The sequence below is a fragment of the Streptomyces sp. NPDC006372 genome (genome assembly GCF_040612515.1).
Classification (GTDB): Bacteria; Actinomycetota; Actinomycetes; order Streptomycetales; family Streptomycetaceae; genus Streptomyces.
Window position 1 is genome coordinate 511,123 of the sequence record NZ_JBEXQJ010000002.1, and the last position, 57,214, is coordinate 568,336.

The 57,214-nt window shown below is 70.4% G+C and carries 48 protein-coding genes and 1 pseudogene (2 of these 49 running past the window's edge); 27 read left to right on the plus strand and 22 right to left on the minus strand.

The window, feature by feature from the left end:
- From ABZ016_RS06800 to ABZ016_RS06820, 5 genes are all read left to right on the plus strand, one after another.
- A protein-coding gene (locus tag ABZ016_RS06800) for an ABC transporter substrate-binding protein (RefSeq protein ID WP_356915442.1) crosses the window boundary here: on the plus strand, window positions 1-407 show its 3' portion. It extends 868 nt beyond the left edge of the window; the window shows 407 of its 1,275 coding nt (coding positions 869-1,275); its start codon lies off the left edge, out of view; the stop codon is at window positions 405-407.
- Window positions 404-1,402 carry a sugar ABC transporter permease gene (locus ABZ016_RS06805; RefSeq protein ID WP_356915443.1) on the plus strand — a complete coding sequence of 333 codons (999 nt, stop codon included), beginning with the start codon at window positions 404-406 and terminating at the stop codon, window positions 1,400-1,402. Before ABZ016_RS06800 ends, ABZ016_RS06805 begins: the two co-directional genes overlap by 4 nt.
- Window positions 1,399-2,235: a carbohydrate ABC transporter permease gene (locus ABZ016_RS06810; RefSeq protein ID WP_356915444.1), complete on the plus strand. Its 837-nt coding sequence runs from the start codon at window positions 1,399-1,401 to the stop codon at window positions 2,233-2,235. Before ABZ016_RS06805 ends, ABZ016_RS06810 begins: the two co-directional genes overlap by 4 nt.
- A gap of 26 nt (window positions 2,236-2,261) precedes the next feature.
- The gene (locus ABZ016_RS06815) at window positions 2,262-3,902 is read left to right on the plus strand and encodes an alpha-amylase family glycosyl hydrolase (RefSeq protein WP_356915445.1); all 1,641 of its coding nucleotides are present in this window, start codon (window positions 2,262-2,264) and stop codon (window positions 3,900-3,902) included.
- Between the two features lie 182 nt (window positions 3,903-4,084).
- Entirely contained in the window at window positions 4,085-5,059 is a 975-nt protein-coding gene (locus tag ABZ016_RS06820; RefSeq protein WP_356915446.1) for an L-threonylcarbamoyladenylate synthase, read from the plus strand.
- A 335-nt stretch (window positions 5,060-5,394) separates the two neighbouring features.
- Here ABZ016_RS06820 and ABZ016_RS06825 read toward each other — a convergent pair whose 3' ends face one another.
- The 3 genes from ABZ016_RS06825 to ABZ016_RS06835 form a co-directional block, all read right to left on the minus strand.
- Entirely contained in the window at window positions 5,395-6,810 is a 1,416-nt protein-coding gene (locus ABZ016_RS06825; RefSeq protein ID WP_356915447.1) for a HAMP domain-containing sensor histidine kinase, read from the minus strand.
- Window positions 6,811-7,533: a response regulator transcription factor gene (locus ABZ016_RS06830; RefSeq protein ID WP_356915448.1), complete on the minus strand. Its 723-nt coding sequence runs from the start codon at window positions 7,531-7,533 to the stop codon at window positions 6,811-6,813.
- A 116-nt stretch (window positions 7,534-7,649) separates the two neighbouring features.
- A complete protein-coding gene (locus tag ABZ016_RS06835) occupies window positions 7,650-8,732 on the minus strand; it encodes an LLM class flavin-dependent oxidoreductase (RefSeq protein WP_356915449.1) in 1,083 nt (360 codons plus the stop codon).
- Window positions 8,733-8,808: 76 nt separating this feature from the next.
- Here ABZ016_RS06835 and ABZ016_RS06840 point away from each other — a divergent pair, with 76 nt between their 5' ends.
- Window positions 8,809-9,144, plus strand: coding sequence for a YnfA family protein (locus ABZ016_RS06840; RefSeq protein WP_356915450.1), 336 nt, complete (start codon window positions 8,809-8,811; stop codon window positions 9,142-9,144).
- A gap of 16 nt (window positions 9,145-9,160) precedes the next feature.
- Here ABZ016_RS06840 and ABZ016_RS06845 read toward each other — a convergent pair whose 3' ends face one another.
- Complete coding sequence (locus ABZ016_RS06845) at window positions 9,161-9,598, minus strand: nuclear transport factor 2 family protein (RefSeq protein WP_356915451.1); 438 nt, start codon at window positions 9,596-9,598, stop codon at window positions 9,161-9,163.
- 130 nt (window positions 9,599-9,728) lie between these two features.
- Here ABZ016_RS06845 and ABZ016_RS06850 point away from each other — a divergent pair, with 130 nt between their 5' ends.
- A complete protein-coding gene (locus ABZ016_RS06850; RefSeq protein WP_356915452.1) occupies window positions 9,729-10,505 on the plus strand; it encodes an SDR family NAD(P)-dependent oxidoreductase in 777 nt (258 codons plus the stop codon).
- Window positions 10,506-10,541: 36 nt separating this feature from the next.
- Here the strand turns inward: ABZ016_RS06850 and ABZ016_RS06855 are convergent, their stop codons facing one another.
- Complete coding sequence (locus ABZ016_RS06855) at window positions 10,542-11,735, minus strand: RtcB family protein (RefSeq protein ID WP_356915453.1); 1,194 nt, start codon at window positions 11,733-11,735, stop codon at window positions 10,542-10,544.
- A 172-nt stretch (window positions 11,736-11,907) separates the two neighbouring features.
- On the opposite strand from ABZ016_RS06855, the gene ABZ016_RS06860 reads away from it, so the two are divergent.
- The 3 genes from ABZ016_RS06860 (at window position 11,908) to ABZ016_RS06870 (ending at window position 15,078) form a co-directional block, all read left to right on the plus strand.
- Window positions 11,908-12,750, plus strand: a complete 843-nt coding sequence (locus tag ABZ016_RS06860) for a DUF3558 domain-containing protein (RefSeq protein ID WP_356915454.1) — start codon at window positions 11,908-11,910, stop codon at window positions 12,748-12,750.
- Window positions 12,751-12,868: 118 nt separating this feature from the next.
- Complete coding sequence (locus tag ABZ016_RS06865) at window positions 12,869-13,735, plus strand: DUF3558 family protein (RefSeq protein WP_356915455.1); 867 nt, start codon at window positions 12,869-12,871, stop codon at window positions 13,733-13,735.
- A gap of 89 nt (window positions 13,736-13,824) precedes the next feature.
- The gene (locus ABZ016_RS06870; RefSeq protein ID WP_356915456.1) at window positions 13,825-15,078 is read left to right on the plus strand and encodes a DUF2637 domain-containing protein; all 1,254 of its coding nucleotides are present in this window, start codon (window positions 13,825-13,827) and stop codon (window positions 15,076-15,078) included.
- Between the two features lie 587 nt (window positions 15,079-15,665).
- Here ABZ016_RS06870 and ABZ016_RS06875 read toward each other — a convergent pair.
- Together ABZ016_RS06875 and ABZ016_RS06880 are read right to left on the minus strand one after the other, a co-directional pair.
- On the minus strand, window positions 15,666-16,274 hold the full coding sequence (locus tag ABZ016_RS06875) for a TetR/AcrR family transcriptional regulator (RefSeq protein WP_356915457.1): 609 nt from the start codon (window positions 16,272-16,274) through the stop codon (window positions 15,666-15,668).
- Window positions 16,275-16,463: 189 nt separating this feature from the next.
- Window positions 16,464-18,425, minus strand: a complete 1,962-nt coding sequence (locus ABZ016_RS06880) for a BTAD domain-containing putative transcriptional regulator (RefSeq protein ID WP_356915458.1) — start codon at window positions 18,423-18,425, stop codon at window positions 16,464-16,466.
- 317 nt (window positions 18,426-18,742) lie between these two features.
- Here ABZ016_RS06880 and ABZ016_RS06885 point away from each other — a divergent pair.
- From ABZ016_RS06885 to ABZ016_RS06915, 7 genes and pseudogenes are all read left to right on the plus strand, one after another.
- Window positions 18,743-19,043 (plus strand): annotated as a pseudogene (locus ABZ016_RS06885) (IS481 family transposase); the annotation flags it as partial.
- A gap of 546 nt (window positions 19,044-19,589) precedes the next feature.
- Window positions 19,590-21,053, plus strand: coding sequence for a radical SAM protein (locus ABZ016_RS06890; protein WP_356915459.1), 1,464 nt, complete (start codon window positions 19,590-19,592; stop codon window positions 21,051-21,053).
- A gap of 119 nt (window positions 21,054-21,172) precedes the next feature.
- Window positions 21,173-22,525: an iron-containing redox enzyme family protein gene (locus ABZ016_RS06895; RefSeq protein WP_356915460.1), complete on the plus strand. Its 1,353-nt coding sequence runs from the start codon at window positions 21,173-21,175 to the stop codon at window positions 22,523-22,525.
- A complete protein-coding gene (locus ABZ016_RS06900) occupies window positions 22,522-22,875 on the plus strand; it encodes a Rieske (2Fe-2S) protein (protein WP_356915461.1) in 354 nt (117 codons plus the stop codon). Before ABZ016_RS06895 ends, ABZ016_RS06900 begins: the two co-directional genes overlap by 4 nt.
- A gap of 2 nt (window positions 22,876-22,877) precedes the next feature.
- On the plus strand, window positions 22,878-23,975 hold the full coding sequence (locus tag ABZ016_RS06905) for a 50S ribosomal protein L11 methyltransferase (protein WP_356915513.1): 1,098 nt from the start codon (window positions 22,878-22,880) through the stop codon (window positions 23,973-23,975).
- Window positions 23,976-24,069: 94 nt separating this feature from the next.
- The gene (locus tag ABZ016_RS06910; RefSeq protein WP_356915462.1) at window positions 24,070-25,350 is read left to right on the plus strand and encodes an ATP-grasp domain-containing protein; all 1,281 of its coding nucleotides are present in this window, start codon (window positions 24,070-24,072) and stop codon (window positions 25,348-25,350) included.
- A 60-nt stretch (window positions 25,351-25,410) separates the two neighbouring features.
- Window positions 25,411-26,709, plus strand: coding sequence for an MFS transporter (locus ABZ016_RS06915; protein ID WP_356915463.1), 1,299 nt, complete (start codon window positions 25,411-25,413; stop codon window positions 26,707-26,709).
- Between the two features lie 99 nt (window positions 26,710-26,808).
- On the opposite strand, the gene lysS is transcribed toward ABZ016_RS06915, so the two are convergent.
- The gene (lysS, locus tag ABZ016_RS06920; RefSeq protein WP_356915464.1) at window positions 26,809-28,557 is read right to left on the minus strand and encodes a lysine--tRNA ligase; all 1,749 of its coding nucleotides are present in this window, start codon (window positions 28,555-28,557) and stop codon (window positions 26,809-26,811) included.
- Window positions 28,558-28,706: 149 nt separating this feature from the next.
- On the opposite strand from lysS, the gene argS reads away from it, so the two are divergent.
- Window positions 28,707-30,479: an arginine--tRNA ligase gene (gene argS / locus ABZ016_RS06925; protein WP_356915465.1), complete on the plus strand. Its 1,773-nt coding sequence runs from the start codon at window positions 28,707-28,709 to the stop codon at window positions 30,477-30,479.
- Window positions 30,480-30,549: 70 nt separating this feature from the next.
- Here argS and ABZ016_RS06930 read toward each other — a convergent pair whose 3' ends face one another.
- Complete coding sequence (locus ABZ016_RS06930; protein WP_356915466.1) at window positions 30,550-30,969, minus strand: peptidoglycan-binding domain-containing protein; 420 nt, start codon at window positions 30,967-30,969, stop codon at window positions 30,550-30,552.
- Window positions 30,970-31,280: 311 nt separating this feature from the next.
- On the opposite strand from ABZ016_RS06930, the gene ABZ016_RS06935 reads away from it, so the two are divergent.
- Both ABZ016_RS06935 and ABZ016_RS06940 read left to right on the plus strand, forming a co-directional pair.
- The gene (locus tag ABZ016_RS06935; RefSeq protein WP_356915467.1) at window positions 31,281-32,039 is read left to right on the plus strand and encodes a peptidoglycan-binding protein; all 759 of its coding nucleotides are present in this window, start codon (window positions 31,281-31,283) and stop codon (window positions 32,037-32,039) included.
- On the plus strand, window positions 32,036-32,926 hold the full coding sequence (locus ABZ016_RS06940) for a DUF2690 domain-containing protein (protein WP_356915468.1): 891 nt from the start codon (window positions 32,036-32,038) through the stop codon (window positions 32,924-32,926). The genes ABZ016_RS06935 and ABZ016_RS06940 overlap by 4 nt, the downstream gene beginning before the upstream one ends.
- A gap of 29 nt (window positions 32,927-32,955) precedes the next feature.
- Here ABZ016_RS06940 and ABZ016_RS06945 read toward each other — a convergent pair whose 3' ends face one another.
- From ABZ016_RS06945 to ABZ016_RS06955, 3 genes are all read right to left on the minus strand, one after another.
- On the minus strand, window positions 32,956-34,173 hold the full coding sequence (locus ABZ016_RS06945) for a PLP-dependent aminotransferase family protein (protein ID WP_356915469.1): 1,218 nt from the start codon (window positions 34,171-34,173) through the stop codon (window positions 32,956-32,958).
- A gap of 158 nt (window positions 34,174-34,331) precedes the next feature.
- Window positions 34,332-35,234 carry an SAM-dependent methyltransferase gene (locus ABZ016_RS06950; protein ID WP_356915470.1) on the minus strand — a complete coding sequence of 301 codons (903 nt, stop codon included), beginning with the start codon at window positions 35,232-35,234 and terminating at the stop codon, window positions 34,332-34,334.
- A 187-nt stretch (window positions 35,235-35,421) separates the two neighbouring features.
- A complete protein-coding gene (locus ABZ016_RS06955; RefSeq protein ID WP_356915471.1) occupies window positions 35,422-36,882 on the minus strand; it encodes a helix-turn-helix transcriptional regulator in 1,461 nt (486 codons plus the stop codon).
- 228 nt (window positions 36,883-37,110) lie between these two features.
- On the opposite strand from ABZ016_RS06955, the gene ABZ016_RS06960 reads away from it, so the two are divergent.
- Entirely contained in the window at window positions 37,111-37,782 is a 672-nt protein-coding gene (locus ABZ016_RS06960) for a DUF4232 domain-containing protein (protein ID WP_356915472.1), read from the plus strand.
- A gap of 45 nt (window positions 37,783-37,827) precedes the next feature.
- On the opposite strand, the gene hemB is transcribed toward ABZ016_RS06960, so the two are convergent.
- Genes hemB through ABZ016_RS06975 form a run of 3 tightly spaced genes read right to left on the minus strand, consistent with a single transcriptional unit; the run spans window position 37,828 to window position 41,938 of the window.
- A complete protein-coding gene (gene hemB, locus ABZ016_RS06965) occupies window positions 37,828-38,826 on the minus strand; it encodes a porphobilinogen synthase (protein WP_356915473.1) in 999 nt (332 codons plus the stop codon).
- A 59-nt stretch (window positions 38,827-38,885) separates the two neighbouring features.
- Window positions 38,886-41,234, minus strand: a complete 2,349-nt coding sequence (locus ABZ016_RS06970) for an FtsX-like permease family protein (RefSeq protein WP_356915474.1) — start codon at window positions 41,232-41,234, stop codon at window positions 38,886-38,888.
- Window positions 41,231-41,938 carry an ABC transporter ATP-binding protein gene (locus ABZ016_RS06975; protein ID WP_356915475.1) on the minus strand — a complete coding sequence of 236 codons (708 nt, stop codon included), beginning with the start codon at window positions 41,936-41,938 and terminating at the stop codon, window positions 41,231-41,233. The genes ABZ016_RS06970 and ABZ016_RS06975 overlap by 4 nt, the downstream gene beginning before the upstream one ends.
- A 161-nt stretch (window positions 41,939-42,099) precedes the next feature.
- Here ABZ016_RS06975 and ABZ016_RS06980 point away from each other — a divergent pair, with 161 nt between their 5' ends.
- From ABZ016_RS06980 to ABZ016_RS06990, 3 genes are all read left to right on the plus strand, one after another.
- Complete coding sequence (locus tag ABZ016_RS06980; RefSeq protein WP_356915476.1) at window positions 42,100-43,464, plus strand: histidine kinase; 1,365 nt, start codon at window positions 42,100-42,102, stop codon at window positions 43,462-43,464.
- Window positions 43,461-44,150 (plus strand): response regulator transcription factor, encoded by a 690-nt coding sequence (locus tag ABZ016_RS06985; protein ID WP_356915477.1) that lies wholly within the window; start codon window positions 43,461-43,463, stop codon window positions 44,148-44,150. The genes ABZ016_RS06980 and ABZ016_RS06985 overlap by 4 nt, the downstream gene beginning before the upstream one ends.
- 136 nt (window positions 44,151-44,286) lie before the next feature.
- A complete protein-coding gene (locus ABZ016_RS06990; RefSeq protein ID WP_356915478.1) occupies window positions 44,287-45,675 on the plus strand; it encodes an FAD-binding oxidoreductase in 1,389 nt (462 codons plus the stop codon).
- A gap of 142 nt (window positions 45,676-45,817) precedes the next feature.
- Here the strand turns inward: ABZ016_RS06990 and ABZ016_RS06995 are convergent, their stop codons facing one another.
- The 5 genes from ABZ016_RS06995 to ABZ016_RS07015 form a co-directional block, all read right to left on the minus strand.
- Complete coding sequence (locus ABZ016_RS06995; RefSeq protein WP_356915479.1) at window positions 45,818-47,524, minus strand: bifunctional uroporphyrinogen-III C-methyltransferase/uroporphyrinogen-III synthase; 1,707 nt, start codon at window positions 47,522-47,524, stop codon at window positions 45,818-45,820.
- The gene (gene hemC / locus ABZ016_RS07000; RefSeq protein ID WP_356915480.1) at window positions 47,521-48,480 is read right to left on the minus strand and encodes a hydroxymethylbilane synthase; all 960 of its coding nucleotides are present in this window, start codon (window positions 48,478-48,480) and stop codon (window positions 47,521-47,523) included. The genes ABZ016_RS06995 and hemC overlap by 4 nt, the downstream gene beginning before the upstream one ends.
- Window positions 48,477-50,177 carry a glutamyl-tRNA reductase gene (locus tag ABZ016_RS07005; protein WP_356915481.1) on the minus strand — a complete coding sequence of 567 codons (1,701 nt, stop codon included), beginning with the start codon at window positions 50,175-50,177 and terminating at the stop codon, window positions 48,477-48,479. Before ABZ016_RS07005 ends, hemC begins: the two co-directional genes overlap by 4 nt.
- Window positions 50,174-50,935, minus strand: coding sequence for a redox-sensing transcriptional repressor Rex (locus ABZ016_RS07010; RefSeq protein ID WP_356915482.1), 762 nt, complete (start codon window positions 50,933-50,935; stop codon window positions 50,174-50,176). The genes ABZ016_RS07005 and ABZ016_RS07010 overlap by 4 nt, the downstream gene beginning before the upstream one ends.
- A gap of 313 nt (window positions 50,936-51,248) precedes the next feature.
- On the minus strand, window positions 51,249-51,518 hold the full coding sequence (locus ABZ016_RS07015; protein WP_356915483.1) for a glutaredoxin family protein: 270 nt from the start codon (window positions 51,516-51,518) through the stop codon (window positions 51,249-51,251).
- A gap of 170 nt (window positions 51,519-51,688) precedes the next feature.
- Between ABZ016_RS07015 and ABZ016_RS07020 the strand changes: the two genes are divergently transcribed.
- From ABZ016_RS07020 to ABZ016_RS07030, 3 genes are all read left to right on the plus strand, one after another.
- Complete coding sequence (locus tag ABZ016_RS07020; RefSeq protein WP_356915484.1) at window positions 51,689-52,606, plus strand: HAD-IB family hydrolase; 918 nt, start codon at window positions 51,689-51,691, stop codon at window positions 52,604-52,606.
- A gap of 348 nt (window positions 52,607-52,954) precedes the next feature.
- Complete coding sequence (locus tag ABZ016_RS07025) at window positions 52,955-53,725, plus strand: ECF subfamily RNA polymerase sigma factor, BldN family (protein WP_356915485.1); 771 nt, start codon at window positions 52,955-52,957, stop codon at window positions 53,723-53,725.
- 236 nt (window positions 53,726-53,961) lie between these two features.
- Window positions 53,962-55,212 (plus strand): DUF5667 domain-containing protein, encoded by a 1,251-nt coding sequence (locus ABZ016_RS07030; protein WP_356915486.1) that lies wholly within the window; start codon window positions 53,962-53,964, stop codon window positions 55,210-55,212.
- Between the two features lie 66 nt (window positions 55,213-55,278).
- On the opposite strand, the gene ABZ016_RS07035 is transcribed toward ABZ016_RS07030, so the two are convergent.
- Both ABZ016_RS07035 and ABZ016_RS07040 read right to left on the minus strand, forming a co-directional pair.
- Window positions 55,279-56,334, minus strand: a complete 1,056-nt coding sequence (locus ABZ016_RS07035) for a lysophospholipid acyltransferase family protein (RefSeq protein ID WP_356915487.1) — start codon at window positions 56,332-56,334, stop codon at window positions 55,279-55,281.
- A 14-nt stretch (window positions 56,335-56,348) separates the two neighbouring features.
- Window positions 56,349-57,214, minus strand: partial view of an NAD-dependent epimerase/dehydratase family protein gene (locus ABZ016_RS07040; RefSeq protein ID WP_356915488.1) — the 3' portion only. 196 nt of this gene lie beyond the right edge of the window; only the last 866 of its 1,062 coding nucleotides appear in the window; its start codon lies off the right edge, out of view — the gene reads right to left on this strand; its stop codon occupies window positions 56,349-56,351.

A 57,214-nucleotide genomic window follows, 5' to 3' on the forward strand; every position in this document is an offset into this window, starting at 1 on the left:
GCAAGTTCGCGGTCGCGCCCCTGCCCGGCCTGAACGGGCCCGGCTCCTCCAGCCTGGGCGGGCACAACATGGCCGTGTCCACCTCCGCCCGGAACAAGGCGACGGCCCTGGACTTCATCGAGTTCATGACCAGCGAGGAGAACACGGGGACGTTCCTGAGGGACGCCTCCCTCGCCCCGCCGTACGCGTCGCTGTACGACGACAAGGCGCTCGTCGGGCAGTACCCGTATCTGCCTGTGCTGAAGGAGTCCATCCTGCGGGCCGTGCCGCGGCCCCGGGTGGTCCCGTACGGCGATGTCACCTCGGCCGTCCAGCAGGAGACGTACGCCGCCCTGAACGGGGAGAAGAGCAGCGCGCGGGCACTGAAGGACCTGCAGAAGGCGCTGCGGAAGGCCGTGGCGCGGTGAGGGCCGGCACCCTGACCGAGACCCCGGCGGGGACCGGCGTCCGGACCCGGCCCCAGCGGCCGGCGACGCGGGGCCGGGCCACCGCCGGTGCCGGGCGGCTGGCCGCGCTGCTGGTCTCCCCCACGCTGCTGGTGCTGACGGTCGTCGTGCTCTACCCGACGCTCATGGCGCTGAAGGAGTCGCTGTACGGGCCGAAGGGCCTGGATCCGAGCACGGGGTTCATCAGCGACACCGAGCCGTTCGTCGGCCTGCGGATCTACGCCGACATCTTCGGCGAGACCGGGGCGCGGTTCTTCAACGCCTTCTGGAACACCACCTTCTTCACCGTCGTCACGGTCTCGCTGGAGACCGTGATCGGGGTGGCCATGGCGCTGATCATGCACCGGGCGTTCCGGGGCCGGGCGCTGGTGCGGGCCGGGATCCTGGTGCCCTGGGCGGTGCCGACGGCGATCTCCGGGCTGCTGTGGCGGTGGATCTTCAACAGCGACGGTGTCGCCAACGCGCTGCTCGGACAGCAGATCCTGTGGACCACGGAGGGCTTCCACGCCAAGGTCGCCGTCATCGTCGCCGAGGTGTGGAAGACCGCGCCCTTCATCGGACTGCTGGTGCTGGCCGGCCTCCAGGTGATCCCGAAGGAGGTCTACGAGGCGGCCCGGATGGACGGGGCCCGCCCGGTGCGCCAGTTCTGGCACATCACGCTGCCGCTGGTGAAGCCGGCGCTGCTGGTGGCCGTGCTGTTCCGCTGCATGGACGCGCTGCGCATGTTCGACCTGCCCTACATCCTCGTCGGCGCGCAGAAGCACTCGGTGGAGACGCTGTCGATGCTCGCGCAGAACGAGGCGTCCAACGTCCGGTTCGGACCGGCCTCCGCGTACGCGGTGATCCTGTTCCTCTACGTCTTCCTGATCGCGCTGGCCTTCGTGCGGCTGCTCGGCACCGACCTCGTCGGGGGCGGGGGCGGCAGGAGGCGCCGTCGTACGGAGGTGACGGCATGACGACCCTCACGGCGAAGTGGCGCGGCGGGCTCGTGTACGCGGGTGTCGTCGTGGTCGTGGCCTACTGTCTGGCCCCGTTCTACTGGATGCTGGTCTCCAGCCTCCGCCGCACCGGCGACATCTTCGACACCACGCTTCTCCCGTCACCGCTGTCCTTCGAGAACTACCGGGCCGTGTTCGATCCCGCGCAGGGCTTCGGGCGGGCACTGCTCAACAGCCTGGTCGTCGCCGGGATCACGACCGTGCTGGCGCTGCTGCTGGCCACGTTCACCGCGTACGCGATGGCCCGGCTGGAGTTCCGTTTCAAGCGGCTGATCCTCACGCTGATCATCGCCACCTCGATGTTCCCGGTGGTGTCGATCGTGGTGCCGCTGCTGAAGCTGTTCACCGACATCGGCTGGATCAACACCTACCAGTCGATGATCGTGCCGAGCATGTCCTTCGCGCTGCCGCTGGCGGTGTGGAACCTGACCACGTTCTTCCGGCAGATGCCGGACGAGCTGGAGCACGCCGCGATGGTCGACGGCTGCACCCGCGGCCAGGCCTTCCGCAAGGTCATCGTGCCGCTGGCCGCGCCCGGCATCTTCACCACCGCGATCATCACCTTCATCGCCGCCTGGAACGAGTTCCTCATCGCCCTGTCGATGACCAACAAGCCCGGCATGCAGACCGCCACGGTCGCCATCTCCAAGTTCACCGGCGCCACGACCTACGAGACCCCCTTCGGCAGCCAGATGGCCGCGGGTGTCCTGGTCACCGTCCCGCTGGTGGTCATGGTGCTGCTCTTCCAGCGCCGCATCGTCGCCGGGCTCACCGCCGGCGCCGCGAAGTAGACCCGTCCCGCATCCGAAGGAGCCACGTGTCCCCCACCGCACCCTGGTGGCGCAGTGCCGTCATCTACCAGGTCTACATCCGCAGCTTCGCCGACGGCAACGGCGACGGCGTCGGCGACATCGCCGGCATCCGCTCCCGGCTGCCGTACCTCAGGTCCCTCGGCGTGGACGCGATCTGGATCAACCCCTGGTACAAGTCGCCGATGGCCGACCACGGTTACGACGTCGCCGACTTCCGCGAGATCGACCCGCGGTTCGGCACCCTCGCCGAGGCCGAGCAGCTCATCGAGGAGGCGCACGAGCACGGGATCCGCGTGATCCCCGACATCGTGCCGAACCACACCTCCGACCAGCACGCCTGGTTCCAAAAGGCCCTCGCCGCCGGCCCGGGCAGCGCGGAACGCGAACGCTACGTCTTCCGCCCCGGCCGGGGCGCCGACGGTGCGCAGCCGCCGAACGACTGGGTCTCCTGCTTCGGCGGGCCGGCCTGGACCCGGCTGCCCGACGGGGAGTGGTACCTGCACCTGTTCGCGCCCCAGCAGCCCGACCTGAACTGGCAGCACCCGCAGGTGCGGGCCGAGTTCGAGTCGGTGCTGCGGTTCTGGTTCGGCCGGGGCGTGGACGGGTTCCGCATCGACGTGGCCCACGGCCTGATCAAGCACCCGGAGCTGCCGGACCTGCCGCCCCGCCGGGACCCGGACGCCGGGCGGCCCCTGGGACACGTCGACCACCCGCACTGGGACCGCGACGAGGTGCACGAGATCTACCGGTCCTGGCGCAAGGTCGCCGACGAGTTCCCCGGCGACCGCTCCTTCGTCGCCGAGGCCTGGGCGGACACACCCGAACGGCTGGCGGCGTACGTCCGCCGGGACGGTCTGCACACGGCCTTCAACTTCGATTTCCTGATGTCGAGTTGGGACCCGAAGGACCTGCGCGCCGTCATCGACGGCTCCCTCGCCATGCTGGGCGCGGTGGGTGCGCCGGCCACCTGGGTCCTCTCCAACCACGACGTGACGCGCCACCCCAGCCGCTACGGCCGCCGGACCGTCAGGCGCTGGGTGGCCAACGAGCCCTACCGCCCGGAGGGCCCCCTCGACCTGGAACTCGGCACCCGGCGCGCCCGGGCCGCCGCCCTGCTGATGCTCGCTCTCCCCGGCGGCGCCTATGTCTACCAGGGCGAGGAACTAGGCCTCCCCGAGGTCGAGGACCTGCCCGAGGACGTCCTCCAGGACCCGACCTGGGAACGCTCCGGCCACACCGACCGGGGCCGCGACGGCTGCCGCGTCCCGATCCCCTGGTCCGGCCGGGCGGCCCCCTACGGCTTCAGCCCCGAGGGCAGCACGGCCGAGCCGTGGCTGCCGCAGCCCGCCCGGTGGGCCGACCACACCGTCGAGTCGCAGGCCGGCGACCCCGACTCCATGCTGGAGCTCTACCGCGCGGCCCTGCGGCTGCGCCGCGACCACCCCGCCCTCGGCGACGGCACCATGACCTGGCTGGACGCCCCGGAGGGGGTCCTCGCCTTCAGCCGCGAGCCGGGTTTCGTCTGCGTGGTGAACCTCTCGGCCGAGCCGTACGAACTGCCGGCGCACTCCGCGCTGCTGCTGGCGAGCGGGTTGCTCGAGAACGGCCTGCTCGGGCCGGACCGGGCGGTGTGGCTGGAGGTGTGACACCGGCCCTCAGGGACACCGGGCCTCAGGGCGCCGCACACGGTGGCGGGTCGCCCTCAACTCTGGCCGCAGCGTTCTGCCGAGCTTCTCTCACGAGGTGCCGAGAGCCGTGGTCTGGTCGTTGTGCGCCGACCAGACCGCGGAACATGGGAGAGCGGAACGGTGAGAGGATTTCGAGGGTGATGGCAAGAACCAGTGACATCGAGAAGGCGGCCGGCGTGCTGCGCGCCGGCGGCCTGGTGGCCCTCCCGACCGAAACCGTCTACGGACTGGGCGCCAACGCCGAAGACCCCGCTGCCGTCTCGCGCATCTTCCAGGTCAAGGGACGCCCACCCTCCCATCCGCTGATCGTCCACATCGGCGGCGCGCAGCACCTGGACGACTGGGTCCAGGACGTTCCCGCGACGGCGCGCCTGCTGGCCGAGCACTTCTGGCCGGGGCCGCTCACGCTGGTCCTGCGGCGTGGTCGGCGAGTGCCCCTGGAAGCCACGGGTGGTCTGGAGACCGTGGCCGTGCGTGTGCCCGACCACCCCGTTGCCCTCGCGCTGCTGTCGGCCTTCGGCGGCGGTGTCACAGCTCCGTCCGCCAATCGCTTCGGCTCGGTGAGCCCCACCACGGCCGGTCACGTGCGGGCGGAGCTCGGCGATGCCGTCGACTTCGTCCTGGACGGCGGTCCCTGCGGGGTCGGCGTCGAGTCGACCATCGTCGACGTCATGGGTGAGACCCCGGCCATCCTCCGGCCCGGTGGAGTGACCCGCGAGGACCTCGAAGCGGTGCTGGGGTATCCGATCGACGTCCCGTCCACGAGCCATGTCCGGGTGCCGGGTCAGCACCCGTCGCACTACGCGCCGTCTGCTCGGGTCGTCCTGGTCGAGCCGGAGAAGGTCGTCGACGAGGCGCGGCTCGCGCAGGAGCAGGGGCACCAGGTTGGCGTCCTTCTTCCCCCGTCCCTCGCCGGCATCCCGGTGAAGGCGCACGCCGTGGCGGATGTCCCGGCGTCCCTGGCCGACTACGCGCGCGAGCTGTACGGGTTCCTGCGCGAACTCGACCAGCGGGGGTGCGATCTCATCGTCGCCTCCATGCCGGTGGAGGAGGGGCTGGGACTGGCGATCGCCAACCGGCTGCGCCGCGCCGCGGGGCCCCGGCCCACCGCGTGACCGCTGTGTTCGTCACCACCGGATCCGAAAGACGGCAGCGGTGGACCGTGAAGGCGGACACGCTCACTGCCGGCTCCGGCCGCGCTGTCGACGATGCCGTGAACGATGCGGTCCGGGCCGCGATCACCTGCCAGGACTACGCCGGAAACTACGCCTCGGGCTTCCCCGACGACCGTGCCGGCGAGGCAACAATGCGAACGCGCTCTCCGCAATGGCACCCCGTCGACGGCGCGGAGCAAGAACACGCGCAGTCGTTCCAGGGCGCCCTCGTCCGGTCCGGCGAGCGCCTCTACCGCCAATGCAGGATGCCGATGCGGAGCATTTCCGGCCCCCGGTCACGCTCCCCCGCCCACCGTGAAGCCGATCACCGTGCCGCCCCCCTCCCGGCGGAACGCGAACGGCGCTCCCCCGTGCGCGAGCGCCACCTCGCGGACGATGGACAGGCCCAGCCCGGAACCGGGCAGGGAGCGGGCGTCGGCGGCGCGGTAGAAGCGGTCGAAGACGCGGGCGAGGTCGTTGTCGGTGATTCCGGGGCCGCGGTCGAGGACCTCGACGCGGATCGTGCCGGGCCGCGCGGGCCCGGCGACGACCAGCTCGATGGGGGCCGTGCCGCCCTGGTCGAACTTCACCGCGTTCTCCACGAGGTTGGACAGCGCCCGGGTGAGCATCCCGGGCCGCCCGTCGGTCGTGGTGTCGCCGCTCGCGCGCAGCACGATCCGCCGCCCGCTGCGGCGCCGGGCGAGACCCGCCACCTCCTCCGCGATGTCGGCGACGTCCACCCGCCGCGGCGGCTCGGTGTCGGACTGCCCGGCCGCGAGGTCGACGAGCTCGTTGACCAGATCGGTCAGCTCCCGGGCCTCCTGCCCGAGGTCGGCTACCAGTTCCTCGCGGGCCCCGGGCGGGAGCTCGTCGATCCGGCGGAGCAGGGAGATGTTCGTCCGCAGGGAGGTCAGCGGCGTCCGCAGCTCGTGGCCCGCGTCCTGGACCAGCCGGCGCTGGTCCTCCTCGGACTGGGCGAGCCGGCCCAGCATCCGGTCGAAGGCCCGGCCCAGCCGCCCCACCTCGTCGTGCCCGGCGACGGGCACCTGGATGCCGAGCCGCCGGGTGCGGGCGACATCCTCGGCGGCGTCGGTGAGGACGACCAGACGGCGCGTGATCCGCCGGGCCAGCCACCAGCCGAACAGGCCTGCGCCGACCACCACGGCCGCCATCAGCACCAGCGTCCGCTGCTGGAGCGCCCGCAGCAGATCCTCGACGTCGCTGAACTCCTGCGCGATCTGCACCGCGCCCCGGCCGCCGCCGAGGGAGACGGTCGCGACCCGGTAGACGTCGTTGCCGACGTCGACGTCCTTGTGCTCGGCGACCCGCCCGGACGCCGGTGCGGCGGCGATCCGCACGTCGGCACCGGTGACCGGCAGCCCCGGGCTGCCCGGGTCGACGACGTGCCCGTCCGGGCCGAGCACCTGCACATCGGTGCGGGCGGGCCGGACCAGGTCGTGGCCGGGCGCGGCGGACGAGAAGTCGCCGGGTGACATCCGGTTCCCGCGCACCTCGTCCCGCAGGTCCTGCACGACCTCGTCGAACACCGTCTGCTGGTCCACCCGCACCAGCCGGGCCGCCGCGCTGTAGGAGAGGATGCCGACCAGGATCGTCACGGCCGCCGTCACCGCCGCGAACGACACGGCGAACGTGGTCCGCAGCGAGACCAGCTTCGGCCGCCGCCCGCTCAGCAACCGGCGGAGGCGGCCCACTCAGTCCTCCCGCAGCACGTAACCCACGCCGCGCACCGTGTGGATCAGCAGCGGCGCGCCCGGCTCGTCGAGCTTGCGGCGCAGGTAGCCGACGTAGACGGCGAGGTTCTTCGAGCCGGGCCCGAAGTCGTAGCCCCAGATGCGGTCGTAGATCGTCGAGTGGTCGAGGACGATGCCGGCGTTGCGGACCAGCAGCTCCAGCAGCTCGAACTCGGTGCGGGTCAGCTCCAGCTCGCGCTCACCCCGCCAGGCCCGGCGGGCCTGCGGGTCCATACGGATGCCGGCGGCCTCCAGGAACCGCCCGGGGACCGCCTTCGGCGCCTCCTCGGCCGCCGGGGCGCTGCCGGCGGCCACCGGGCTGGTGCGGCGCAGCAGGGCACGCAGCCGGGCGAAGACCTCCTCGACGTCGAAGGGCTTCACGACGTAGTCGTCGGCGCCCGCGTCCAGGCCGGCGATCCGGTCGGCGGTCTCCACCAGGGCCGTCAGCATCAGGACCGGCGTCCGGTCGCCCTCGGCGCGCAGCACGCGGCACACCTGGAGCCCGTCGATGCCGGGCATCATCACGTCCAGGACGAGGACGTCCGGGCGGTTGCGGTGGGCCTGCGCCAGTGCCTCGACACCGTCGGCGACCGCCACGACCTCGTAGCCCTCCAGGGTCAGGGCGCGCTCCAGGGCGTTGCGGATGGCGCGGTCGTCTTCGGCGAGCAGCACTGTTTGGGGCACGCGTCCAGTGTGCCAAGCCGCCCGGCCCCCGGGACCGGATGAGCTGCGCCGGAGCGGCCTTCTTACTCCTCTCTCACCCCGTGCGCGGGGCCGCCGGGCCGGGTCCTACCGGCCTCTCACCCGCGGGCTCGGGCCGCCGCGAGCCGGGCCGCGTGCGTGGGCGCGTCCGGCACGTCCGCCGGGCGGCCGACGGCGAACTCCTTGCGCAGCACCGGTACGACCTCCTCGCCCAGCAGGTCGATCTGCTCCAGCACGGTCTTCAGCGGCAGTCCCGCGTGGTCGATCAGGAACAGCTGGCGCTGGTAGTCGCCGGCGTACTCGCGGAAGGACAGGGTCTTCTCGATGACCTGCTGCGGGGAGCCGACGGTCAGCGGCGTCTGGTCCGTGAAGTCCTCCAGCGACGGCCCGTGCCCGTACACGGGGGCGACGTCGAAGTAGGGCCGGAACTCCCGGACGGCGTCCTGCGAGTTCCGCCGCATGAACACGTGCCCGCCGAGCCCGACGATCGCCTGCTCGGGCGTGCCGTGCCCGTGGTGCGCGTACCGCGCCCGGTACAGCTCGACCATGCGCTTGGTGTGGTCGGCCGGCCAGAAAATGTTGTTGTGGAAGAAGCCGTCGCCGTGGAACGCGGCCTGCTCGGCGATCTCCGGCGAGCGGATCGACCCGTGCCAGACGAACGGCGGTACGCCGTCCAGCGGGCGGGGCGTCGCGGTGAAGCCCTGGAGGGGCGTGCGGAACCGGCCCTCCCAGTCGACGCCCTCCTCGCGCCACAGGCGGTGCAGCAGGGCGTAGTTCTCCACGGCGAGCGGGATGCCCTGCCGGATGTCCTGCCCGAACCAGGGGTAGACGGGGGCGGTGTTACCGCGGCCCAGCATCAGGTCGACCCGGCCGTCGGCCAGGTGCTGGAGCATCGCGAAGTCCTCGGCGATCTTCACCGGGTCGTTGGTGGTGATGAGGGTGGTGGCCGTGGAGAGGACCAGGCGCTCGGTGCGAGCCGCGACGTAGCCGAGCATGGTCGTCGGGGACGACGGCACGAACGGCGGGTTGTGGTGCTCGCCGGTCGCGAAGACGTCGAGCCCGGCCTCCTCGGCCTTCAGCGCGATGGCGACCATGGCCTTGATCCGCTCGCGCTCGGTCGACGTCCGGCCGGTGGTCGGGTCGGGCGTGACGTCACCGACGCTGAAGATCCCGAACTGCATGGTCGCTCACCTTCCAGTTTGTTTACTCTTCAACCGTACCCGGAGGCCTCCTCTCCCTCATGCGAAGCTGACCGTCATGTTCGTGCTCCGCTCCGCCGCCCTGTTCGTCGTCGCCGCCCTCTTCGAGATCGGCGGCGCATGGCTGGTCTGGCAGGGCGTGCGCGAGAGCCGGGGCTGGCTGTGGGCGGCCGGCGGTGTCCTCGCGCTCGGCGCCTACGGCTTCGTCGCGACGTTCCAGCCCGACGCCCACTTCGGCCGGGTCCTCGCCGCCTACGGCGGGATCTTCGTCGCCGGTTCGATCCTCTGGGGCGTGGTCGCGGACGGCTACCGCCCGGACCGCTGGGACATCACGGGCGCACTGATCTGCCTCGCGGGCATGGCGGTCATCATGTACGCCCCGCGAGGAGACTGAACGGGCCCCTGGGGGCTCAGAACGGCTCGTCAGGCGGCAGCAACCCCAGCTGCCCCAGGAAGTCCATCTCGTCGAAGTACAGCCGGTAGTCGACGATCCGCCCGTCCTTCACCGTGGCGATGTCCACCCCGCGGATCCGGATCTCCTTCTGCGTCGGCGGCAGCGTCTCCCCGTTCGGCAGCTCCAGCGGCCCGGTGTTGCGGCCGCTGAAGATCCCCTCGTCGATGGCCGTGTCACCGACCTCGTAGGAGTGCAGCGACTGGAACGTCGCCTCGGGAACCGCCTCCGTCATCCCCCGCCAGTACTCGACGATGTCGTCGCGCCCGTGCAACTCGCCCTCGTCGGGCGTGAAAGCGACCGCGTCCTCGGCGTACAGCTCGCCGATGGTCTTCAGATCGGCGTGCGAGGTGAGCGCGTCGGTGAGCCGGTCCATGACCTCACGTGCCTCGCCCATGATCCACCTCCAGGAAGGCCCAGGAAACCAGGGGATCACCCGCCCTCATTCTCCCACCGCGGGCCCGACCTATCCTGGCCGGAAGTCCTGAGGCCGTATCCGGCCCGCACCCCACGCCCGAGGAGCTCCCATGGCCACCGCCGCCCCGTCCGCAGCCTCCCGCATCGCCGTCGTCACCGGTGCGAGCAGCGGAATCGGCGCCGCCACGGCACGGCAGCTCGCCGCGGCCGGCTACCGCGTCGTCCTCACGGCCCGGCGCAAGGACCGGATCGAGGCGCTGGCGGAGGAGATCAACAAGGCGGGCCACCAGGCCACGGCCTACGCCCTCGACGTGACGGACCGCGCCGCGGTCGACGAGTTCGCCACGGCCTTCCAGACGATCGGGGTCCTGGTCAACAACGCGGGCGGCGCGCTCGGCGCCGACCCGGTCGCGACCGGCGACCCCGCCGACTGGCGCCAGATGTACGAGACGAACGTCATCGGCACCCTCAACCTCACCCAGGCCCTGCTGCCCAAGCTGGTCGCGAGCGGCGACGGCACGGTCGTGGTCGTCTCCTCCACCGCCGGCCACGGCACCTACGAGGGCGGGGCGGGCTACGTCGCCGCCAAGCACGGCGCCCACGTCCTGGCCGAGACCCTCCGCCTGGAGATCATCGGGCAGCCGGTCCGCGTCATCGAGATCGCCCCCGGCATGGTCAAGACCGACGAGTTCGCCCTGACCCGCTTCGCCGGTGACACGGAGAAGGCGGAGAAGGTCTACCAGGGCGTCGCCGAGCCCCTCACCGCCGACGACGTCGCCGACACCATCACCTGGGCGGTCACCCGCCCCGCCCACGTCAACGTCGACCTGCTGGTCCTCCGCCCCCGCGCCCAGGCGTCGAACACGAAGGTGCACCGGGAGCTGTAGAGCCGGCCGTTCCCCGGGAGCTGCAGAGCCGGCCGGTCAGCCCTTGACGCAGACGACCTGCTTCAGCTTCGCCACGACCTCGACCAGGTCCCGCTGCTGGTCGATGACCTGCTCGATCGGCTTGTAGGCACCCGGGATCTCGTCCACGACACCGGAGTCCTTGCGGCACTCCACGCCCCGGGTCTGCTCCTCCAGGTCCTTCGTCGAGAACCGGCGCTTGGCCGCGTTGCGGCTCATGCGCCGGCCCGCGCCGTGCGACGCGGAGTTGAAGGCCTTCTCGTTGCCGAGGCCCTTCACGATGTACGAACCCGTGCCCATGGAGCCGGGGATGATTCCGTAGTCGCCGGAGCCGGCCCGGATCGCGCCCTTGCGGGTCACGAGCAGGTCCATCCCGTCGTAGCGCTCCTCGGCCACGTAGTTGTGGTGCGCGCTGATCTCCGGCTCGAAGGCCGGCTTGGCCTTCTTGAACTCCTTGCGGACCACGTCCTTCAGGAGCGCCATCATGATCGTGCGGTTGTACTTCGCGTACTCCTGCGCCCAGAACAAGTCGTTGCGGTACGCCGCCATCTGCGGGGTGTCCGCCACGAAGACCGCGAGGTCACGGTCGACCAGACCCTGGTTGTGCGGGAGCTTCTGGGCGATGCCGATGTGGTGCTCGGCCAGTTCCTTGCCGATGTTGCGGGAACCGGAGTGGAGCATGAGCCAGACAGAACCGGTCGTATCCGTGCAAACTTCGACGAAGTGATTTCCGGATCCGAGCGTCCCCATCTGCTTCGTGGCACGTTCCTGACGGAACTTGACCGCTTCGGCGATCCCGTCGAACCGCCCCCAGAACCCCTCCCAGCCCGCCGTACCGAACCCGTGCAGCCGCCCCGGGTCGACGGGATCGTCATGCATCCCCCGCCCCACCGGAATCGCCTGCTCGATCCTCGACCGCAGCCGCGACAGATCCCCCGGCAGGTCGTTCGCCGTCAGGGACGTCTTCACCGCCGACATGCCGCAGCCGATGTCGACGCCCACCGCCGCCGGGCACACCGCGCCCTGCATGGCGATGACCGAGCCGACCGTCGCACCCTTTCCGTAGTGCACGTCGGGCATGACCGCCAGACCCTTGATCCAGGGCAGTGTGGCGACGTTCTGGAGCTGCTGCAGCGCCGAGCCCTCGACCGTGGCCGGGTCGGCCCACATCCGGATCGGCACCTTCGCACCAGGCACCTCTACATACGACATAGCGTCCTCAATCCCCCGTAAAACGAACAGAAGTCCTCAACCGCAAATACCGGCGCCAAGGTCGACGAAAGGGAATCCGGACCGGCGTCCACGGCAGTGCGTGCGATACACATTGTGTCCATCGGCCGCCCCACGGCGGCAAGCCAATATCCGTGCCGAGAGGAGCCTCCACGTGCAACGGAAGGCGTACGCACCCGGTATCGCCGCGCTCCTCGCCGTCCTGCTGGCCGGCTGCACCGGCAGCTCGGACGACGGCGGCGCGACGGACGACTCCAACCCTGGCGACACGGGCACCGCGACGGCCGCCGCCGAGCCGGGCCGCTACCGCACGCTGCCCGAGCCCTGCACCGCGGTCGGTCACGGCACGCTCGACGAACTCCTGCCCGGCATCCGGCAGATCACCGACGAGGAACAGCGCGAGAAGGCGTACGAGGGCGAGGCGACCGTCACGTTCGACACCGACCGCAAGGTCGGCTGCCAGTGGAAGGTCGACGGCCCGCAGGCCACCGACCATCTGCTCGTCGACTTCGAACGGGTCGTCTCCTACGACAGTGCGGTCAGCGACGACAGCCAGGCCGAGCAGCTCTACGCGGAGAAGCAGGCGGCGGCCCACCTCCCCGAGCCCACCGCGACGGAGTCCGCCGCGCAGCCCACGGACGCGGGCAGCACCCCGGCCGGCGGTTCCTCGGCCGCCCCGAGCGGCTCCCCCGCTGCAGGTTCCTCCCCCTCCGGCACCGCTTCGCCCTCGCCGTCCACGTCCGTCGCCCCGGACGAGCTCCAGCCGCGCGTCCTCGAGGATCTCGGCGAGGAAGCCTTCATCGACGACCAGCTGAGCAGCTCCGGTTCGACGGCCAAGCAGCGGACGGTGACTGTGGCGTTCCGCACGTCCAACGTCATAGTGACCATCGAGTACATCGAGCAGCCGGCCACCGTCGGCGTCGTCCCGGACAGCAAGGAATTGCAGGACAGGGCCCAGAAACTGGCCTCCCAGCTGGCCGATTCGCTGGGCGACTGAGTCCCCTTCACGCACCCTTCACCCACACCCGCAAAGCACCCGAAGGAAAAACACACCACGGCCTCAGCGCGTACGGTGACCACTCGGACCCGTTCCGACCGCAGGAACCACGAGCGTCATGAGTGAAGGAACCATGCAGCGACGAGTACAGCGTGACCAGCGAGATCAGCGAGCGAAGCGAATGAACCGCGTCCTTGTCTGCGCGGCCGCCGTCCCCGTGATGCTGGTCGCCGCCGGCTGCTCCTCGGACTCCGGCTCCGGCGACAGCACGGACAAGGCCGCGAACGCCGCCGCCTCGGCGTCCGCGAGCCCGTCGCCGACCGTGGCGGCGGCGGCGTACGGCAAGCTCCCGGAGCCGTGCAAGGTGCTGTCGAAGAAGACGCTGAAGGACCTCGTCCCGAAGAGCAAGTCGGGCAAGGAGGGCAAGTCGGACGACATCTCGACGCGCGCCGGCTGCTCCTGGAACAGCCTCGACAACAACGGCGTGAAGGGCTCGCAGTTCCGCTGGCTCAACGTGTCGATGCTCCGCTTCGAGTCCGACGCCACGCGCGGCCCGGCCGACAAGCTGGCCCAGGAGTACTACGCCAAGCAGGTCCAGGACGCCCAGGGCGTGGACGGCGCCAAGAGCACCAAGTCGGAGCCGGTGACCGACATCGGCGACCAGGCGACGGCCGTGCGCTACGAGCTGAAGAAGAAGGAAGGCACCTTCAAGCAGCAGACGGTCGTGGCACGCGTCGAGAACGTCGTCGTCACGCTCGACTACAACGGCGCGGGCCTGGCCGGTGACAAGGCGCCGAGCGCCGACGACCTGACGAAGGACGCGAAGAAGGCCGCCGAGGAGGCGGTCAAGGCCGTGTCCGAGGCGAACGGCGCGGGCGGCAAGGCGGGCGGCGCCCCCTCGAAGGAGGCGTCGAAGTCCCCCTCGAAGGAGGCCTCTTCGTCCCCGTCGAAGTCGTCGTCCGAGAAGCCCGCCTCGAAGAGCTGAACACCGCCGACCGGAACCGGCCACCCGTCCTCCGCACACATGTGTCACCCTGTTGCGCGCAACAGCACGCAAGGGGAGGGGAGTAACGGGTGGCCGCGCCACTGCAACTGACTCGGATGCACCGCGTTCTCATCGGTGTGGTCGTGGCCGGCGCCGTGATCATCGCCGGTATCGGCTTCGCCGGTTCGTACGCGGCGGTCCGTGAGCTGGCCCTCAAGAAGGGCTTCGGGAACTTCTCCTACGTCTTCCCGATCGGCATCGACGCGGGCATCTGCGTCCTGCTGGCCCTGGACCTGCTCCTCACCTGGATCAGGATCCCGTTCCCCCTGCTCCGTCAGACGGCCTGGCTCCTGACGGCGGCGACGATCGCCTTCAACGGCGCCGCGGCCTGGCCGGATCCGCTCGGTGTCGGCATGCACGCGGTGATCCCGATCCTGTTCGTGGTCGCGGTCGAGGCGGCCCGCCACGCGATCGGCCGGATCGCCGACATCACGGCCGACAAGCACATGGAGGGCGTCCGCCTCACCCGCTGGCTGCTCTCCCCCGTGCCGACGTTCCTCCTGTGGCGCCGGATGAAGCTCTGGGAGCTCCGCTCCTACGACCAGGTCATCAAGCTGGAGCAGGAACGTCTCGTCTACCAGGCCCGCCTGCGCAGCCGCTTCGGCCGGAACTGGCGCAGGAAGGCACCGGTGGAGTCCCTGATGCCGCTCCGACTGGCCCGGTACGGCGTGCCGCTGGCGGAGACCGCACCGGCCGGCCTCGCTGCCGCGGGGATCGAACCGCAGCTGCTCCCACCGCAGCCCGCAGCTCCTGCCGCGCCGGCACCGGAACTGGAGTCCGGGGTCGGCCAGGCCAAGACGCCCACCGAGGCGTCGATGCCGATCGCGGCTGTCGAGGAAGGGCCGAGCCAGTGGTTCGCCACTCCTCAGACCGCGCAGTACAAGGGCGGATACGACCCGAACTACGAGCCGCCCAGGTATACGCCTCCGCAGCAGCCTGCTCGGCAGGAGCCTGCTCCGCAGCCGACGCCCGAGCCTCGCCAGGAGCAGGAGCAGGAGCAGGTGCAGGAGCCGGGGCCGGGGCCGCACGTCCAGGTGCCGAACGGCGCGGGCGGCATGCGCCCCCTGGGCGAAGGCGTAGCGGACGCGGTGCCCTCGGACGAGGACCTGTACCAGGTCTTCCGGTACTCGATAGACGGCGAGGGCATGCCCACACCCGGCGCTTTCGCCGCGAACGTCGAGGCCACGTACGGGCTGCGTCTGCAGTCCCGGGAGCTGAACCAGTACATGGACCAGTTCGCGGGACGTCTCAACAGTGAGCTGCTGGAGGAGCACATCGCTTAGCGAAGCGGCGCGTCTGTGGTCAGCCGGCGACCGTCCAGGTGTCTCCGCCCGCGAGCAGTGCGCCGAGGCGGGAGAGGGCGAAGGCCGTGGTGGGTTACCCGTGTTCCAGCCGGATCACCGCCTCCTGGGCCGACCGGCGATCCTTACCGGATGACCACGCGGTCGACGGGCTTCACCGCCTTCGCCGAGGAATGGGCAGGCACCGCGGGGCTCCTCAGATGCTCGGACTCCGGAAGGACTGGCAGGAACGCGAAGGGGCGGGCCGATCGCCAGGCGGGGGATGGCTGACGACCGACCCTGTCACGGGGTGATTCACAGTCTGTGGAAGCCGTCTGCAAAACCTCTGGACGTCGCCTGGAGGACGGTCGCGCTCAGCTCCAGGCGATCAGGCGGCTGGGGCGCTCCAGTATCGCGGCGATGTCCGCGAGCACCTTGGAGCCAGTTCTCCTCGACCAGATCGTCCGGCGCGCCCGCGAGGGCGGCCAGCGACAGCGTCTGGGCATCCTTGATGTTGGGGACGAGCAGTCCGCGGGGGGGGGGGGAGTGGTCATTGCCATGCGGGGGACTGTCTCAGGCGCGGGAGGGCGTCACAGAAGAACGCCGCCGAGAACCGCTTCGATCATCTCCTGGATCTGCTCGTCGGTAAGCGGCTTGCCATGGCCCAGGTACAGACGCAGGATCACCACACCCGCGAGCAGGTCCACGACGGCGGAGAGGTTGACGTCCTGGCGGACCAGCCCGTCGGTCCGGCCACGGACGAACACCGCCTCGACGGCGTCGTGCCAGGGGCAGACCCACGTGTCCATGTGGCTGGACGGGAAGTTGGGATCGCCGGCCGCCTGAGCCGCGAGGTGCGGCAGGAGCCGCCCCTCGGGCGCGTTGAGCAGCGCGTCCCGAAGCCAGCGCGTCATGGCGAACAGATCCTCGTGAAGGTCGCCGCTGGGCTCGACGTCGAAGTCCGCCATCAGCGCGTCCAGGGCGCCGATGATCATTTCTTCTTTCGTATGCCGGCGTCGGTAGACGGTGGCTCTTCCCGCTCCTGCCCGGCGGGCGACCTGTTCCACGGTCAGCCCCTGGAACCCGGACTCGCCCAGCACTGTCACTGCGGCCCGCGGGATCGCTGGGTCCGCGCGGTGGTTGCGGGGACGCCCGATGGGGCTGGATGCGGCATGTCGATCTTCACGCGCCTCGTACATCTATCCCGTCAGCCTCTCGATATGACCACTGCCGTAGACCGTGCACGCTCCGAACCAATCATCCTACGTGCTCAGTTACGGACGAGGAGGACTCAGCCGAGGTCGGGGCTGCGGCAGGCTGCGACGGCGAGGTAGGCCCCGAAATGCCGGTTGCATCTGGTCGTGTGAAGATGCCCCGCGGAGGCGCGGTCAGCCTGTGCGCAACTCACCCTCCTCCGGAACGGCATGCGCCGATCGACGCAGAACGGAGTGCCGCCCCGACGCCCACTCCTCCTCCGCGCATTCGGTCGCGAAGGTGCGCGTCAGGTCGTCGAACCGGTAGCTGCCGGCCCCTATCCGCTCCAAGAGGCCCAGGTCGGCCAGCAATTCGAGTTGGGCAGCGACCTCGGAGCGGTGCACGCCCAGCAACTGACTGGATTCGGGCACACCGATCATCTCCAGGCCCACCATGCTGAGCAGCCGGAACAGATGGGCCGTCTCGCTCGGCAGACTGCGATAACTGCCGGTCAGCGAGGCACGCACGCTCATCCCGTCGTCGCCCGCGACCGCCAGCAGATCGAGCCGGGCGACCGGGTCCTCATAGAGAGCCGCCAGCCGCTCGGGGCTCGCATAGGGGTCCTCCAGCAATGCCGCGGCGGTGATCCGTATGCCCAGAGGGAGATATCCGCACAGCTCGACCAGCCGCTGGACGGCCGCCCCTTTGCTCCTTTCGCCCGCATCGCCGAGGAGCTTGCCGAGGAGTTCGGTGGCGGGACCGGGAGCGAGCGGCTTGAGTCCGATGCGGTGCGCACCGTACCGCGCGACCAGCCCGCGCTGCGGTCGGCGACTGGTGACGATCACGCACGCCGACCCCTGGGGGATCAACGGCCGGATCTGCTCCATGTCCACCGCGTCGTCCAGCAGGATCAGCATCCGCTTCTCGTGCAGCAGGCTGCGGTACAGCATGGCCCGGCTGTCGAGATCGACGGGCAGGGCCGTCCGGCTGACCCCCAGGCTCTCCAGCAACCTTCCCAGGACGCGGAAGGGGGGGTGCGGACGGTCACCGGTCCCACCGAGGTCCGCGTAGAGCTGCCCGTCCGGGAAGCAGGCCGACGACTCATGTGCCAGTTCCAGAGCCAGGGCGCTCTTGCCCACCCCGGGCGGGCCGTCGATGGCGAAGATGGGGGTGGCCCGGCCCCGCACGGAGTGCGCCAGGCCGAGCAGAGTGCCCACCTGCTCCAACTCCGTGTCGCGTCCGATGAACATATGGGCGCGTGACGGCAGCTGACGTGGACTCAGTCCCGTCCGGGTCACTACGACGCCTTCGCTCTCCGCCGGGGAGGGCGCCTGCACGAGGACCGGGCCGCTCGGCGGTGCCAGCTGCCGCAAGACGCCGTCGTCCACCCTGCCCGCCAGGATTCGGGCGTGCAACTCCTGCAGTTCGGACCCGGGCTCTATGCCGAGTTCGTCGCGCAGGTGGGAACGGGCCTCACCGTACGCCTGGAGGGCGTGAGCCTGCCGGCCGCACCGGTAGAGGGCCAGCATCAGCAGGCAGCGTAACTTTTCGCGCAGGGGTTCCTGCGCGATGGCCTCACTCGTCACCACGATCGCCTCTTCGCTGCGCCCGGCGGCGATCATTCCGGCGATCCAGTCCTCCGCGGCGGAGAAGCGCATCTCGCGCAGCCGGCTTCGCTCCATGGCCGCGAAAGGACCGGGCACTCCGGCAAGCGCCTCCCCGCGCCACAGCCCCAGCGCCTTGCCGAGCGTGTCGAACGCGGCGTCCGACCGCCCCTCCGTGGTCAGACGCCGGGCCTCCGCGAACTGCTGCACGAACTGGGTGGCATCCACCGACTCCAAAGGGAGACGCAGTTCGTAGCCACCCGCCGCAGAGAGCAGAACTCCTCCCGAATCACGTCCGCGGCGTGTGGGGTCCAGGACCCTGCGCAGGCCCGCGATGTAGGTGTGCACACCGTTCAGGGCCGTGTTGGGCGCCATGGGGCCCCACAAGCCGTCGATGATCTGGGCGGGGCCTACGACTGTTCCCCGATGAGTGCTGAGCAGCGCAAGCAGTGCCCGCTGCTTGGGCGGCCCGACGGCTAATTCCTTGTCACCTCGCCAGACTCGGAGTGGGCCGAGAAGCTGAACAGACAGCGAATTTGCTGCAGCCGACATGAATTCCCCCTTGAGACCCCCGACGTGGATGCGTCCTGGGGCGCGACCGATCCACACACGAGGTCAGAGGGGCTTTTGCGAAAGCCCAGCGGTGACACAAGCATCCATCACTCCCCCGCCCACGTGGCAGCATGCCTTGGTCATATTCCGACTTCACTGCACTGATATTCGAGCATATGACATCATCGGCAACAAGACAGTCTTGCGCCACCGTAAATTCCTGTGCGTAACCAGTCATCGCTTGCGTCGCGTCAGCGCGTAGCGACCAGGCGATCTTGCATCGGCAGGCCCTAGTTGTGCTGTTCGGGGACGTTGGTGCCGCCCGCTGGGCAGCCCGCTACCGCCGGCACGGGGCAGCAGGAATGCACCATTGCTTCAGCTGTCCACGCCACAGCCCTCGCAAGACACCGTCCACGGTCGAACGCCAGGTCGTACGGCTGCGGCGCGAGCACCGCATCGGCCCCGTCCGGCCGGCCGCCCGCACCGGCATCGCCGCCTCCACCGACCACCGGATCCTGCACCGTCACGGCCTGCCTGCTCTGGCCGCCACCGACCGGGCCACAAGCGAACCCGTACACCGATACGAACGCTCCCGGCGAACTGGTCCACATCGACGTCGCCTACCTGCACACCGCCCCTTGTAGGGCCGGCGGACCACAGGCCGCGAGATCGCGGTGGCGACGGAGGGTCGACGGCGGGCGGCGGAGAACGCCGTACCGCAGCTCAGGAGCTGCGCGAGGGCAGACGTCAGGCTCAGCGCGAGCCACTGGGGCAACGGCTGCCCAGTAAAAATCCAGATCTCGTCCAGACAACCCCCCGCAGACTGGCATCTGCCCTCGAGTGGCTCAGCCCCCCGACAGCGCCCAGGCTGGGGGCCGACCCACTGCTCCGTCCTTCTAGAGCGATCAACAAGGAGCCACCTGTGTTGGTCGAAACCTCGACTGAGACGGTGAAGGGCGTGGTCCGGGTGACCGTCCGGTCCACTGGTGACGTAGTCCCGGCGATGCGCCTCTCCGAGGCCCCGGCGCAGCTTCGAGGCCGCGCTCAGCCGCCCGACGGCAGGTCAGCTTCTTGTTGACCGGCTGCATGCACTTCCGAATTCAGCCCCATCTCTGACTTCGAACGAATCCAATGCACCCGGTTCCTGACCGTACGGGAGTAGCCTTGCATATCGCATTCATCCACACCCCGATCCCGCTTCGCGAGGTAAAGAATCGGGGCGACTACTGGCGGAGCTTCGACACGCGGTACATCGCCTCACATCCCAACGTTCAGCCCATGCGCAAAATCCTCTGGGAGCTCCCCCACTGGGTTCCCTGGTTGGCCGGTGTTCTCGAGGACGCCGGTTTCGACTCGATGGAAGCCTTGGACTTCTACGGAGACTGCGCGGTTATCGACGGAATGGACGAGGCGAAGATCACCGAGCGCCTGATGAGCCATCCCGCTGACGTCTATCTCTTCTCGCCGATGACCATCAACCTGCCGCAAGCACTGCGCATCGCCGAGATAGTAAAGGGGTTGTACCCGCGGGCGACAACCATCTTCGGCGGTGTGGTGGTGACGCCTCTGTACGAGGAAGTGGCCAGGAATCGCAGCGTGGACTACGTAGTCCGTGATCGCGGTGAGTACGCCCTGCCTGAGTTGCTGATCGCTCTGCGTGACGGCAAAGACCTCGACGGGATCCGCAACATCGTATTCGAGCGCCCCGACGGTGAGTTGGCCGTCGCGAAGCTCAACCCCTACATGCCGGTGGAGAGGATTCCTTTCCCCAAGGTCGACATATTCCCTGAAGACACCGGGCTCGACCTCCGGTACATCCGGCAGAACTACGCGCTGGGATGCCCGTTCACCTGCGACTTCTGCACGATTCAGACCATCGGCAGGAAGCCGGAGTATTTCTCGCCGGAGCGGGTCGTCTCAGAAGTTGCCGCCTATCGCGCACAGTTCGGTGAACATCACCACGTCTACTTCGGTGATGAGACGTTCACTGCGAACACACAGCGCACCTTGGAAATCTGCAGCGCACTGGAAGAGCAGGGGAATATCACCTACGACTGCCAGACGCGCCTCAACTGCCTCAGGGACGAGCGCCTTCCTGACGCGTTGTACCGGAGCGGCTGCCGTTGGCTGGAGATCGGCCTGGAGTCCTCGAGCCCCGAAACCCAGCACGCCTTCAAGCAACACACGAAACTCGACCCGCTCGAGGATACTCTGGCTCGGCTCCGGGATGCCGGCCTCCCCACTTGTTCCTATCTCATAGTGGGCCTGCCCAACGAAAAGCCCGACGCCATGAGGCACACCGTCGAGTGGGCGGCATCCCTCATCGACCGCGGATTGCTTTATGCGTCCTACATATCACTGTTCGTCCCTTACCCGGGTACGCCCATGTTCGACCACCCGGAACGCTACGGGATGAAGTTGCTGCATCGTCAATACGACCTGTACAACGAGGAACTCCCTCCAGTGGTGGACACGAAGTACGCGACGAGCGACGAGGTGTACGAGATCTTCGTCGAGGGCGTGGGGACCCTTGCCGAGGCAATGGGCCGAGCGCCGGCTCACACCTTCGCTCATGCGGATCAGGTTCCCGAACATCGCGCCTACGGGGAGTTTTGGCGAGCCAGCTAGGGCTCGGTCCTCAGGCACATAGATTCCGTACAGGTTTCATCCAGACGCCCTGGTCATACTTGCGCACCGTACCTCTCGAACCGGTGCATCAATCGAGGAACCAACGGAGGACTTAGGAGATGACTAACCAGACACCTTTGCGCGATTCCCCGAGTGATATCGCCGCACTGAGCGAACGGTTCAGCAGGCTGCCCCAGTTCCGCTCGACCAATAGACCATTCATCGTGGACAATCCCTATCACCGGCCCATGAATCCCGGTGCGCTGCTGGAGCTGGACTGGAGGAGCCCTCTTACCGAGGACACCTTCGCATCGAACGACAGCCTCATCGTGAACCGCCTCCTGATGAACATCTACGAGAGCGATGCACTGTTCCTGCCGGAAGCTGGGCTGAAAAAGTTCGAGAGTGAATTCGTCGACTTCTACCACCAGGACAGCAAGGTGCTGGGGGACCGCATACGCCCCGACGCCGAGAACTTTTCCTTCGGTTTCCTGGACGACTCCGTCGGAGTCTCCGGAAAATGGGACGAGGACAGCCTCCGCACCCATCTGCGGCACGCGGTCCACCAGGCCGAACACGGCGGGCGTCCAGTGTTCGATGCGATCCTGTCGGCCCGCGACCTGAAGGTCGCCGCGAGTACCCAGATCGTGCAGATGGCGCTCGACGGTCTGACCGAGGCGACCGCGATGGCGCAGAACCTCGGCGGCGCTTTCGGACCCGAGCAGAGCGAGTTGTTCAAGATATTCGTGGACGAGTTCGGTTACGGCGTATTCTCCGCGAAGCACAGCACCCTTTTCATGGATATGTGCCGCAGTGTGGGTATGTCCACGACGCCGCACCACTACTGGTTCTTCTACCTGCCCACTTCCATCGCGATCAACAACTACTTCTACTGGGCCACCAGGAACAGAACCGGGTTCTTCCGCTACATCGGCGCCATGGCCTTCCTCGAAGCCAGTTTCGCCTCCTTCTTCGTGGAGCTCAACAAGGTGCTCCGTGAGGCATACGGTGAAACCGTCGATACGCGGTACTGCAACGAGCACGCGCATATCGATCAGCACCACGGCCGGATGGCGGTCGAGGATCTGCTGATTCCCCTGGCGCGTAAGCACGGCCCCGTCGCAGCGAAGGGGCTGTTGCAGGGAGTCGAAGAGATCCAGTTGCTCGCCCGCCTGGGCGATGCCGATCTGCTTGCCCAGCTGGCCTGGTACCCGGCGCTCACCGATCAGGTGGCGACAACCGAACGAACCGGCCCTGTCACGGAGATCGACAGCGACACGGCGTTCGACACCGAGGTCGCATCGGCCGACACCCGGATACAGGTGCTCGGCGGGGAAGCGCTGCTCTACAACTCGGCCACCGGGGACCCTCTGCGCGTGCCACAGGGGAAAGCCGTGATCGTACCGGCCGGCCGGCTCTACGGAATCCGTGCCGACCGTCGCACACAGATCACGAAGGAACCGGTCATATGAAGAGAGGCAAGGCCGCGCCCGTGCCACGCACCCGGACGGAGTTCCACCGGGCCGAGCACAACGCGGTCGTCATCGACGGCGAGGTGTATTTCGCCGTGGAACGCGACCACGCGGTCCATGTCCTGAGCAGCCGGTGCCCGCACCGCGGTGGTCCACTGCACCTCGGTGACGTGGAGGGAGGGAAGCTGCGCTGCCCCTGGCACGGCGGCATGTTCCCGATGGCGCGTTTGTGCGACCAATCGCATCCGGCCGTACGAGTCGGAGACACCGTCACGGTGTATCTGCCGACGGGTAAGTCCGAACCAGTCCCGGTCAAGACGATCGTCCGAGCAGGAATGGCGCCCGCGTGAACATGATCACTGCAATCGAGGACGTTGCCGAACCTTTGTCAGCGCGTGAACCGGGGGCCGGCGTGGACGATCACTTCCCGCTGGAACCCTCACACCCTTGCTACATGCTGATGAAGCTCGGCGAAGAAGCCATGGCGCAGCGCCAGTACGAGCGCGCGTACGAGATGTTCGCCGCCGCCGCGCGTGCCGACGCCGGCAGCGGCCGCTTCACCAGGAAGATCAACCGGGCCATGCGGGCCGTGGTGCCTCGGTGGCACTTCAGGATGATGCATGACGCCGAGCGGAGCCGGGCTTATGCCCAGGCGATCGAACAGGTCGTGGGACCGGGCCAACTGGTGCTCGACATCGGCAGCGGGGCAGGGCTGCTCTCCATGCTCGCGGCGCGGGCGGGGGCCGACCAGGTCGTCGCCTGTGAGGCTGTGGACATGGTCGCCGCGGGGGCGCGGGACGTCGTCAAGGCGAATGGATACAGCGACCGGATCACGGTCGTCTCCAGTCCGTCCACCGGCCTGCGCGTGGGATCCGACCTGCCGCGCAAAGCGGATGTTCTGGTCACCGAGATCTTCGACTGTGCGCTGCTCGGAGAGTTCGCGCTGCCGGCTCTGCGCCATGCGCGCCAGGAGCTGCTCAGTCCGGAGGCGGTGGTCCTGCCCAGATCGGGCACGCTGTTCGCACAACTGGTGGAGAGCACTGATCTGCGGTCGATGAACCACATCGGTGAGATCGAGGGCTTTGACTTCAGCTCGTTCACATCACTGGCCTCGCTCGAGTACTTCTCGACGAACTTGGGCAACTACCAGCACCGTGTGCTCACACCGCCGGTGGAGCTGTTCCGGTTCGATTTCGGGGCCGATATCCAGCCGGAGCAGCAGATCGTAGAGGTAGTGCCGCAGGAGAGCGGCAAGGCTCACGCGGTGGTGATGTGGTTCGAGCTCGATCTGGCGCCCGGCATCACGCTGACGAACAACCCGGAGACCTCCGGCTTGCACTGGAAGCAGGCCGTTCAGACCTTCCGGGAGCCAAGGGACTGCCGGTCGGGAGAGCCGCTTGTCCTGCGGGCCACGCACGACATGGAATCCGTGCTCGTCAGTCTCCGCTGAGCTCTGCCGGAGTCGACTCCTGCCGCGTACCCCCCTCACCCGTGAGTGACCGCACCTGTCGCTCTCGAACGCCCTCAATGAAGGAGGACGAACCTTGGAAAACGCCGACCGGTCGACCGGCGACCCCTCATCGCCGGGGGTCCTGCTCGTCATCGGCATGGGCAGCCTGGGGGACCGCGACAGCAGCCCCTACCGAGAGACTCTGCTCGCGGGGATGGCTCGCAGGTACCCGTTGTGGCTGATCGACACGGAGGAGCCCACGTGGCAGCTCCCGTACGCGATCGGCTCGACGCTGCTGACGGGCCGGGGAACCACGCACATGCACCAGGCGGTACGTGAGGCGGCCGCGCAGTGCAACGTGATCGGCGCCTCCTGTCCTGACGAGGGGCTGCTGCTGCCCGCAGCCATCGCCGTCGAGGCCTTGGGGCTGCCGGGTGCCGGCGGAGACGCGGTGGCGGCGTGTCGCGACAAGAAGCTGTCCCGCGAGCGGCTCACCGCGGCGGGACTGCCCCAGCCTCGCCATTCCACGGCGTCGTCGGCCGAAGAACTGGCGGAAGTGGCTGCTGACTTGGGCTATCCGGTGGTGCTCAAGCCTCGTGCACTCGGCGGCAGCGCCGGAGTCATCAAGGTGTCGCACCCGGACGAGGTGGCGAATGCCTACGCGGTGGCCACCGCGGCGAGCTACCCCGGGATCGAGCATTCGGCGAACATCGTGGTGGAGCAGTACCTCGACGGTCCCGAGATCAGCGTCGACGGCTCTGTGTTCGAGGGCAAGTACCAGGCCTACACGATCGCGCACAAGGAGCTGGGCGAGCCGCCCTACTTCGTGGAGACCGGCCATGTGGTGACCGGTGACGACCCGCTGCTCGATGACACGGAACTGCACAACATCCTGGAGCGTGCCCACAAGGCGCTGGGCTTCGACCATGGACTGACGCACAGCGAAATCAAGTTCACCCGGATCGGGCCGGTCGTCATCGAGATCAACGGCCGTCCCGGCGGTGACAACATTCCCCGGCTCGCACTGCTCAGTACGGGCACGGACCTGGGCTGGATCGCGGCGGGCATGGCCGCGGGCCTGGCTCCGGATCCCCCCGTCCGGCGTCCCGGCACGGTCGGCCTCCGCTTCCTGCGGCCGGAGCGGGATTCGCGGCTCGTCGAGTTCCCTGTCCCGGACCCGGGCGATCATCCCGGACTGGTCGAAGCCAAAGTGGTGGTGAAGCCGGGTGACACACTGCGGACGCCGCCCGCGCAATACACCGCCCGCTACGGGTTCCTCATCGCGAAAGCCGCCGACCGCCAGTCCTGCCGGGCTCTGCTCGACCGGCTGGAGGTCAAGGTGGCCGACACCATCCAGTCCGAGCCGTTGAGCTGACCCAACGGTGCGGCCGGACCGTCAACTGCCCCAAGCGACGGTGAGGAAAGAGGAATCGCGGTGACTGAAAAGACCGGTGCGCATGAGGAGGACGCCGGCGACCAGCGAGAATCGCCAGGCGTCTGGACGGCCTTCCGTGAATCCTCGCTGGCGGTCAAGGCGGTGCTGGCCGGGGTGTTCATCAACCGGGTCGGCGGTTTTCTTCAGATCTTCCTCGTGCTGTATCTGACGGCGGAGGGGTACTCGTCCAAAGACGCCGCACTGGCCCTCGGCGTGTACGGGGCGGGGGCGGTGGTCGGCGTGCTGATCGGCGGGCTGCTCGCCGACCGCCTCGGGGCGCGGAACGCGACGGTGCTGAGCATGACCAGCACCGCGGTTCTGGTGGTCTCGGTGCTCTATCTGCCCACGTATGAGACGGTATTGGCCGCCGTCGCGCTGTGCGGGCTGGCGAGCCAGATCTACCGGCCGGCCTCGGCCGCTCTGATGGCGAACCTGACGCCCGACGACCAGCAGATCATGGTTTTCGCCATGTACCGCTTCGCTCTCAATGTGGGAGCCATCGCCGCACCTTTGGTCGGATTCGGGCTCTACCGAGTCAACGGGGGCAGCTACACCCTGCTCTTCTGGGGCGAGGCCTTGATCGCGTTGGGCTACGCCGCCTTCGCCCGCATGGCCCTGTCGACCGCGGAGGCACGGGCATCCGGCACGAAGCCCGAGGAGAGACCGTCCGGCGAGTCCACACCCCAGCGCACCGCCCTGTTGCGGGACTACAGGTTCGGCGTGTACCTGTTCGCCGCGCTGTTCGGGTCCATCGTGTACGCCCAGACGCAGTCCACCCTGCCGCTCGAAGTCAGTGCCGAGGGCATCAACATCTTCTGGTACACGCTTGCCGTTTCGGTCAACGGCCTCATCGTGATCGCCTGCGAACTGCCGTTGACGAAGATCTCCCAGTACTGGCGCTACCGGGTCACCGTGGGGCTGTCCTACGGCCTGATCGCGACGGGCATCGCGCTGTACGGTCTGCCGCTGGGGCCGGCAGTGATCATCTGTGGCACTGTCGTCTGGACCATGGGAGAGATCATCGGTGGCCCCGCGGTGTTCTCGTACCCCGCGGTGGCGAGCCCGCCGCGCCTGCGCGGCCAGTACATCGGCAGCTTCCAGTTCATGTGGGCGCTGGGCGCGGCGGTCGGTCCGGTCATCGGCGGAATCCTGCTCGGGAAGATCGGCCACTCCGTGTGGCCGGTGATGGCCGGCTTCGCCGTGCTGTCGACCGTCCTCGGCGTGTGGTCGGTGGACGAATCGAAGAAGTCCGCACCGGAGGACAAGGCCGTGTCCGAGGACACTGAGTTGCCGCGGTGACGCGAGGAACGGCGAGGCCGCGCGCGTGACGTCGTCCGACGTCGTTCGGCACGAGGAAGGGGGCCCTCCGACAAGGGCCCCCTTCCTGCGTGGCGGCGACTACTCCCCGAGCAGCGCCCGGACCCGCTCCTGCCCCACCGCCAGCAGCAGCGTGGGCAGCCGCGGCCCGGTGTCACGCCCCACCAGCAGGTGGTACAGCAGCGCGAAGAACGACCGCTGCGCGGTCTTGATCTCCGGCGGCAGTTCCTTCGGCGTGGCGTCGGCGGAGAAACCGGCCTGCACCTTCGGCACGCCGTACACCAGGTGCGTCAGCCCGTCGAGCGACCAGTGCTCGGCCAGCCCGTCGAGCAGCAGCCGCAGCGACTGCCGGGAGGCCTCGTCGAGCGACTTCAGCAGCTCGGCGTCGGGCTCGTCCCGCACGATCGTCCGCTGGTCGGCGGGCACGTGCGTGTTGATCCAGGCCTCGGCCCTGTCGTACCGCGGCCGCGCCTCCTCCAGCGAGGTCAGCGGCTGCTCCGGGTCCAGCTCGCTCAGGATCCGCAGCGCCTGGTCCTCGTGCCCGGCGGTGATGTCCGCGACGGACGCCAGCGTCCGGTACGGCAGCGGCCGGGCCGTCCGCGGCAGCTCACCGGCGGCCGTGCCCACCGCACGCGCGTGCGCGGCGGCGTCGGCCGGCAGCGCGCTGCCGTCGGCGACCTTGGCGTCCAGCCGGTCCCACTCGTCGTACAGCCGCTGGATCTCCTGGTCGAAGGCGACCTTGAAGGACTGGTTGGGCCTGCGCCGCGCGTACAGCCAGCGCAGCAGCTGCGGCTCCATGATCTTCAGGGCGTCCGCCGGGGTCGGCACGCCACCCCGCGAGGACGACATCTTCGCCATGCCGCTGATGCCGACGAACGCGTACATCGGCCCGATCGGCTGCTTCCCGCCGAAGATCCCGACGATCTGCCCGCCGACCTGGAACGACGACCCGGGAGACGAGTGGTCCACGCCGCTCGGCTCGAAGACGACGCCTTCGAACGCCCACCGCATCGGCCAGTCGACCTTCCAGACCAGCTTGCCGCGGTTGAACTCGCTCAGCCGGACCGTCTCGGAGAAGCCGCACGCGGTGCAGGCGTACGTCAGCTCCGTGGAGTCGTCGTCGTAGGAGGTGACGGTGGTGAGGTCCTTCTCGCAGTTGCCGCAGTACGGCTTGTACGGGAAGTACCCGGCCGTGCCGGAGCTGCCGTCGTCCTCGCCGGCCGCGCCGGAGCCCTCGGCGGCCTCCAGCTCGGCCTCGTCGACCGGCTTCTGCCCCTGCTGCTTCTTCGCCGGGGCCTTCTTCGTCCGGTACTGGTCGAGGATCGCGTCGATGTCGCCGCGGTGCCTGATCGCGTGCAGGATCTGCTCGCGGTACACGCCGGAGGTGTACTGCGCGGTCTGGCTGATTCCGTCGAACTCCACGCCCAGCTCGGCCAGCGACTCGATCATCGCGGCCTTGAAGTGCTCGGCCCAGTTCGCGTAGGCGGAGCCCTTCGGGGCCGGGACGGACGTCAGCGGCTTGCCGATGTGCTCCTGCCAGGCCTCTTCGTCGACCCCGGCGATGCCCTTGGGCACCTTGCGGTACCGGTCGTAGTCGTCCCAGGAGATCAGGTGCCGCACCTGGTGACCCCGGCGGCGGATCTCGTCCGCGACGAGGTGCGGGGTCATGACCTCGCGCAGGTTCCCGAGGTGGATGGGCCCGGACGGTGAGAGCCCGGACGCGACGACGACGGGTTTGCCCGGGGCCCGACGCTCCGACTCCTCGATGACCTCATCCGCGAAACGGGAGACCCAGTCGGTGGTCTCGGTGCTCTGAGCCACGATCGGCACGTCCTTCTTTCTCCATCGGGCAGCCGGTACGGTCGCACGGCTGACCGCCTCATTGTCCCAGACCCCCGCGCGCCCGGAAAAACGGCTTTACCCACATGGAATACTGGCCGTGTCTATCGATTCCCTCGAGGAGAACGGCACCCTTACCTATGGCCTCGGTCACGTCCCTCAGCGACTCCGTCCACCAGCGCCTCGCGGCGGCCCTGTCGGCGGCTCTGCCGCAGGCCGGCTCCGCGGACCCGCTGCTGCGACGAAGCGACCGGGCCGACTTCCAGGCCAACGGGATCCTGGCCCTCGCGAAGAAGGAGAAGGCGAACCCGCGGGAGCTGGCGACGCAGGTCGTCGCCCAGGTCGAGTCGGGTGACGTGATCAAGGACGTCGAGGTCTCCGGCCCCGGCTTCCTGAACATCACGATCACCGACCGCGCGATCACCGCGAACCTCGCCGCGCGCTACGCGGACGACTCGGGCCGCCTCGGTGTGCCGCACGCCGAGCAGCCGGGCACCACGGTCATCGACTACGCCCAGCCGAACGTGGCGAAGGAGATGCACGTCGGCCACCTGCGCTCCGCCGTGATCGGCGACTCGGTGACGCAGCTGCTGGAGTTCACCGGCGAGAACGTGGTCCGGCGGCACCACATCGGCGACTGGGGCACCCAGTTCGGCATGCTCATCCAGTACCTGGAGGAGCACCCGCACGAGCTGGACCACACGGAGGGCGAGAACCTCCAGGCCTCCGGCGAGCAGGCGATGTCGAACCTGGACCGCCTCTACAAGGCCGCGCGTAAGGTCTTCGACTCCGACGAGGAGTTCAAGACGCGCGCCCGGCGCCGGGTGGTCGACCTGCAGGCGGGCGACCCGAAGACCCTCGCCATGTGGCAGAAGTTCGTGGACGAGTCGAAGATCTACTTCTTCTCCGTCTTCGAGAAGCTGGACATGGAGGTCCGGGACCCCGACATCGTCGGCGAGTCCGGCTACAACGACATGCTCGCGGAGACCTGCCGCCTGCTGGAGGAGTCGGGCGTCGCGGTCCGCTCCGAGGGCGCGCTCTGCGTCTTCTTCGACGACATCAAGGGCCCGGACGGCAACCCGGTCCCGCTGATCGTGCAGAAGTCGGACGGCGGCTACGGCTACGCGGCGACCGACCTGTCGGCGATCCGCGACCGCGTCTTCAACCTGAAGGCGAACACGCTCCTCTACGTCGTCGACGCCCGCCAGTCGCTGCACTTCAAGATGGTGTTCGAGACGGCCCGCCGCGCCGGCTGGCTGAACGAGGACGTGCACGCGGTCCAGCTCGCCTTCGGCACGGTCCTCGGCAAGGACGGCAAGCCGTTCAAGACCCGTGAGGGCGAGACGGTCCGCCTGGTCGACCTCCTCGACGAGGCGATCGACCGCGCGTCGGCGGTGGTCCGGGAGAAGGCCCAGGACCTCTCCGAGGAGGAGATCGCCGAGCGGGGCGCCCAGGTGGGCGTCGGCGCGGTGAAGTACGCGGACCTGTCGACGTCGGCGAACCGCGACTACAAGTTCGACCTGGACCAGATGGTCTCGCTGAACGGCGACACCTCCGTCTACCTCCAGTACGCCTACGCCCGTATCCGGTCGATCCTGCGCAAGGCCGGCGAGGCCCGCCCGGCCGCGCACCCCGAGCTGGAGCTGCACGCGGCGGAGCGCGCCCTGGGCCTGCACGTGGACTCGTTCGCGGCGACGGTGGCGGAGGCGGCGACGGAGCACGCCCCGCACAAGCTGGCGGCGTACCTCTACCAGCTGGCCTCGCTGTACACGACGTTCTACGACAAGTGCCCAGTGCTGAAGGCCGAGACGCCCGAGCAGGTCGAGAACCGCCTGTTCCTCTGCGACGTCACGGCCCGCACGCTCCACCGGGGCATGGCCCTGCTGGGCATCAGGACGCCCGAGCGGCTCTGAGCGCCTGAGCAAAAAGTGCCGCGGCCCGTCCTCTCCCCCGCGGGGAGGACGGGCCGCGGCCGTTCGGTGTTTACCAGTACATGCGCAGGTACGGCCACGACTTCGGGCCGGGCATGCCGTCCACGTCGAGGACCTTGCGGCCGTAGTGGTTGTTGACGGCGGTCTGGAACTGCTTCATGGCCTTCTGGGAGTTCGAGCCGAAGATGCCGTCGACGGTGCCGGTCGGGTAGTTCATCACCTTGAGGATGCACTGGGCCTCGATGCCGGCCTTCGTGACGCTGGTCTTCGACGGAACCACCGTGTTGCCGCTGTAGTAGCCGGCCTCCTTGTGCCCGTTGACGTTCTTGATGGTGCAGGAGTACGCCTGTGCGGAAACCCCTGTGTCGGCAGCCTGCGGCGTTACGGCGGACGCCGTGGCGGGCACGGCGAGGGCCGTGCCGAGGGCCGCCGTGGCGATCAGGAGCGAGACACGCTTGCGGGTCGCGATCATGAGGTTCTCTGCCCTTCGGTTGGACGGCGCCGACCGCTCCGGCCGGCTCGGCAACGAGACTGCGGGACGGGCGGCAAGGGCCGCCACGGTTGCCGCTCAAGTGACGTCCTCGCGGGACGCCCCACGCGCTGACCTGCGGGGACACCGTCCGCCGGGACGGTGTGGCGGGACGGCCGTGATGGCCGGTTGGCTGATTCGGCGCGGAGGCGGGAACCGATGTATGGGGCACGTCGTGGAAGCTGATGCAGAATGCAGCAGAGACGGGGACCGCTGACCACAGTCCACCGTCCACGAACGCGAGTGGGGGGAACATGTCGCGTTGGAAAGGGCTGCCCGAACAACTGGACCCGCGCGTACGCCGGTTGGTGGTGCGATTACGCCGGGTCAAGGACCACAGCGGACTGAGCCTGCGTCAGCTGGCCGCGAAGACGGGCTACAGCACGTCGTCCTGGGAGCGCTATCTGTCCGGCAGGTCGCTCCCGCCCAGGGAGGCCGTCGAGGCGATGGCCCGGCTCGGCGGTGACGACCCCGTCCGGCTGCTCGCGCTGCACGAGGTCGCCACCGAGGCATGGGGGAAGGCGCCGGAGCAGCCGGGCCCACCGGCCTCGACCGACCCGCCCCGCTCGCACGGCCGGGCGCTGCGCGTCACGCTCGTCGCCGGATCGGTGGCCCTGGTGCTGGCCGTGGCCGCCGCGGTCCTGCTGGCGGTACGGCTCACGGACGGCGAGAGCGAGGCGGCGGCGGCCCCTCTGACCTCGTCCGCCTCGACGAGGCCGGGAGCGACGAAGGAGTCGCAGCCGCCCAGGTACACCTGCAAGGCCGAGCGGATCGAGGGCCGTTGGTACGCCGGCAACAGCCGTACGCGGAAGGCCGTCCTGGCGACGGGCAACGCCGGACCGGAGGTGGCCGAGGCACAGTGCCTGCTGCGCGAGGCGGGTCTCTCGCCGGGCGCCGTGGACGGCATCTTCGGCCCGCACACGGAACAGGCGGTCAAGGAGCTGCAGAAGCGGTCCGGCCTGGTGGTGGACGGCATCATCGGCCCGCACACCTGGAAGGCCCTGCGGGAATGACGCGGAACCCGCCGGGCGAGCTGCCACCGGAACGCGCCCGGCTCGTCTGCGCACTGCGGGAGCTGAGGGCGAGCACGGGCCTGAGCCTGGCGGCCCTGGCGACGAAGACCACGTTCAGCAAGTCCTCCTGGGAGCGCTACCTCAACGGCAGGACGCTGCCGCCACGCCAGGCGGTACAGGAGCTGTGCCGCCTGGCGGGCGAGCGGGAGGACCGGTGTCTCGCGCTGTGGGAACTGGCGGAGTCGGAGTGGAGCGGCAGGGCGGCCCCGCCGCGACCGGACCGTGCCGATCGTACGAGCGGTACGGACGATGCGGATGCTGCGAACGATGCGGATGACGCAGACATGGAGGTGAGGCCCGCCGCGGTCGGCCGGGGCCGACTCCTGGCGCTCCTCGCCTCGGTCTGCGCGGTCGCGGCGGGTGGCCTGTCCGTCGCCCTGGTGCTCCTGGCGGGCCAGTCCACCGACTCCCGGCCGTCCCCGCCCCCGTCCGCCGCTCTCGCACCCCGCTGCCGCGGAGCCACGTGCGAGGGCAAGAGCCCCATGACCATGAAGTGCGGCACGACCCCGCTCACCCTCGCCTCGCACCGCACCTCCTCCGGAGCCGACCTCGAACTGCGCTACAGCGACCAGTGCGAAGCCGGCTGGGCCCGGATGTGGAGCACCCGGATAGGCGACCGCCTGGAGCTGTCCGGGGTCGACGGAGGCCGCCCGCACTCCGTCGAGATCACCGACGGCATCGCCGCGCAGTCGTACGTCTTCACCCCGATGACCGAGGCCCGCCCCGGCACGACCGTCCGGGCCTGCTTCCGCCCGGTGACGGGAGGCGCCCGCGAGTGCTTCGAGGCCCGCGTCCGACAGCCGTCGCCGGCATCACGTGGCCGGTAGAACCGGCACCACGCGGCCGGTGGAAACGGTCACACCGGCCCGCCCCGCAGGCCCGCCCCCAGCCTGCGCAGCCCCTCCCCGATCTCCTCCGGCGTCTGCGTGACGAAGCACAACCGCAGGGTCGAACGGTCGGGCGTGCCGGCGTAGAAGGGGGCGCCGGGGACGTACGCCACGTCCTGCCGCACCACCCTCGGCAGCAGGGCCGTCGTGTCGTACGGGTCCGGCAGCCGGGCCCAGAGGAACATGCCGCCCTCGGGCCGGTCCCAGACCGACCCCTCGGGCAGTGCCCCGGCGAGGCCCTCCAGCATGGCGTCCCGGCGCTCGCGGTACACCCCGGCGACCCGGGTGACGTGCGCGTCCAGGTCGTTGTCCGCCAGGTAGCGGGCCGCGGCGAGCTGGTTGACGGTCGGGGTGTGCAGGTCGGCGGCCTGCTTGGCGACGGCACAGGCGCGGCGCAGCTCCCCGGGGGCGCGCAGCCAGCCCAGCCGCAGTCCGGGCGCCATGACCTTGGAGAAGCTGCCGAGCAGCACCGTACGGTCCTCGGCGCCCGGGTGGGTGGCGATCCACGGCACGCGTTCGCCCTCGTAGCGCAGCTCCCCGTAGGGGTCGTCCTCGATGATCCACAGCCCGCGCCGGGCGGCGACGGCGGCCACCGCGGCGCGCCGGGTGGCGGGCAGGGTGCGGCCGGTGGGGTTCTGGAAGGTGGGCACGGTGTAGAGCAGTTTGGGGCGTTCGCTCACCACGAGCTCCTCCAGCGCCCCGGGATCGACGCCGTGCTCGTCGCCGGGCACGGCCACGACCCGCGCTCCGGCGAAGCCGAAGGCCTGAAGTGCCGCCAGATAGCAGGGGCTCTCGACGAGGACGGTGTCCCCGGGTTCGAGGAGCGCGGTGGCCAGGAGGGAGAGGGCCTGCTGGGAGCCGGTGGTGATGAGCAGGTCGTCCGGGTCGGTCGGCAGGCCGCGGGCGGTGGTACGTGCGGCCAGTGCGGCCCGCAGGGCGGGCTCGCCCTCGGTCGTGGAGTACTGCAGGGCCCGCGCGGGTGCCTCGGCGAGCACCGCGCGGTAGGCGGCCGCGATGCCCTCCGCGTCGAACAGCTCCGGTGCCGGCAGCCCGCCCGCGAAGTTGATCACCTCGGGGCGGGCGGTGACGGCGAGGATGTCCCGCACGGGCGAGCCGCCGACGGACCGGGCACGGGCGGCGAGCGACGGCACGGGAACTTGGGTGGGCGCTGGCTCGGTGACGGTCATGACACGGCTCCTTCGGCTGCGGTGAGGCCTGGTTGCCCCGCAGCCTAGGAAAATACGTGCCGCCTACAAGAAGATTTCCGGGATGCGGACACGCAGGACACGCAGGACACGCAGGACACGGAGCCCGCTGAGCCCGGTGAGCCCGCCGAGCGCGCTGTTCAGCCCTTCGCGCCGATCGCGGCGTACACGTTGATGTCCGCGTCCGTCACGTCGTTGATGTCGCGGTAGCGCACCTTCTCGATGTCGTCGAGCCCGGCGAGGAAGGACTCCTCCGGCTGCTCCGGGACGGGTGCCGCGCCGTCGGGCCGCCAGCGGTGCGCGGGGACCACGCCCGGGTCGGCGGTCTCCAGCCCGTTCTCCGTGAAGAACCGCTCGACCTCGGCCCGGGAACGCAGCACGAAGGTGAACCCTCGCTCGGTGTACGTCCGCTGGACCGCGCGGATGTTCTCCGGGTTGAGGTCCTCGGTGAGGTGGCTGAGCACCAGCCGGCTGCCGGCCGGCAGTGCGTCGAGCAGCTCGCGCACCAGCGGGTACGCCTCCTCGTCCGCCACGAAGTGCAGGACCGCGACCAGGCACAGCGCGACCGGCTGGTCGAAGTCCAGGGTCTTCGCTGCCTGTTCGAGGATGCGGGCCGGTTCGCGCAGGTCGGCGTCGATGTAGTCCGTACGCCCCTCGGGCCCGCTCGTCAGCAGGGCCCGCGCGTGCGCCAGTACCACGGGGTCGTTGTCGACGTACACGACCCGCGACCCGGGCACGGTCCGCTGTGCGATCTGGTGCACGTTCTCGGCGGTGGGAAGCCCGGTCCCGATGTCGAGGAACTGCCGGATGCCGTCCTGCTCCACCAGCGTGGTCACCGCGCGGCGCAGGAAGTCACGGTTGTGCCGTACGTCGAGGTACCCCCGCGGGTTGGCGGCGAGCGCGGCGGCGGCCGCGTCCCGGTCGGCGGGGTAGTGGTCCTTGCCGCCGAGGAACACGTCGTAGACCCGGGCCGGGTGCGCCTTGCTGCTGTCGATCCTCCTCTGCAGCTCGGCGGGATCCTGGCTGAGGGCGTCACCGGTCATCCGACGTCTCCTGAAAAGTAGGTGGTTCAATCCACAACCACACCGACGGTCAACAACCTAACGGCTCAACTGATTTGATGGTGCCCGTGCAGACCAGCGAGCGCGCGACGACGACCCTGTGGCGCCCCACGCGTTCAACGCCCACATCGTCGGCCGCATCGAGCTGGTGCACGAGTTCCGCTGAGTCTCAGGACTGTTCGGTCGTCCCGGCCTCGACCCACTTGTCGCCGCCGAGCGGGAACTCGTACGCCGGGCGGCCGTTGTTCCCGCTGGTACGGAAGGGCCGGCCCCGGTCGTCCACCGTCAGCGTGCCCTTCCGGCCGCCGCTGGACCAGCTCAGCTCCAGGTACCAGCTGACGTCGTAGGCGGAGGCGTCGGCCCGGATGTAGTAGACCTCCGGATCGGACTCGCTCACCGAGAACGGGAAGTCGCGATGCCCCGCCTCGGGGACCACGGCGGGACGCGCGGCGTCGAGGGCGATCGTGAAGAAGCGCGTCGGGACCCCGCCGCCGCAGCCGACGCCCGGGTAGCCCATGGCGAAGTCGTTCCAGGCGAGCGGCGCCCGCTTGCCCGCCATACGGACCGTCAGCCCGTCGACCACCACCGTCTCCTTGCCGGTCCCCTGCACGGTGACCTTCAGGAACTGCTCCCCGGACGGCACGGCCCCCATCGCCGCCACCCAGGCGGGCGCGTCCTGCTCCAGCGGCGGCGGCCCGACCTGCCCGGGCGGCCGGTTCACCAGGTAGCGCTGGGAACAGGGGTCCTCCCAGGCGTGCGGGGTGGTGTTCACGGTGAGGGGGGCGGGCCCGGAGGCCTCGGTCTTGTCACGGCCCGGGCGATCGGTGTCGCTGCCGGTGCCTGTGCCGGTGCCGGTGCCGTTACCGGTGGCAGGGGCGGATGAGGCGGGAGCCTTGGAGGGGGCGTCCTTCTTCTCGTCCTTCTTGTCCTTGCCAGGGCCGGAGGAGGAACCGCTGGAGGGCGACACGGAGCCCGCCGCGCCGCCGTCCCGTCGCCGCCCCGCGTCGGACACCGCCGTCGAACCGCCACGCCCGTCCTCGTCGCCACGGCCGGAGGGAACGGCCACGGCGAGTCCGACCCCGCCCAGCACCACGGCCACGGCGACACCGGCGAGCAGCGCACGCCGCGGACGCCGCGGACGGCTCCGCGCGACTTCGCCCGGAACTTCCTCTTCCGGCATGCCCGGGACGCCTGCTTCAGGCGCGGCTTCTTCCAGCGCCCCTGCTTCAGGCGCCCCGTCTTCCGGCGCGGCGGGCCGATCCGCTCCCGCCCCATCCGGAGCGCCCTCTTCCGAAGCGGCCGCCAAAGGCACCACAGGCACCGCAGCCGCGGCCACCCCGGACCCCGCCTCCGACACCGGCACGGCGGGGCCCTTGCGCCCTCGCCCGGCGTCCGCGAGCACCCACCGCCGGTGCAGCTCGACGAGCTCCCGCGGCGACGCCTTGCAGAGCCGGGCGAGCCGCTCCACGGGCGCGTAGTCGGCCGGCACGGCATCCCCGTTGCAGTACCGGTGCAGCGTCGACGTACTCATGTGGAGCCGTCTGGCGAGCACCCCGTAGCTCAGCCCGGAGCGCTCCTTCAACTCCCCCAGCAGCGCGGCGAAGTCAGCCGCGGCCGTGCCTTCCGACACCGTTCCTCCATCCCCCCGTGTCCCGTTTCCCCGTTCCAGGGGAGGGTCGTTTCCCCTGGTCAATGCGTGTGCGGTCGTTCCAGCGTCCCTGATCGTCCGCCGGCTGTGGCGCCGGGGACGGATCACCGCGCACGCTCTGGTCATCCAAGCACGCCGCTCCCGCCACGCCGGTGGCGCGGCTCGCCGGGTCCGCATGCCAACGACCTTTGTCCGAAAGGAAACCCGCTCATGCGCAAGTACCGCGCTCTCCCCGTGGCCCTCCTGGCCGCCCTCGCCCTCACGGCGTGCCAGGACGGCACGGGCACCAAGGACGAGGGTGCCGCGCATCCCCAGGTGGTGTCGTCGGACACGGCGACGGCCGGGACGACCACCGAGGCCACCAACACGAAGGGCCAGAAGGCCGAGACGGCCACCGGCGCGAAGGGCGGGACGTCCGGCACGGCCAAGCCCACCGACCCCGCCGACCCGGCCAACCGCGTCTCCTGCAACGGCTCCAACACCACCGTCACGGCCAAGCCGGTCGCCCGCCCCCTCAACCACATGCTGATCAGTGTCAGGAACACCGGCTCGAAGTACTGCGACCTGACCTACTACCCGGTGCTCCGCTTCGACGAGATGCAGTGGGTCCCGCGGCCGATCGAGGACTCGCATCCGCAGGCGGTGACGACGCTGGCCCCCGGCGAGACCGGCTACGCGGGCGTGGTGCTGTCGGCGGCCGACGGCAGTGGCGAGCACGGCACGACCAGTCACAAGCTCACGGTCGGCTTCCAGGGCCGCACGCCGAACAGCAGCGGCGGCCCCTCGGCGCTCCCCACGCTGCCCGCGAAGGGCGTGTACTACGACAGCTCGCTGACGGTCACCTACTGGCTGCGGGACATGGACGAGGCCCTGTCCTACTGACCTGTCCTACTGACCTGTCCTATGGATCAGTCCTATGGATCTGTCCTACTGACGGTTCAGCTTCTGGGCCACCTCGGTGGCCCAGTAGGTGAGGATGTTCCGGGCGCCCGCCCGGCGAATGCCGGTGAGGGACTCCAGGATCGCCCGGTCGCGGTCGATCCAGCCCTTCTCGGCGGCGGCCTCGATCATCGAGTACTCGCCGGAGATCTGGTAGGCGGCGACGGGCACGTCCACGGCGTCCGCGACCCGGGCGATGATGTCCAGGTAGGGCCCGGCGGGCTTGACCATCACCATGTCGGCGCCCTCCTCGAGATCGAGGGCGAGTTCCCGCAGCGAGTCACCCACGTTCGCGGGATCCTGCTGGTACGTCTTCCGGTCCCCCTTCAGGGACGAGCCGACGGCCTCCCGGAAGGGCCCGTAGAACGCGGAGGCGTACTTGACGGTGTAGGCGAGGATCGCGACGTCCTCCCGCCCGATCTGGTCGAGGGCGTCACGGATGACCCCGACCTGCCCGTCCATCATCCCGCTGGGCCCGACGACATGGGCTCCGGCATCGGCCTGCACCTGGGCCATCTCGGCGTACCGCTCCAGGGTCGCGTCGTTGTCGACCCGCCCCTGGTCGTCCAGCACACCGCAGTGCCCGTGGTCGGTGGTCTCGTCGAGACACAGGTCGGACATGACGAGCAGCTCGTCACCGACCTCGGCCCGCACGTCCCGCAGGGCGACCTGGAGGATCCCGTCCGGATCGGTCCCCGGCGTGCCGAGCGCGTCCTTCTTCGACTCCTCCGGCACACCGAACAGCATGATCCCGGAGACCCCGGCCGCCACCGCCTCGGCGGCGGCCTTCTTCAGACTGTCCCGGGTGTGCTGCACGACCCCCGGCATGGCCGCGATCGGCACGGGCTCGTCGACGCCCTCGCGCACGAAGGCCGGAAGAATCAGATCGGCAGGGTGCAGCCTGGTCTCGGCGACCATCCGACGCATGACGGGGTTACTCCGCAAACGCCGCGGCCGAGTACCGGGAAAAGATCCGTACGTCGTCATGCCCTCTACGCTACGCCCGCCCCAAACGCCCCGATGCCGACGCCATGTCGGCGCGGTGACTACTCGGTGCGCAGGGCCGTGGCGGTTCGCGCCCGGGCGGCCCAGCCGGCGGGCAGGAGGGCGCCCAGGGCGGCGATGAGCAGGCCGCCGAGTGCGAGCGGGAGCAGTTCGGCCGCGTGGTAGACGGCGAGGCTGGATTCCGGGAGGCGGAGCCCCGCACGGTCGCCCATCGCGGGGAGGACCCAGCCGTGCAGGGTCACGCCCAGCGGCACTCCCAGGGTGCCCGCGACCAGTCCCGTCACGGCGACCGAGGTGATGACCATCGCGACGGTCTGCGCGGGGGTCATGCCGAGCGCCTTGTGGATGCCGAGTTCCCGGACGCGCTCGCGGGTGTCGAGCAGCACGCCGTTGAGCACGCCGAGCGCGGCGACGGCGACGAGCATCAGCGTGAGGAGCGCGGACAGTGTGTTGAGCGTGAGGACCATGTCGCCGCCGGCGCCGAGCCCGCCGGCCCGGGCGGTGACGCCCAGTGGTGCCAGGTCCTTGTTCAGCGCGTAGACGTAGCCGGCCACGTCGGTGCCTGCCCGCACGGCGATGTGATGGCTCGTCTCCTTCAGGTCGGGGTGTGCCGCGGTGAGGGTCGAGGCGTCGGTGAAGACCTGCATGCCGTCGTTGCGGGGGTCGAGGACCTCGCCGACGATCCGGACCGTGACCGGTTCCGCCATGCCGTTCAGGGTGACGGTGTCGCCGATGCCGGCGCCGGCGGCGGCCAGGAAGGCCGTGGGGACCACAGCCTCGCCGGGCCTGTCGATCCAGCGGCCCGAGACCATCGTGTAGCCGCCCCAGGCGGCGTCACCGGTGAAGGCGATCACGTCGACGGTGCCGGTCAGACCGGACACGGTCGCCCGTACCCGCGCGGCGCTGTAGTGCTTCGCGGTTGCGTCGGCCGCCTCGATGGCCCCGGCGACCGCGGCGGGATCGGCCTCGGGCTGCTTCCCGGGACCAGGGCCCTGGGGCCCGACGTCAGGCAGGGGCGCGGGCACGGTGACATCGGCGGCGTCATGGGCCTTGGCCTTCATCACCTGGCCGAGCGAGGCGCCCATGCCCACGGTGAACGTGACGGCGACGGTGCCGAACAGGATCGCCGTGCCCATGGCCAGCGCTCGGGCCGGCTGCGCGAAGGGCCGGGCCAGACCGAGGGCGATCGGCCGCGGCAACGGCAGCCGTCCGGCCAGGCGGGCCGCCCACCGGCCGTGTCTCGCCGGGGCGGTACGCCCGACGGCGAGCGCGTCGACCGTGCGCAGCCGGCCGGCCCGCCAGGCACTCGCCCACGCGGTCACCGCCACCAGGCCGAGCACCCCGGCGATCACCGTCAGGTCGACCCAGGGGGTGACGGCCAGGGACGAGGTGCCGTACACCTCTTCGGTCTCGGCCAGTACGGGCACGGCGAGCAGGTGCCCGGCGAGGACACCGAGGACCGTGCCGACCGCGGCCGGGATCAGTGCCTGCCCCACGTAGGCCCGCACGACCTGGACCGGCGTGAAGCCGACGGCCTTGAGGATGCCGATGCGGTGCGTTCCGGTGCCGACGGCCGACGCGACGACGTTGCCGACGATGAACACCGACATGACCAGCCCCAGGGCGCCGAAGGCGATGAGGAACGGCACGTAGACGGCGGTGTCGCGCTCGGAGGTCCGCTTGACGGTGAGCCATGACTGCCGGCCGGCGGCCGCTCCCTGGGGCAGGGACTCCGTCACGGCCTTGCCGCCCACGGCGATCTGCGCGGCGGTGTCCGCGGCGGTGAAGCGGTAGAGCATCTGATAGCCGCCGCTGCCGGGCACGGTGAGCGCCGGCATCTGGGACGGGGCCACCCAGGCGTCAGCGGTCTGCGTGACCGAGCGGGCCACACCGACCACCGTCAGCGTCGGACCGCCGGGCAGACCGGGGAAGGCGACCTTCATGCCGAGGGCCGGGATGAGCGGGGAGCCGGCGGACAGCGCGATCTCACCGGAGCGAGTGGGCCACCGCCCGTCGAGCAGCGCGACCTCATCGACGTCCGGCCCGGGATCGTCCCGGCCGACCACGGTCATCGGCCACCCGGGGCTCGCCCCGTCCGGCCGCGGGGTGACCGTCGCAGTGCGGTAGGGCCCGGCCGCACGGCTCACCCCTTCGGCGTCCTTGGTCTCCGCCAGTTGCCCGGCGCTCGCCTTCTCCGCGTCGAACTGGACGGACAGATGCGCGCCGTGCTGCCTGGCGAAGGCGTCGTCGAAGGGCGCGCCGGACACGGCCAGCAGCGTTCCGCCGAGGACCGAGGCGGCCACGGCCATCATCGTGGCGAGCCCGATCACCAGCGTCTGCACCCGGCGTCGTCCCACCCCGGAGCGCACCACCCTGCCGAGCGCGCTCATCGGACGGTCCCCGGGACGACGGCCCGCGACCGGACGTCCTCGGTGATCCGGCCGTCGGCGATCCGGACCGTACGGTTCGTGCAGGACCGGGCCAAAGCCAGGTCGTGGGTGACCACGACGATGGTCTGTCCCTCGGCGTTGAGGCCGGTGAGCAGCTTGCTGACCTCGTGTCCGGCGGCCGTGTCCAGGGCTCCGGTCGGCTCGTCGGCCAGGAGCAGCGCCGGCCGGTTCATCAACGCCCGGGCCACCGCGACGCGTTGCCGCTCGCCGCCGGACAGCCGTCCGGGGTAGGCGCGGGCGTGCCGGCCGAGGCCGAGGTTCTCCAGGAGTTCCGCAGCCCGGCGGTCGGCCTCGGCCCGTGCCGTACCGGCGAGCCGCGCCGGCAGGACGACGTTGTCGGTGACGGTCAGATCGTCGAGCAGGTTGAAGAACTGGTGGACCATGCCGATCTTCGACCGCCGGTAGAGCGCCGACGCGGCTTCGCCGAGCCGGTCCACTCGCACTCCGTCCACGGTGACGGTCCCCGTGTCCGGCCGGTCCAGGCCCGCGATCAGGTTGAGCAGCGTGGACTTGCCACTGCCGGAGGGGCCGAGGATCGCGACGGCCTCGCCGGGCCGCACGGTCAGCGACGCCTCGTGCAGGGCGGGCGGGCCGTCGTCGTACCGGCGGCTCACCCCGCTCAGTTCGATCACCGGCAGGGTCATGGAAGGGCTCCTCGGATACGGGCGGTCTGCTGCGTGAACGCTAGGAGCGGTCCCGGACCGCACGCGTCGGCCGCCCGGACCCTTCGCGGTACCGCACGGGGACGAGCCGCTGGAACGTCATCCCTGCGATGTAGGCGGCTGATGTATCCGACGCGACGGGAATGACCACCGGGACGGACTCCGTGAGGGACCGCGGTGGCGACAATGAACCGGTGACGGAGGTACGCAAGACGCTGGAGCGGCTGGGGGAGGCCGCCCGCCGGACGGTCCGCGAAGCCGGGCTTCCGACGGGCCCGCCCTTACGGCTCAGCCGACGCTCCTGGCAGTTCGACGTGCTGGTGGCGCTGGCGCTCGGCATCACCACGGTCTATTACGGCATCGACAACACGGGCAACGTCGTGGTGCGTGAGATCGCGCCCGGCGTGGAGTACGCCGTACCGCGCCCGTCCGGGCCCGGCGGAATGGCCTTCATGGTGACCCTCGCGGTCATCGCCTCGGGCGCGCTGGCGCTGCGCCGCCGCCACCCGCTCGCCGTGCTGTGCATCGTGACGGCCGCGACACTGGCGACACCGCAGAGCGTTCTGCGGCTGACCTTCTACGCGTTCGTCATCGCCGTCTACAGCGCGGCCGTGTACAGCCCGTACCGGGTGGCGACCCTGGCGGCGCTGCCGGCGTCGGTCGTCCTGGTCGGCACCTCGGGGAACCCGGTGACACCGATCGTCCCCAATGAGTACGTCGCCCTGCTGATCCTGGTCCCGATGGCCGGGGCCGCCCTCGGGCTGCGCACCTGGAAACTCCGGACCGACGAAGGCCGGAGCCGGCTCTCCGCTCTGGAACGCGAACAGGCCGAGGCACTGCGCCGGGCGGTCGAGCACGAGCGCGCCAGAATCGCCCGGGAACTGCACGACGTCGTCACGCACAACGTCAGCGTGATGGTCATTCAGGCTGGCGCCGCCCGCAAGATCATGAAGACCGCCCCCGAGCAGGCCGGCGAGGCCCTGCTCGCCGTCGAGGCGGGCGGTCGGGCGGCCATGACCGAACTGCGGCACGTCATGGGCCTGCTGACCATGGCCGGTGACGACGAGCCGGCGGACGAGGCCGGGGACCTGACCGGCACCGGCGCGGAGCTGGCCCCGCAGCCCGGACTGGACCAGCTGGACACGCTCGTGGGACGAGTAAGGGCCGCTGGGCTGCCGGTCGACCTCACGGTGACCGGCCCCCACCGCGAGATCCCGTCCGGCATCGAACTCGCCGTGTACCGCGTGATCCAGGAGGCCCTGACGAACACCGTGAAGCACGCGTCCGGCGCCAGCGCCTCCGTGACGGTCGAGTACGGCCCGGAACGGCTCCGGGTGAAGGTCACCGACACCGGTGGCGCTCCGAGCGCGGGCGCGGCCACCGGAAACGGCCGGGGCCTGCTCGGCCTGCGCGAGCGCCTCGCCGTCTACGACGGAACCCTGAGCACCGGCCGGCGCCTGACCGGTGGCTACTGTGTCGAGGCGCTGATCCCGCTGGAGGCACCGTGACACAGCAGCAGACACCGCGGGTGCTCCTGGCCGACGACCAGACCCTGGTCCGCACCGGATTCCGCATGATCCTCGGCGCTGACGGCATCGACGTCGTCGCCGAGGCGACCAACGGAGCCGAAGCGGTCGAGGCGGTCCGCCGCACCCGCCCCGACGTGGTCCTGATGGACATCCGGATGCCGGAGATGGACGGCCTGGAGGCCACCCGCCGCATCCTCGCCGGAGGCCCCGGCGAACCCCGCGTCATCATCCTGACCACCTTCGACCTCGACCGGTACGTCTACGCGGCCCTGTCCGCCGGCGCCAGCGGCTTCCTCCTCAAGGACGTCACCCCCGAGCACCTGACCGCGGCCGTCCGCACGGTCCGTACCGGTGACGCACTCCTCGCGCCCGCGATCACCCGTCGCCTCGTGCAGCGGTTCGCCCACCACGGCGGCGACACCGCCGCCCTCCACCGCGATCTCGCGTCGCTCACCCCGCGCGAACTGGAGGTCCTCGGCCTGCTCGCGAGGGGACTGAGCAACGCCGAACTCGCCACCCGCCTCCACCTGGCCGAGACGACCGTCAAGACGCACGTCGCCCGCATCCTCGGCAAACTCGGCCTCCGTGACCGTGTCCAGGCTGTCATCGTCGCCTACGAGACGGGCCTGGTCAGCGCCGGCGAACGCGGGGCGACCCAGCAGTGACCCTCCGGCCCCACGATGCGCGCCCACCCACCCAGGTCCATCCTGAAAACACCCCTCCACAAGAAGGACCCCGACGGCCACCCCCCCTCCCCGCCGCCGCCGTCCCTCCGTACGCACGCCCCCCACGGAGGACGCGATGACAGCCCACCCCCACACTCCCGACCTCTTCGCCCTCTCGGAGATCAACGGCCCGGTCCTGCGCCCCGGCGACCCCGCCTACGCCGACGAGGTCACCGGCTTCAACCTGGCCGCCCTCCACACACCGGACGTGGTCGTAGGAGCCACCGGCCCGGACGACGTCGTCACCGCCATGCGCTGGGCGAAAGCCACCGCCACTCCCGTCGCCGTCCAGGCCACCGGCCACGGCGCCAACTTCCCCATCGAGCACGGCCTCCTGATCAACACGTCCCGCATGACGGACGTACGGACGGACCCCACCACCCGCACAGCCACCGTCGCGGCGGGCGCCAAGTGGAGCGACGTCCTGGCCACGGCCGCCCCGCACGGCCTCGCGGGCCTCTGCGGCACCTCCACCGACGCGGGCGTCGTCGGCTACATCCTCGGCGGCGGCCTCCCCGTCCTCGGCCGCACCTACGGCTACGCCGCCGACCTGGTCCGTTCCTTCCAGGTCGTCACCCCGGACGGCCGGCTGCGGGAAACAGACCCGCAATCCGAACCGGAACTCTTCTGGGCCCTGCGCGGCGGCAAGGGCAACGTGGGCGTCGTCACCTCCCTCGTCACCGAACTGCTCCCCCTCCCCCGCCTCTACGGCGGCGGCCTCCACTGCCCGGGCGAGCACGCGGAGGCCCTGCTCCGGGCCTGGACGGACTGGACCCGCACCGTCCCGGACGAGATGTGCAGCATGTTCTCGGTCCTCCGCCTGCCCCCCATCCCGCAGATCCCGGAACCCCTGCGCGGCGGCTTCTGGGGCCGGGTCGCGATCGCCTGGCCCGGCGACCCGGCCGCGGGCGAGGACCTCATCGCCCCGCTCCGCCGAGCCGCCCCCATAGCCGTCGACACGGTCGAGGACATGGACTTCGCGGCCATGGACCGCATCCACATGGAACCCCAGGACCCGCTCCCGGCCCGGGAGTGCTGCCTGCTCCTGCGCGACCTGCCCCCCGACGCCATCGGCACGTTCCTGGAGCAGGTCGGCCCCGCGGCCGGCCCGGACCATCCCCTGCTGGTCGCCTCACTGCGCCACATGGGCGGAGCGCTGGCCCGCCCGTCCGCCGTCGAGGACGCCGTCTGCGCCCGCGACGCCCGCTACTTCATGGAGTCGGTCGGCATCATGCCGGCCCCACCCGTCGCCGAGGCCGTCGAACAGGCGACGCGCCGCCTCTACACCGCCATGGCCCCGTACGGCACGGGCCGCACCATGGTCAACATCCACGGCACCCCGGGCGACGAACAGGACCGCGCCCGCGCCTGGACCCCCGAGGTCTACGCCCGCCTGCGCCACGACAAGGCCATCTACGACCCGTCCAACCTGCTCCGCTACGGCCACGCGGTGACTCCCGCGTAACCGCACGCCGTCCCGGGCCGGGAGAGGGAAACAGGCGCGGCCCGCACCCCGATTCCGGGTGCGGGCCGCGAAACGCGCTGTCAGTGCGCGACCGTGGCTCGGAGCGCCCCGCAACCCGGAACACCCCGCCCCACCGCGCGCCTCACGTGGTGGAACGCCGCCGTCGCGCCCCCGGCCGCCGCTCGCTCGGCCGCGTCACGGGGTCCCCGGCCTCCACAGCGGCAGCTCTCCGCTTCGCGCCGAAGTCCGCCAGCGCCTCCGCGAGCTTCAGCACGGACGGCTCCGGAGCCATGACGTCCACCCGCAGACCGTGCTCCTCGGCGGTCTTGGCCGTGGCCGGGCCGATACAGGCGATCACGGTGACGTTGTGCGGCTTGCCGGCGATGCCGACCAGGTTCCGCACGGTCGACGACGAGGTGAAGAGAACCGCGTCGAAGCCGCCGCCCTTGATCGCCTCGCGCGTCTCCGCCGGCGGCGGCGAGGCCCGCACGGTCCGGTAGGCGGTGACGTCGTCGACCTCCCAGCCGAGCTCGATCAGCCCGGCGACCAGCGTCTCCGTGGCGATGTCGGCACGCGGCAGGAACACCCGGTCGATCGGGTCGAAGACCGGGTCGTAGGGCGGCCAGTCCTCCAGCAGCCCGGCGGCGGACTGCTCGCCGCTCGGTACCAGGTCCGGCTTCACACCGAAGGCGATCAGCGCCTTCGCCGTCTGCTCGCCGACGGCCGCGACCTTGATGCCCGCGAAGGCACGGGCGTCGAGCCCGTACTCCTCGAACTTCTCCCGCACGGCCTTGACCGCGTTCACCGAGGTGAAGGCGATCCACTCGTAGCGGCCCGTCACCAGCCCCTTGACCGCACGCTCCATCTGCTGGGGCGTGCGCGGCGGCTCGACGGCGATCGTCGGCACCTCGTGCGGCACGGCCCCGTACGACCGCAGCTGGTCGGAGAGCGACACCGCCTGCTCCTTGGTCCGCGGCACGAGCACCTTCCAGCCGAACAGCGGCTTGGACTCGAACCACGCGAGCTGGTCGCGCTGGGCGGCGGCGGAACGCTCACCGACCACGGCTATCACCGGCCGGCCGCCCTCCGGCGAGGGCAGCACCTTGGCCTGCTTCAGCGTCTGCGCGATGGTGCCGAGCGTGGCGGTCCAGGTGCGCTGCCGGGTGGTCGTGCCGGCGACGGTGACCGTCATCGGGGTGTCCGGCTTGCGGCCCGCGGAGACGAGCTCGCCGGCCGCCGCGGCGACGGAGTCCAGCGTGGTGGACACCACGACCGTGCCGTCCGACGCGCCGACCTCCGTCCAGCACCGGTCCGACGCCGTCCGCGCGTCCACGAACCGCACGTCCGCGCCCTGCGCGTCGCGCAGCGGCACACCGGCGTAGGCGGGCACGCCGACCGCGCTCGCGATACCGGGGACGACCTCGAAGGGCACCCCGGCGGCGGCGCACGCCAGCATCTCCTCGGCGGCGTACGTGTCGAGGCCCGGGTCGCCGGACACCGCACGGACGACCCGCCTGCCGCCCCGCGCGGCCTCCATGACAAGATGTGCGGCATCCCGCACCGCGGGGGCGGCCACGGCGGTTGACGTACCGTCAACAACCGTGAGCTGGGGCGCTCCTGTGCCCGGAGTCGGCTCCTGGGAAGGATCCGAGTCCGTGTCCACTTCGGAGACGCCCTGCCTGGCGTGCTGACGTACGACGTCGAGCACCTCGTGCTCGGCGACGAGGACGTCCGCGTTCGCCAGCGCCTCCACGGCGCGCAGAGTCAGCAGTCCCGGATCTCCGGGTCCGGCACCCAGGAAGGTGACGTGCCCGTGTTCAGGACCGGCGGAAAGGGTGGTGGGGCTCAATGTGCTCGCTCCCCCATCAGACCGGCCGCGCCCTGGGCGAGCATCTCGTCCGCGAGTTCGCGGCCGAGCGCCATTGCCCGGTCGTGCGTCTCGGGCACGGGACCGGTGGTGGACAGCTGCACCATGCGCGTGCCGTCGGTCGTCCCGACGACGGCGCGCAGGCGCATTTCCTTGACAATCTGCCCGTCGGCCAGCAAGTCGGCCAAAGCGCCCACGGGAGCGCTGCAGCCGGCCTCCAGGGCGGCGAGCAGTGACCGCTCGGCCGTCACGGCGACCCGCGTGAACGGGTCGTCGAGCTCGGCGAGCGCGGCGACGAGGTCCGCATTGCCTGCGGCGCACTCGATCGCCAGAGCCCCCTGGCCGGGGGCGGGCAAAACCGTGTCGACCGACAGGAAGTCGGTCACTTCGTCACCCCGGCCGATCCGGTTCAGCCCGGCGGCGGCCAGCACGACGGCGTCGAGTTCGCCGCTGCGTACGTACCCGATGCGGGTGTCGACGTTGCCGCGGATCGGGACCGTGGATATATCCAGGCCGTGGCTGCGCGCGTACGCGTTGAGCTGCGCCATCCGGCGCGGCGAACCCGTACCGATGCGGGCCCCCGAGGGCAGGTCGGTGAACTTCAGCGCGTCCCGGGCGACGATCACGTCCCGCGGGTCCTCGCGCACCGGCACGGCGGCCACGACCAGTTCATCGGGCTGCGTGGTCGGCAGGTCCTTCAGCGAGTGCACCGCGAAGTCGACCTCGCCCTTGAGCAGCGCGTCGCGCAGGGCGGTGACGAACACGCCGGTGCCGCCGATCTGTGCGAGCTGCTCACGCGAGACGTCGCCGTACGTGGTGATCTCGACGAGTTCGACGGGCCGCCCGGTCACCCGGCTCACGGCCTCGGCCACCTGCCCGGACTGGGCCATGGCGAGCTTGCTCCGCCGGGTACCGAGCCTCAGCGCTGTGTCGTTCATGCCGGGCCTCGGTCCTTCTCGGTGGTGCTGTCCTCGGCCCGGGAGACGGCGGCCACCGTCTCGGGGTCGAGGTCGAACAGGGTCCGCAGCGCGTCCGCGTACCCGGCGCCGCCGGGCTCGGCCGCGAGCTGCTTGACCCGTACGGTCGGCGCGTGGAGCAGTTTGTCGACCACGCGCCGCACGGTCTGGGTGATCTCCGCTCGGTGCTTGTCGTCGAGGCCCGGCAGCCGCCCGTCCAGGCGGGCGATCTCGCTGGCCACGACATCGGCGGCCATGGTGCGCAGGGCGACCACGGTCGGTGTGATGTGCGCGGCCCGCAGGGCTGCCCCGAAGGCCGCGACCTCGTCGGAGACGATACGCCGGACCTGGTCCACATCGGCAGCCATCGGAGCGCCCGCGGAGGCCTCCGCCAGCGATTCGATGTCCACCAGCCGCACCCCGGCCAGCCGGTGCACGGCCGCGTCGATGTCGCGCGGCATCGCCAGGTCCAGCAGGAAGAGCACGGGCTCGGGCCGCTGCGGCTCGTCGACCGGCTCGGGCCGGCGCCGCTCGGGGATCCGGCCGACGGTGGCCGCGGTCGCCGCGAGCGCGCCGATCAGTTCGGCGTCGGCCTCGGGGCCGCTGCGGGCGCTCTCCCGGCGGTCGACGGTGCCGCCGGCGGCCCATGCGGCGTGCTGCTCCAGGGTGGCGGCGTCCATGCCGGCCACGGCGGCCTCCCCCATGACGGAGAAGCCGGGCTGCACGGCGGCCAGGTCGAGCGGGCAGTTGTCGTCGTTGCCGACGGAGGTGGGCGGCAGCGCGGCCTGCCGGGAGTCCGCCGGCCGGTCGTCCTCGATCTCGGCGGCGGGCTGTCCGGTGCGTCCCTCCACCGCGGCGGCGACCGACTCGGCCGTCAGGACCAGGCCGGTCGCGCCGGTACAGGAGACGGCGATGTCGGCACGTGTCAGCTCGACCGGCACCGATTCCATCGGTACCGCGCGGGCCAGCACGTCCGTGTCGTCGCCCTCGGTGAGTATCTGGGCGAGCCGCTCGGCGCGGTCGAAGGTGCGGTTGGCGACGACGACCTCGGCGACCCCGGCCCGCGCGAGCGTGGCGGCGGCCAGGGAGGACATCGACCCGGCGCCGATGACCAGGGCCTTCTTGCCCCGGGCCCAGGTCTCCACGTCGCCGCCCGCGGCCAGCTGCTCCAGGCCGAAGGTGACCAGGGACTGGCCGGCGCGGTCGATGCCGGTCTCGGAGTGGGCGCGCTTGCCGACCCGCAGGGCCTGCTGGAACAGGTCGTTCAGGAGGCGGCCCGCGGAGTGCAGGTCCTGCGCGCGGGCCAGGGAGTCCTTGATCTGGCCGAGGATCTGACCCTCGCCGACGACCATCGAGTCCAGCCCGCACGCCACCGAGAACAGGTGGTGGACGGCCCGGTCCTCGTAGTGCACGTAGAGATAGGGAGTGAGCTCCTCCAGGCCGACGCCGCTGTGCTGGGCGAGCAGCGTGGACAGCTCGGCGACACCGGCGTGGAACTTGTCCACGTCGGCGTAGAGCTCGATGCGGTTGCAGGTGGCGAGCACCGCGGCCTCGGCGGCCGGTTCGGCGGCGACCGTGTCCTGGAGCAGCTTTGCCTGCGCGTCCGGGTTGAGCGAGGCCCGCTCCAGCACGCTGACCGGGGCGCTGCGGTGACTGAGTCCGACGACGAGGAGGCTCATGCCGGCATCACGGCGGGCATGTCCCCGTCGGGCCCCTGGTCGGCGGACTCGCTGCGGGCGGCGGCGGTCGGGACACCACCGTCGGAGGCGGCCCCTTCCCCGGCCTTGCGCTGCTCGTGGAAGGCGAGGATCTGCAGCTCGATGGAGAGGTCGACCTTGCGCACGTCGACACCGTCCGGGACGGACAGCACGGTCGGCGCGAAGTTCAGGATGGAGGTGACACCGGCGGCCACGAGCCGGTCGCAGACGGCCTGGGCGGCACCGGCGGGGGTGGCGATGACACCGATCGACACGCCGTTGTCCTGGATGATCTTCTCCAGGTCGTCGGAGTGCTGCACGGGGATCCCGGCGACGGGCTTGCCGGCCATGGCCGGGTCCGCGTCGATCAGCGCGGCGACCCGGAAGCCACGGGAGGCGAAGCCGCCGTAGTTGGCCAGGGCGGCGCCGAGGTTACCGATACCGACGATCACGACCGGCCAGTCCTGGGTGAGACCCAGCTCACGGGAGATCTGGTACACGAGGTATTCGACGTCGTAGCCGACACCCCGGGTGCCGTAGGAGCCGAGGTAGGAGAAGTCCTTGCGCAGCTTCGCGGAGTTGACCCCCGCCGCGGCCGCGAGCTCCTCGGAGGAGACCGTGGGTACCGAGCGCTCCGACAGCGCGGTCAGGGCGCGGAGGTACAGCGGGAGCCGGGCGACGGTGGCCTCGGGAATCCCTCGGCTGCGGGTCGCCGGTCGGTGAGTTCGGCCAGTTGCCACGGTGCTCCTGCGGGTAGAGCGGGGCTGTAGGCGGTCATACGTCCCTACATGACCGCCCCGTCGAATGCAGGCTATGTCTTTGTGAACGCGTGCACAAAGATGGTGTCCGTTTTGCCCGGCCAACGTGACCGGGCTCACGCACCCCCGGCGCATTCGTGGGGAACCGGCGCACGAGCACCGCCGTTCCTTTACTCCTGGGGGCAAAACCGCACACTCTCCTCCATGCATCCCGCCCCCGAGACCAGTCACCGTCGATCCTAAGCGACCTGGCGACCGCTTTGGACTGGTCGGTCAGTCGCGTCACCGGCCGGTCTCAGTCGGTGAGCGCCTTGCGCAGGCGGTCCTCGTTCACGCGCCAGAAGGTGTGCTGCCTGCCGTCCACCAGCACGACCGGGATCTGCTCCCAGTACTGGTCGTGCAGTTCCCGATCCTCGGTGATGTCCTTACGCTCCCAGGGGACTCCGAGATCACCGCACACCTTCTCCACAACGACCTGCGCGTCATCGCACAGATGACAGCCGGGCTTCCGGATCAGCGTGACGAGCCGTTCCCCGGAGGGCTTGCGACGAAAGAGGGGACTCATGTCGGCCATTGTCGCGCGCCTGTGAACGAGGGAAACCCCTCCGAAGGACCAGGGGACACGCCGACCGGAACCGTCCCGCGCGGCCTCATTAACGACACGCACGCCGAGAGTTCACACGCTCCGAACCTCGCGACTCCGGAACCCCCGAACAAACTGGCTATGCTCACGCCATGGCCGCTCTCGGATGGCTCACTCCCCGTAGGCGCTCCGCCACGGCGCGGAGCGTTTTGGCAGGCGAGGCCTCGGCGGAGGCAGCACGCAAGTCCTCACAGGAGGCTGCCGGCACGACCGAGGAACCGCAGTTCCCGGTCCACGGCGACGACCGGGCCGCCGCCTTCTTCGACCTGGACAACACCGTCATGCAGGGCGCCGCCCTCTTCCACTTCGGCCGTGGCCTGTACAAACGGAAGTTCTTCGAGACCCGCGAGCTCGCCCGCTTCGCCTGGCAGCAGGCCTGGTTCCGGCTGGCCGGGGTCGAGGACCCCGAGCACATGCAGGAGGCCCGCGACTCGGCCCTGTCCATCGTCAAGGGCCACCGCGTCGCCGAGCTCCAGTCGATCGGCGAGGAGATCTACGACGAGTACATGGCCGAGCGCATCTGGCCCGGCACCCGGGCCCTGGCCCAGGCCCATCTGGACGCGGGCCAGAAGGTGTGGCTCGTGACGGCTGCCCCCGTCGAGATCGCCCAGGTCATCGCCCGCCGCCTGGGCCTGACCGGCGCCCTCGGCACGGTCGCCGAGTCCGTCGACGGCGTCTACACCGGCAAGCTGGTCGGCGAACCGCTGCACGGCCCCGCGAAGGCCGAGGCGGTCCGCGCCCTGGCGACGGCGGAGGGCCTGGACCTGGGCCGCTGCGCCGCCTACAGCGACTCGCACAACGACATCCCGATGCTGTCGCTGGTCGGCCACCCCTACGCCATCAACCCGGACTCCAAGCTGCGCAAGCACGCCCGCGAGCTCGACTGGCGGCTGCGCGACTACCGCACCGGCCGCAAGGCGGCCAAGGTCGGCATCCCCGCCGCGGCCGGCGTCGGCGCGGTGGCCGGCGGCACGGCGGCGGCGATCGCCCTGCACCGCCGCCGCCGCTGACGACCGATCAATCCGGGACACCATCGTTTACGGGATGACAGGCCCCGTAAATCCAACTGGCGTACCCCCACAACCTCGCGTCCAGTCCTCTTGGCTGCACACGGCCACAACACGCCCTGGACCGAGCCTCAACCCGAACCTTTCCGATCAACAACCGTTCACGCTCTGGCGCTTGATCCGGCGTCAATCGGTTACGGAAGCGACGTAACCGATGATTTGAGCAACTCGGTGTAGCAGGGCCTATACGAAGCGTTATTCTCCTCAGACGCAAACCGGTACCCCTCCGTCGCTACGACGGGTGAAAGGTCCCGCACTGCACGTGATGGAAGCTCTGCCTCTGGGAGTCCCGTGTACTCACACGTCGGGGTTGACGCCTCGGGCCTGGCTACGCTCCGCGCAACGGTCCTTAACCTGTTGCGCGGCTTCGTCCCCACCGCGTACGCCGCCCCCGCATTCGCCACCGCCGCGCCCGTCGGCCCGTGCTACGCACTGGCCGACGGCAGCGCCGCGGTCGCCAGACGAGGGCGCCCGTCCGGCGCGGCCACCGCCCGCCGGCCCGCCGCGGACAGCGACAGCGCCCGGATGATGGACCTGGTGGAGCGCGCCCAGGCCGGCGAGGCCGACGCCTTCGGCCGCCTCTACGACCAGTACAGCGACACCGTCTACCGGTACATCTACTACCGGGTCGGAGGAAAGGCGACCGCCGAGGACCTCACCAGCGAGACCTTTCTGCGGGCGCTCAGAAGGATCGGCACCTTCACCTGGCAGGGCCGCGACTTCGGCGCCTGGCTCGTCACCATCGCCCGCAACCTGGTCGCCGACCACTTCAAGTCCAGCCGCTTCCGCCTCGAGGTCACCACCGGCGAGATGCTCGACGCCAACGAGGTCGAGCGCTCCCCCGAGGACTCCGTCCTGGAGTCCCTCTCCAACGCCGCCCTGCTCGACGCCGTACGGCGGCTCAACCCTCAGCAGCAGGAGTGCGTGACGCTCCGCTTCCTCCAGGGCCTCTCCGTCGCGGAGACCGCCCGGGTGATGGGCAAGAACGAGGGCGCCATCAAGACCCTCCAGTACCGGGCCGTCCGCACCCTCGCCCGGCTCCTCCCGGAAGACGCCCGCTGACCGGGGCACACCCTCCGCTACGGTCAACTCACGTTCAGTGAAAGTCCGTTGGCTTCGGCATCGGATCATCCGGCGTCCGTAACCCAAGTGCCGCGCCGCTCGTTGTGCGGGATGCAGACTCCCTGTGGTCACCCCCTGGCCGACTCCGGCCACTCGATCGTGTGGTCGTGGTCAGGGTGTGCAACCCTCAGGACCCCCTGGGGAGTCGACCGTCATGACGAGAGGAGGTGCCGCCAGTGATCGCGAACGTATCGGCGCACCGGCGGGCGAACGCCTTCGCCCAGGCCCTTCAGGAGCAGTCCGAGCAGGGCACGGCGGCCGAGCAGTCCGAAGGACCGGCACCGGCGCCGGCTGCTGCGGAACAGACCGAACAGGCACGCCTGCGGGCGCTCGCCTCCGGTCTCGAGGCGCTGCCCAGACCGGAGCTCGACCCGGAGGTCAAGGTCGTCCAACGGGCCCAGCTGGTGGCCGCCTTCGAGGCCATGCTCCAGGAGGGCACCGCGGGAGGCGGGGCGACGGACCGCGCGGTCCCCGAGCAGCGCTCCCCCCGGGGCCGGGGCGCCCACCGCGCGAACTCACTGAAGAAGTTCCGGCCGCGTTCCCGGCTCGCCAAGGGCCTCACCGCGGGCGGGCTCAGCGTCGGCGTGGCCGCGAGCGCCTTCGGCGGAGTCTCCGCCGCCAGCTCCGACGCCCTGCCCGGCGACTCCCTGTACGGCCTCAAGCGCGGCATCGAGGACGTCAAACTCGGCCTGGCCGACGGCGCCGACGAGCGCGGCCGGGTCTATCTCGACCACGCCTCCACCCGGCTCAGCGAAGCCCGACGCCTGATGGAGCGCGGCCGCAGCGGCCCCCTGGACCACGAGTCCCTCGGCGAGATCCGCCGCACCCTGTCCGGCATGCGGCACGACGCGTCGGAAGGCCACCGGCTGCTGAGCGAGGCGTACCAGCGCGACCCGGACTCCCTGGGCCCCATCCAGGCCCTCTCCGCGTTCTCCCGCTCCCACCGCCAGGCCTGGGGCGAGCTGCGCGAGAAGCTCCCCGTCCAGCTCGGGGACGTCGGCGACCAGGTGTCCTCGGTGTTCGACGCCATAGAGGAGGACGTCGCCCCGCTGCGCTCCCTGCTGCCTCCCGAGCCTCCGGCCCGGAGCGGCGGCGGAGGCAGGCATCGGGGCGCCTCCGAGTCGGCCTCCACCGGCTCCTCGGCCACCGACCGGTCGGCCCGCCCCAGCAAGAGCGGCGGCGGCAGCAGCGACAAGGGCGGCACGAGCAGCGGCAGCCCCAGCCGCTCGGCAGGCTCCGGCGGCGAGAGCGACGGCCTGCTCGGCGGCAACACCGGCGGTCTGCTCGACCCTCCGAAGGACAGCGAGGCCAGCACCTCCCCGTCGGCGGTCAGCACCCCGTCCGTCCCCAAGCCGGACGTGACACTCCCGCCGCTCCTGCCCGGCCTGCTGCCCGGGCTGGACATCGACAACGACGACGCGAACTAGACGGCGGTACGACTGTGGGGCGCCCCTCGGCGCCCCACAGTCATGCGTACCGGCTGTCCTGCCGGCTCAGAAGAAGACCGACCGCCGCTGCACCAGCAGCTTGTACAGCGTGTGCTGGATCTGCTCCCTGACCTGGTCGGTCAGGTTGAACATCAGCATCGGGTCCTCGGCCGCCTCCGGCGGATAGCCGTCCGTGGGGATCGGCTCGCCGAACTGGATCGTCCACTTGGTCGGCAGCGGAATCGCCCCGAGCGGTCCGAGCCACGGGAAGGTCGGCGTGATCGGGAAGTACGGGAACCCCAGCAGCCGGGCGACGGTCTTGGCGTTGCCGATCATCGGGTAGATCTCCTCGGCCCCGACGATCGAGCAGGGAATGATCGGCGTCCCGGCACGCAGGGCCGTGGAGACGAAACCGCCGCGGCCGAAGCGCTGCAGCTTGTAGCGGTCCGCGAAGGGCTTGCCGAGGCCCTTGAAGCCCTCCGGCATCACCCCGACCAGTTCGCCCTGCTCCAGCAGCCGCGCCGCGTCCTCGGCACAGGCCAGGGTGTGGCCGAGCTTGCGGGCCAGTTCGTTGACCACCGGCAGCATGAACACCAGATCGGCGGCCAGCAGCCGCAGATGCCGGCCCGCCGGGTGGTTGTCGTGCACGGCGACCTGCATCATCAGGCCGTCCATCGGCAGCGTCCCGGAGTGGTTCGCCACGATCAGCGCACCGCCCTCGGACGGAATGTTCTCGACGCCCTTCACCTCGACCCGGAAGTACGTGTCGTACAGCGGCCGCAGCAGGGACATCAGGACCTGGTCGGTGAGCTCCTCGTCGTAGCCGAAGTCGTCGACCTCGTAGTCCCCGGTGAGGCGGCGGCGCAGGAAGGCCAGGCCGCTCGCGATACGCCGTTCCAGGCCGCCGTCGCCGCCCTCTGGCCCCTCCGGCGGTTGTTCATCGGACGTCACAGGAACATCATCCTGCGGAACAGCCCTGGTGGGCAGGGGCTGCACCTCACGTACCGGCGCGGACTCCGTGCCCGGGCGCCGGCTCCCCGCGCTCCGGCGACGCTGGGGGCGCTGTGCGGCGTTCCCGCGGGACCGGTCGTCGTCGAACGGAATGACCTTGGCATCCGCCATCGTTGATGCGCTCCTCAGTTGGCGCTCTGCGTCGGGGTGTGACCGCCGCCCGCGAGGGGCAGTGCGGCGATCCGGTCGACGGCCCCGGCAAGGGCCTCCGGCGGAAGAAGTCCGGGGCCTTGGCTGCGTGCGAAGTCCGCGAACGTCTCCGCGGTCGTGTACTTGGGCTGGAATCCCAGCGTCTCGCGCATCTGGCCCGTGGCGACGACCCGGCCGTGGGTCAGCAGCCGGATCTGCTCGGGCGAGAAGTCCGTCATGCCCAGCGTACGCACCAGCGAGCCCGCCCAGGTGACGGCAGGCAGCAGCAGGGGCACGGTGGGACGGCCCAGGCGCCGGGAGCACTGGGAGAGCAGCAGGACGCCGTCGCCGGCGATGTTGAAGGTGCCGCTGTTGAGCGTGCCCCGCCGCGGCTCGTGCGAGGCGATCCGCAGCACCTCGATCACGTCGTCCTCGTGCACGAACTGCAGCCGCGGGTCGTAGCCGAACACCGTCGGCAGCACCGGCAGCGAGAAGTACGAGGCGAGCGGGGTGTCGGCGGCCGGGCCCAGGATGTTGGCGAACCGCAGCACGGCCACCGCCACGTCGGGCCGCCGGCGCGCGAAGCCGCGGACGTAGCCCTCGACCTCCACCGTGTCCTTGGCGAAGCCGCCGCTGGGCAGTGACTTGGGCGGGGTCGTCTCGGTGAACACGGCCGGGTCGCGGGGCGCGGACCCGTAGACGTTCGTGCTGGACTTCACGACCAGCCGCTGCACGGCGGGCGACTTCTGGCAGGCACCGAGCAACTGCATGGTGCCGATGACGTTGGTCTCCTTCAGGGAGGCCCGGTTGCCACTGCCCAGCGGCGTGCCCGTCACGTCCAGATGGACGATCGTGTCGGCGC

What these genes read in the sequence shown, in the direction of transcription:
- ABZ016_RS06935 (WP_356915467.1), top strand. Translation starts at nt 31,281, where the DNA reads ATGTCGCGTTGGAAAGGGCTGCCCGAACAACTGGACCCGCGCGTACGC.
- ABZ016_RS06840 (WP_356915450.1), top strand. Translation starts at nt 8,809, where the DNA reads ATGTTCGTGCTCCGCTCCGCCGCCCTGTTCGTCGTCGCCGCCCTCTTC.
- ABZ016_RS07035 (WP_356915487.1), bottom strand. Translation starts at nt 56,334, where the DNA reads ATGGCGGATGCCAAGGTCATTCCGTTCGACGACGACCGGTCCCGCGGG.
- ABZ016_RS06845 (WP_356915451.1), bottom strand. Translation starts at nt 9,598, where the DNA reads ATGGGCGAGGCACGTGAGGTCATGGACCGGCTCACCGACGCGCTCACC.
- ABZ016_RS06905 (WP_356915513.1), top strand. Translation starts at nt 22,878, where the DNA reads ATGATCACTGCAATCGAGGACGTTGCCGAACCTTTGTCAGCGCGTGAA.
- ABZ016_RS06835 (WP_356915449.1), bottom strand. Translation starts at nt 8,732, where the DNA reads ATGCAGTTCGGGATCTTCAGCGTCGGTGACGTCACGCCCGACCCGACC.
- ABZ016_RS06865 (WP_356915455.1), top strand. Translation starts at nt 12,869, where the DNA reads ATGAGTGAAGGAACCATGCAGCGACGAGTACAGCGTGACCAGCGAGAT.
- ABZ016_RS06950 (WP_356915470.1), bottom strand. Translation starts at nt 35,234, where the DNA reads ATGACCGGTGACGCCCTCAGCCAGGATCCCGCCGAGCTGCAGAGGAGG.
- ABZ016_RS06855 (WP_356915453.1), bottom strand. Translation starts at nt 11,735, where the DNA reads ATGTCGTATGTAGAGGTGCCTGGTGCGAAGGTGCCGATCCGGATGTGG.
- ABZ016_RS06975 (WP_356915475.1), bottom strand. Translation starts at nt 41,938, where the DNA reads ATGACCCTGCCGGTGATCGAACTGAGCGGGGTGAGCCGCCGGTACGAC.
- ABZ016_RS06970 (WP_356915474.1), bottom strand. Translation starts at nt 41,234, where the DNA reads ATGAGCGCGCTCGGCAGGGTGGTGCGCTCCGGGGTGGGACGACGCCGG.
- hemC (WP_356915480.1), bottom strand. Translation starts at nt 48,480, where the DNA reads ATGAACGACACAGCGCTGAGGCTCGGTACCCGGCGGAGCAAGCTCGCC.
- ABZ016_RS07020 (WP_356915484.1), top strand. Translation starts at nt 51,689, where the DNA reads ATGGCCGCTCTCGGATGGCTCACTCCCCGTAGGCGCTCCGCCACGGCG.
- ABZ016_RS07015 (WP_356915483.1), bottom strand. Translation starts at nt 51,518, where the DNA reads ATGAGTCCCCTCTTTCGTCGCAAGCCCTCCGGGGAACGGCTCGTCACG.
- ABZ016_RS06875 (WP_356915457.1), bottom strand. Translation starts at nt 16,274, where the DNA reads ATGTACGAGGCGCGTGAAGATCGACATGCCGCATCCAGCCCCATCGGG.
- argS (WP_356915465.1), top strand. Translation starts at nt 28,707, where the DNA reads ATGGCCTCGGTCACGTCCCTCAGCGACTCCGTCCACCAGCGCCTCGCG.
- ABZ016_RS06895 (WP_356915460.1), top strand. Translation starts at nt 21,173, where the DNA reads ATGACTAACCAGACACCTTTGCGCGATTCCCCGAGTGATATCGCCGCA.
- hemB (WP_356915473.1), bottom strand. Translation starts at nt 38,826, where the DNA reads ATGACGACGTACGGATCTTTTCCCGGTACTCGGCCGCGGCGTTTGCGG.
- ABZ016_RS06980 (WP_356915476.1), top strand. Translation starts at nt 42,100, where the DNA reads ATGACCACCGGGACGGACTCCGTGAGGGACCGCGGTGGCGACAATGAA.
- ABZ016_RS06990 (WP_356915478.1), top strand. Translation starts at nt 44,287, where the DNA reads ATGACAGCCCACCCCCACACTCCCGACCTCTTCGCCCTCTCGGAGATC.
- ABZ016_RS07005 (WP_356915481.1), bottom strand. Translation starts at nt 50,177, where the DNA reads ATGAGCCTCCTCGTCGTCGGACTCAGTCACCGCAGCGCCCCGGTCAGC.
- ABZ016_RS06960 (WP_356915472.1), top strand. Translation starts at nt 37,111, where the DNA reads ATGCGCAAGTACCGCGCTCTCCCCGTGGCCCTCCTGGCCGCCCTCGCC.
- ABZ016_RS06810 (WP_356915444.1), top strand. Translation starts at nt 1,399, where the DNA reads ATGACGACCCTCACGGCGAAGTGGCGCGGCGGGCTCGTGTACGCGGGT.
- ABZ016_RS06820 (WP_356915446.1), top strand. Translation starts at nt 4,085, where the DNA reads ATGGCAAGAACCAGTGACATCGAGAAGGCGGCCGGCGTGCTGCGCGCC.
- ABZ016_RS06940 (WP_356915468.1), top strand. Translation starts at nt 32,036, where the DNA reads ATGACGCGGAACCCGCCGGGCGAGCTGCCACCGGAACGCGCCCGGCTC.
- ABZ016_RS06945 (WP_356915469.1), bottom strand. Translation starts at nt 34,173, where the DNA reads ATGACCGTCACCGAGCCAGCGCCCACCCAAGTTCCCGTGCCGTCGCTC.
- ABZ016_RS06850 (WP_356915452.1), top strand. Translation starts at nt 9,729, where the DNA reads ATGGCCACCGCCGCCCCGTCCGCAGCCTCCCGCATCGCCGTCGTCACC.
- ABZ016_RS06880 (WP_356915458.1), bottom strand. Translation starts at nt 18,425, where the DNA reads ATGTCGGCTGCAGCAAATTCGCTGTCTGTTCAGCTTCTCGGCCCACTC.
- ABZ016_RS06930 (WP_356915466.1), bottom strand. Translation starts at nt 30,969, where the DNA reads ATGATCGCGACCCGCAAGCGTGTCTCGCTCCTGATCGCCACGGCGGCC.
- ABZ016_RS06900 (WP_356915461.1), top strand. Translation starts at nt 22,522, where the DNA reads ATGAAGAGAGGCAAGGCCGCGCCCGTGCCACGCACCCGGACGGAGTTC.